At 31.3% G+C, this 57,671-nt stretch carries 46 protein-coding genes (2 of these 46 cut by a window edge); 1 reads left to right on the top strand and 45 read right to left on the bottom strand.

Going from position 1 to position 57,671, the window contains the following annotated elements:
* From EK368_RS10315 to EK368_RS10140, 36 genes are all read right to left on the bottom strand, one after another.
* Positions 1-1,219 carry part of the coding region annotated (locus tag EK368_RS10315; protein ID WP_165000417.1) for an S-layer homology domain-containing protein on the bottom strand (this coding region is incomplete at its 3' end). 130 nt of the annotated region lie to the left of the window's left edge, so 1,219 of the 1,349 annotated nt are shown.
* Positions 1,220-1,485: 266 nt separating this feature from the next.
* On the bottom strand, positions 1,486-4,044 hold the full coding sequence (locus EK368_RS10310) for an S-layer homology domain-containing protein (protein ID WP_129599362.1): 2,559 nt from the start codon (positions 4,042-4,044) through the stop codon (positions 1,486-1,488).
* Between the two features lie 272 nt (positions 4,045-4,316).
* A complete protein-coding gene (gene atpC / locus EK368_RS10305) occupies positions 4,317-4,721 on the bottom strand; it encodes an ATP synthase F1 subunit epsilon (RefSeq protein ID WP_129599359.1) in 405 nt (134 codons plus the stop codon).
* A gap of 14 nt (positions 4,722-4,735) precedes the next feature.
* Positions 4,736-6,130 (bottom strand): F0F1 ATP synthase subunit beta, encoded by a 1,395-nt coding sequence (gene atpD, locus EK368_RS10300; RefSeq protein WP_129599356.1) that lies wholly within the window; start codon positions 6,128-6,130, stop codon positions 4,736-4,738.
* Positions 6,131-6,159: 29 nt separating this feature from the next.
* Entirely contained in the window at positions 6,160-7,020 is an 861-nt protein-coding gene (gene atpG, locus EK368_RS10295) for an ATP synthase F1 subunit gamma (protein ID WP_129599353.1), read from the bottom strand.
* 51 nt (positions 7,021-7,071) lie between these two features.
* Positions 7,072-8,586 (bottom strand): F0F1 ATP synthase subunit alpha, encoded by a 1,515-nt coding sequence (gene atpA, locus EK368_RS10290; RefSeq protein ID WP_129599350.1) that lies wholly within the window; start codon positions 8,584-8,586, stop codon positions 7,072-7,074.
* A gap of 13 nt (positions 8,587-8,599) precedes the next feature.
* Positions 8,600-9,142: a F0F1 ATP synthase subunit delta gene (locus EK368_RS10285; protein ID WP_129599347.1), complete on the bottom strand. Its 543-nt coding sequence runs from the start codon at positions 9,140-9,142 to the stop codon at positions 8,600-8,602.
* On the bottom strand, positions 9,130-9,636 hold the full coding sequence (atpF, locus tag EK368_RS10280) for a F0F1 ATP synthase subunit B (RefSeq protein ID WP_129599344.1): 507 nt from the start codon (positions 9,634-9,636) through the stop codon (positions 9,130-9,132). The genes EK368_RS10285 and atpF overlap by 13 nt, the downstream gene beginning before the upstream one ends.
* Before the next feature lie 56 nt (positions 9,637-9,692).
* Positions 9,693-9,950 carry an ATP synthase F0 subunit C gene (atpE, locus tag EK368_RS10275; protein ID WP_129599341.1) on the bottom strand — a complete coding sequence of 86 codons (258 nt, stop codon included), beginning with the start codon at positions 9,948-9,950 and terminating at the stop codon, positions 9,693-9,695.
* 42 nt (positions 9,951-9,992) lie between these two features.
* Positions 9,993-10,691, bottom strand: a complete 699-nt coding sequence (gene atpB, locus EK368_RS10270) for a F0F1 ATP synthase subunit A (RefSeq protein WP_129599340.1) — start codon at positions 10,689-10,691, stop codon at positions 9,993-9,995.
* Entirely contained in the window at positions 10,691-11,098 is a 408-nt protein-coding gene (locus tag EK368_RS10265) for an ATP synthase subunit I (RefSeq protein WP_165000416.1), read from the bottom strand. Before EK368_RS10265 ends, atpB begins: the two co-directional genes overlap by 1 nt.
* Before the next feature lie 122 nt (positions 11,099-11,220).
* Positions 11,221-11,442 carry an AtpZ/AtpI family protein gene (locus EK368_RS10260; protein WP_129599334.1) on the bottom strand — a complete coding sequence of 74 codons (222 nt, stop codon included), beginning with the start codon at positions 11,440-11,442 and terminating at the stop codon, positions 11,221-11,223.
* A 241-nt stretch (positions 11,443-11,683) separates the two neighbouring features.
* Positions 11,684-12,334 carry a 3-oxoacid CoA-transferase subunit B gene (locus tag EK368_RS10255; RefSeq protein WP_129599331.1) on the bottom strand — a complete coding sequence of 217 codons (651 nt, stop codon included), beginning with the start codon at positions 12,332-12,334 and terminating at the stop codon, positions 11,684-11,686.
* A 3-nt stretch (positions 12,335-12,337) separates the two neighbouring features.
* Positions 12,338-12,985 carry a CoA transferase subunit A gene (locus EK368_RS10250; protein ID WP_129599328.1) on the bottom strand — a complete coding sequence of 216 codons (648 nt, stop codon included), beginning with the start codon at positions 12,983-12,985 and terminating at the stop codon, positions 12,338-12,340.
* A 114-nt stretch (positions 12,986-13,099) separates the two neighbouring features.
* The gene (wecB, locus tag EK368_RS10245; RefSeq protein WP_129599325.1) at positions 13,100-14,221 is read right to left on the bottom strand and encodes a non-hydrolyzing UDP-N-acetylglucosamine 2-epimerase; all 1,122 of its coding nucleotides are present in this window, start codon (positions 14,219-14,221) and stop codon (positions 13,100-13,102) included.
* A gap of 49 nt (positions 14,222-14,270) precedes the next feature.
* Positions 14,271-15,311 (bottom strand): glycosyltransferase family 4 protein, encoded by a 1,041-nt coding sequence (locus tag EK368_RS10240; protein ID WP_129599322.1) that lies wholly within the window; start codon positions 15,309-15,311, stop codon positions 14,271-14,273.
* Between the two features lie 75 nt (positions 15,312-15,386).
* The gene (locus EK368_RS10235) at positions 15,387-15,833 is read right to left on the bottom strand and encodes a deoxycytidylate deaminase (protein ID WP_129599320.1); all 447 of its coding nucleotides are present in this window, start codon (positions 15,831-15,833) and stop codon (positions 15,387-15,389) included.
* Between the two features lie 228 nt (positions 15,834-16,061).
* Positions 16,062-16,691, bottom strand: coding sequence for a uracil phosphoribosyltransferase (gene upp / locus EK368_RS10230; protein WP_129599317.1), 630 nt, complete (start codon positions 16,689-16,691; stop codon positions 16,062-16,064).
* Positions 16,692-16,711: 20 nt separating this feature from the next.
* Positions 16,712-17,158 carry a ribose 5-phosphate isomerase B gene (rpiB, locus tag EK368_RS10225; protein ID WP_129599314.1) on the bottom strand — a complete coding sequence of 149 codons (447 nt, stop codon included), beginning with the start codon at positions 17,156-17,158 and terminating at the stop codon, positions 16,712-16,714.
* Positions 17,159-17,231: 73 nt separating this feature from the next.
* Complete coding sequence (locus tag EK368_RS10220) at positions 17,232-17,699, bottom strand: low molecular weight protein arginine phosphatase (RefSeq protein WP_129599311.1); 468 nt, start codon at positions 17,697-17,699, stop codon at positions 17,232-17,234.
* Between the two features lie 3 nt (positions 17,700-17,702).
* On the bottom strand, positions 17,703-18,752 hold the full coding sequence (locus tag EK368_RS10215; RefSeq protein WP_202976464.1) for an L-threonylcarbamoyladenylate synthase: 1,050 nt from the start codon (positions 18,750-18,752) through the stop codon (positions 17,703-17,705).
* 66 nt (positions 18,753-18,818) lie between these two features.
* Positions 18,819-19,535, bottom strand: coding sequence for a ZIP family metal transporter (locus EK368_RS10210; protein WP_129599308.1), 717 nt, complete (start codon positions 19,533-19,535; stop codon positions 18,819-18,821).
* A 561-nt stretch (positions 19,536-20,096) separates the two neighbouring features.
* Positions 20,097-21,164, bottom strand: coding sequence for a peptide chain release factor 1 (gene prfA / locus EK368_RS10205; protein ID WP_129599305.1), 1,068 nt, complete (start codon positions 21,162-21,164; stop codon positions 20,097-20,099).
* 24 nt (positions 21,165-21,188) lie between these two features.
* Entirely contained in the window at positions 21,189-22,079 is an 891-nt protein-coding gene (gene prmC, locus EK368_RS10200; RefSeq protein WP_243109399.1) for a peptide chain release factor N(5)-glutamine methyltransferase, read from the bottom strand.
* Entirely contained in the window at positions 22,070-22,951 is an 882-nt protein-coding gene (locus tag EK368_RS10195; protein WP_243109401.1) for a DUF1385 domain-containing protein, read from the bottom strand. Before EK368_RS10195 ends, prmC begins: the two co-directional genes overlap by 10 nt.
* A 163-nt stretch (positions 22,952-23,114) precedes the next feature.
* A complete protein-coding gene (gene rpmE, locus EK368_RS10190) occupies positions 23,115-23,315 on the bottom strand; it encodes a 50S ribosomal protein L31 (RefSeq protein ID WP_129599302.1) in 201 nt (66 codons plus the stop codon).
* Positions 23,316-23,422: 107 nt separating this feature from the next.
* Entirely contained in the window at positions 23,423-24,760 is a 1,338-nt protein-coding gene (rho, locus tag EK368_RS10185; protein WP_129599298.1) for a transcription termination factor Rho, read from the bottom strand.
* A 242-nt stretch (positions 24,761-25,002) separates the two neighbouring features.
* Complete coding sequence (gene glpX / locus EK368_RS10180; RefSeq protein WP_129599295.1) at positions 25,003-25,971, bottom strand: class II fructose-bisphosphatase; 969 nt, start codon at positions 25,969-25,971, stop codon at positions 25,003-25,005.
* On the bottom strand, positions 25,964-26,980 hold the full coding sequence (glpX, locus tag EK368_RS10175; protein WP_129599292.1) for a class II fructose-bisphosphatase: 1,017 nt from the start codon (positions 26,978-26,980) through the stop codon (positions 25,964-25,966). Before glpX (EK368_RS10175) ends, glpX (EK368_RS10180) begins: the two co-directional genes overlap by 8 nt.
* 10 nt (positions 26,981-26,990) lie before the next feature.
* Complete coding sequence (gene fsa, locus EK368_RS10170) at positions 26,991-27,629, bottom strand: fructose-6-phosphate aldolase (RefSeq protein WP_129599289.1); 639 nt, start codon at positions 27,627-27,629, stop codon at positions 26,991-26,993.
* A gap of 305 nt (positions 27,630-27,934) precedes the next feature.
* Entirely contained in the window at positions 27,935-28,783 is an 849-nt protein-coding gene (gene kce / locus EK368_RS10165) for a 3-keto-5-aminohexanoate cleavage enzyme (RefSeq protein WP_129599285.1), read from the bottom strand.
* Positions 28,784-28,807: 24 nt separating this feature from the next.
* Positions 28,808-29,197, bottom strand: coding sequence for a 3-aminobutyryl-CoA ammonia lyase (gene kal, locus EK368_RS10160; protein ID WP_129599282.1), 390 nt, complete (start codon positions 29,195-29,197; stop codon positions 28,808-28,810).
* Positions 29,198-29,315: 118 nt separating this feature from the next.
* Positions 29,316-31,409: an S-layer homology domain-containing protein gene (locus EK368_RS10155; RefSeq protein WP_129599278.1), complete on the bottom strand. Its 2,094-nt coding sequence runs from the start codon at positions 31,407-31,409 to the stop codon at positions 29,316-29,318.
* Positions 31,410-31,567: 158 nt separating this feature from the next.
* Complete coding sequence (locus tag EK368_RS10150; protein ID WP_129599275.1) at positions 31,568-33,100, bottom strand: stalk domain-containing protein; 1,533 nt, start codon at positions 33,098-33,100, stop codon at positions 31,568-31,570.
* A 122-nt stretch (positions 33,101-33,222) separates the two neighbouring features.
* Positions 33,223-35,550, bottom strand: coding sequence for a copper amine oxidase N-terminal domain-containing protein (locus EK368_RS10145; protein ID WP_129599272.1), 2,328 nt, complete (start codon positions 35,548-35,550; stop codon positions 33,223-33,225).
* A gap of 518 nt (positions 35,551-36,068) precedes the next feature.
* The gene (locus tag EK368_RS10140) at positions 36,069-38,393 is read right to left on the bottom strand and encodes a copper amine oxidase N-terminal domain-containing protein (protein WP_129599269.1); all 2,325 of its coding nucleotides are present in this window, start codon (positions 38,391-38,393) and stop codon (positions 36,069-36,071) included.
* 249 nt (positions 38,394-38,642) lie between these two features.
* Between EK368_RS10140 and EK368_RS10135 the strand changes: the two genes are divergently transcribed.
* Positions 38,643-39,503, top strand: coding sequence for a decaprenyl-phosphate phosphoribosyltransferase (locus tag EK368_RS10135; protein ID WP_129599266.1), 861 nt, complete (start codon positions 38,643-38,645; stop codon positions 39,501-39,503).
* Positions 39,504-39,533: 30 nt separating this feature from the next.
* On the opposite strand, the gene EK368_RS10130 is transcribed toward EK368_RS10135, so the two are convergent.
* The 9 genes from EK368_RS10130 to EK368_RS10090 all read right to left on the bottom strand — a co-directional run.
* The gene (locus EK368_RS10130) at positions 39,534-39,809 is read right to left on the bottom strand and encodes a hypothetical protein (protein WP_129599263.1); all 276 of its coding nucleotides are present in this window, start codon (positions 39,807-39,809) and stop codon (positions 39,534-39,536) included.
* A 90-nt stretch (positions 39,810-39,899) separates the two neighbouring features.
* Positions 39,900-41,246, bottom strand: a complete 1,347-nt coding sequence (locus EK368_RS10125; RefSeq protein WP_165000414.1) for a glycosyltransferase family 39 protein — start codon at positions 41,244-41,246, stop codon at positions 39,900-39,902.
* Between the two features lie 61 nt (positions 41,247-41,307).
* Positions 41,308-42,906: a CTP synthase gene (locus tag EK368_RS10120; RefSeq protein WP_129599257.1), complete on the bottom strand. Its 1,599-nt coding sequence runs from the start codon at positions 42,904-42,906 to the stop codon at positions 41,308-41,310.
* Between the two features lie 244 nt (positions 42,907-43,150).
* Positions 43,151-44,533: a S41 family peptidase gene (locus tag EK368_RS10115; protein ID WP_129599254.1), complete on the bottom strand. Its 1,383-nt coding sequence runs from the start codon at positions 44,531-44,533 to the stop codon at positions 43,151-43,153.
* A gap of 13 nt (positions 44,534-44,546) precedes the next feature.
* Positions 44,547-44,954 carry a hypothetical protein gene (locus tag EK368_RS10110; RefSeq protein ID WP_129599250.1) on the bottom strand — a complete coding sequence of 136 codons (408 nt, stop codon included), beginning with the start codon at positions 44,952-44,954 and terminating at the stop codon, positions 44,547-44,549.
* 198 nt (positions 44,955-45,152) lie between these two features.
* Positions 45,153-46,643, bottom strand: a complete 1,491-nt coding sequence (locus EK368_RS10105) for an S-layer homology domain-containing protein (RefSeq protein WP_129599247.1) — start codon at positions 46,641-46,643, stop codon at positions 45,153-45,155.
* Positions 46,644-46,655: 12 nt separating this feature from the next.
* On the bottom strand, positions 46,656-48,317 hold the full coding sequence (locus EK368_RS10100; protein WP_129599243.1) for a hypothetical protein: 1,662 nt from the start codon (positions 48,315-48,317) through the stop codon (positions 46,656-46,658).
* 2 nt (positions 48,318-48,319) lie between these two features.
* Positions 48,320-54,571, bottom strand: a complete 6,252-nt coding sequence (locus tag EK368_RS10095) for an IPT/TIG domain-containing protein (protein WP_129599241.1) — start codon at positions 54,569-54,571, stop codon at positions 48,320-48,322.
* Between the two features lie 46 nt (positions 54,572-54,617).
* On the bottom strand, positions 54,618-57,671 hold the 3' portion of the coding sequence (locus EK368_RS10090) for a hypothetical protein (RefSeq protein ID WP_129599238.1). Its footprint extends 759 nt past the window's final position; 3,054 of the gene's 3,813 nt are visible here — the last part of the coding sequence; the start codon falls outside the window, past its right edge; its stop codon occupies positions 54,618-54,620.

The raw sequence follows: 57,671 nt of genomic DNA, 5'->3' as shown, positions 1-57,671 counted from the left end.
CTCCTTCTTTTGTTGATACTGCATCTTTTAATGGATCTGGTTTTTCTGGATCTGTTGGTTTTTCTAATCCAACTCTTGCATCATTTAAAGCTTTTGTCACTTCATCTACTCTTGATTGAGTTGTTCTTGGAATATCATTGATTGCTCTTGCATCAGTTAATGCAGCTTCAAATTTTGTCCAAGTTTCTACTGTATATTCAGCTTTGTGTGGTACTAATACTTCTGCAGCATTGATAGCTTTTACTAATTCTGTTTTATCAGCTGGTCTATTACTACTGCTGCTGCTTCCACCGCCACCACCTGATGATGATGATGTACTTGCTTTTTCTACTTCTACTTTGAAAGTTACTTCTGCATCTTTTAAACCATCTTTAGTAGCTGTTACAGTGATCTTTGCAGATCCTTCTTTTAAACCTTTTAATTCGATTTTGTCATCTTTTAATGTTGCTTTTACAACTTTATCATCACTGTTTTTGATCTCAATTTTTGCATCTTTTGGATCTACTTTTACAGTAACGTCTTCAGTTTTATCTACTTTTACTTTTTGATCGTCAATATCTTTGATTGTTACTTTTTCTTCTTTTGGCTCTTCTTTCTTACCTTCTGCTACACTGTTTAATACTACAACTGCTTCTGCTCTTGTAATATTTTTTGTAGGCATAAATGATCCATCTTCGTAGCCTCTCATGAATTTAGCTTCTACTACAGCTCCGATGAATCCTTTACTCCAGTCTGGAATCATAGCTGCATCTGTAAATTTGTTTGCAGCAGCTGTGTTAGCTTCTAGTGCTCTTAATTTTGCAACAACTGTAGCTGCTTCTTGTCTAGTAATAGGAGCATTTGGTCTTATAGTACCATCTTCATATCCTCCCATATATCCTGCAGCTTTTGCTTTTGCCATTTCTCCATAGAACCAATCATTTGCTGATACGTCTTTGAAAGAAATTGTAGTTGTTTCGTTAAAGTTAAATGATTTGTTTACTAAAACAGAAAACTCTGCTCTTGTAATAGGATTGTTTGGTTTAAATGAACCATCCTCATATCCTTTTACATAACCTTTGTCTATCCACTTATTAATTTGCTCACTCGCCCAATGTCCTGAAATATCAGATGCACTTTGTGCTTGAGCTACTTGAGCTGGCATTCCTAAAGCAAAAATCATTACTGATAAAACTAGCCATGCTACAAGTTTCTTTGATGTTTGTGTCTTGCTTATCATTTTTTTATGTACCCCCTTCTTTTTTATAAAATCCTTGCCACTATGTGAAGAATTTAGGATTTTTTCTATTCTTCACCAGAAAAACATTTAAATTATGGCATCATTAGAAATACATATATATGTTACCATAATTTACTCGGTTTTGAAATAGTTTTTTCATTTTGTCTTTATTTTGTAATATTTGAAATATAAAATTATAAAATTAAAGAATCAAAGAAGAATCACGGTACCTGTCTCTTTGATTCTCTCTGATTCTCCTTTGATTCCTAATTAAAGCTGTCAATAGATTGTAATAGTTCATGTATAGTTGCTGCGGCTTGGCTTCTTGTGGCACTTTGTTTATATTTTAATTTTTGTGGCATTTTATCTGATATGCCTATTTTTTTTGCTTTTCCTATTGCAACTTTTGCCCACGAACTAGCTTCTTGTATATTGTTCATCTCTTCACTTGTTATTTGAATTGTTCCTTTATTTGATTCATAAGCATTCATGACTAATTGAATCAATTGCTCTCCTGTTATTTCACCGTTTGGATTAAATTGCTTATGACCTATTCCACTGATGAGATTGTTTTTATGGGCTAAGTATATATATTTTCCATTCCAACTATTTGGATCTACATCTTCAAAGACTTTAGTATTTTCATTATCAAATGTATCTAGTCCTAATGCTTTTACCAATATCGTTGCCATTTGAGCTCGAGTTAAAGGCTCTTCTGGTCTAAATGTCTGATCTTCAAATCCTGATAGAACTCCTTTTGATGATAAATTTTGTACTTGGAATTTTGACCAATGTTGATTTAGATCAACAAAATTTAGATTCTTTTGTAATACGACATAATTTTGTTGAGGAGTTAATTCAAAATGAATTTTATTATTTACTATTTTAGATGGGACAAAATGTAGTTGATGATCTGATCCTTTCACAAATACATTGATATTATTTTTATCATCTACATTTAGAGGATATCCTATCTCTATATGATCTATTTTATCCATACTGTCTTTATTAAATATCGTAATTCCCGTAGATAAAGGATTTGACAAAGATTGATCTTTAACATCTTTGATCAATAACAAAGGATCATATTTGTATAAAACAAAATCTAAATCTTTTTTTGTATTTTTAAATTGATTCATAACATCCTTTGGCAGATTGATTTCCATATTATCTACTTCCATAGAAATATGGTTTTGTTCTCCCTTAAGTTGTTTGTTTGTGATCCAAAATGGAATCCAATGATTAGAATAAACTTTTTTTGTTGCATCTAATTCAAATTTTTTTATTTTACTTTCATCAATATTTTTTTTAGCATCTGTAGAAATATCATCCTTCGTATCTCTGTCTTCTATAGGCTGATATTGCTTCTTTTTATTTGATGGTACTTCTTTGGCTAGTAAAATATATTCTTTGTTAGGCATTGCTTCGAAGCATACCTTTTTATTTCTCATTTTTGAAGGCACATAATAAAGACTATCATCAGATCCTTTGACAAATACATTTGTAATATTGTCAAGGTCTTGATTTAAAATAGGATGGGTTATTTGTATATTATCTATTTTTTCACTACTTTTTATTTTTATAGCTCTTGATTGAAGAGAAGGAAAAGAGCTATCTTTTATGCCTTTTAATAAAGGCATAGGATCATATTGATATAATTTGAAATTTAAATCTTCTTTCATATTTTTAAATGAATGTAGGGTATCTTTTGATAGTGTGATTATAATACCATCTTCCTTAGATTGTATATATTTTTTTGTATGGTCTACATCTTTATTTTTGATTTTAAAAACTATCACTTTGTCTTTAAACATATTTTTATCCAAAATAACAGGTTTTTCAATTTTACTATTATTTTTATCCTTGTCTTTTTGGGAAGTATTTGAATTGTTGTTTGATGTATTATTGTTTTTATTGGATGTGTTTGTATTATTAGATGTGTTTGTATTGTCTGATGTATTGGTACTAGAAGGATCGTTTGTATATTTACCTACTAAAAAATCTTTATTTTGTATGAAATCTCCTCTTACATGTATATGGATCTCTTGGCTAGGTGTTTTAGGTAATGCCTTGATTTTAAAATTACTCCAACTTATAGCCACCTTATTTTTATTATAACGAGATTTTGAAAAATCAATATCTAAGTCCAACCCTTCATTTGTTTTTGTAATTTTATAATGAGTATCTTCTAATCCATGTATTTTTACATCTCCATTATAGATCCACTCAAAACCATGATCTAGCTTTAATTGAATCTTTCCTTTGTTTTGAGGAAAGCCCCCATATATACAAGATATAAAATATAAAGAAGGAATATGGCTAATTTCATCATTTTTAAAATTTGCTTTTCCACTACATTCTATATCTATCCAAGGATCTTGTGCATAAGCATAAACAACTAAATTATGACCTAATTCTTTTATAGATAGTGTAAGATCGCCTTTTGATATAGGTTGTGAAAAACAAGGGATTTTTATTTCTCCCCCTTGTTCCATTCCATATACCGAACAAGAAACTGTAGTGTCATTGATTTTTTTTATAGTTAATCCTTTTGTTAACCTACTCATTTCTTTTTCAAAAGTACTATTTTTAAAATCTTTATCTTTAAGCCATTTTGAATTATTTAATTTTAAAGTAAAATCTTTTTTATCTCCACTAAATTCATCATAAATAGTAACTATAGGTGTAATCTCTCCTTGTAAAACACTATCCGTTGATATGTATGGTACTTTATTCACACTTATACTATATGAAGCATATGATGATGTACTATGAAAGATGAACAATACACAAACAAAAAGTGTAAAACTTAAAAACTTTTTCATATCTATCCCCCCAATACCAACTTATTATAAAATCATCCATCTCTTATAAATACGATAGATGTTTTATACTTTCATATTATTCGCCTCCTTAACTCTAAAATATTGTATATATGGTTATTAATTCCATTAAGTATATCTTAACATTCATTCATACATTTAAGTTATTACATTTGAATTACATTTAGAAGAACCAAGAGGAAGAATCAGGGGGACAGGTACCGTGATTCTTTTGATTCTTGATTCTTCTAAAAAAAATCCTAAACCGTATTGGTTTAGGATTTTTGTAGTAATCTTAGTCTTATTTCTGCTCTTTTAAGTGATTTTTCTGCTCTTTTTTTGTCTATTTCTTCACTACTATTTTCAAGTCTTTCTTTTGCTTTTTTAAAAGACTCTTGTGCTCTTTTTTCATCTATTTCCTCTGGCCACTCAGCAGCATCTGTAAGGATTATAGTTTTGTCTTTTTTGACTTGAATAAGTCCTCCTGCACAAGTAGCTTCTTTGTATTGACCATTTTGTTTGATTCTTAAAACTCCAATTTGTAGAGGACTTACTGTAGGTATATGGTTTTTTAAAACTCCCATATCTCCTTGTGTAGTTCTGACTACAATTTGCTCTACAAGACCCTTAAAAAATTGTTTATCAGGTGTAACAATTTCTAGTTCAAAAGTTGAAGCCATTTGTATTCACCTGCCTAACTTTCTTTCTTTGCTTTTTCTACTGCTTCTTCTATTGTTCCTACATATAAAAATGCAGATTCTGGAACATCATCATGTTTTCCTTCCAAAATCTCTCTAAATCCTCTTATTGTTTCTTTTAAAGGTACATATTTACCTTCCATTCCTGTAAATTGCTCTGCCACACTAAATGGTTGAGATAAAAATCTTTGCATTTTTCTTGCACGAGACACCACTAGCTTATCCTCATCAGACAATTCATCCATTCCAAGGATTGCAATAATATCTTGAAGCTCTTTGTATCTTTGTAGTACTTCTTGAACTTGACGAGATATATCATAATGTTCTTGTCCTACAATAGCAGGATCCATAATTCTTGATGTAGAATCTAGTGGATCTACTGCTGGATAAATTCCAAGCTCTGATATAGAACGAGAAAGTACTGTAGTTGCGTCTAAGTGAGCAAATGTAGTTGCAGGAGCAGGGTCAGTTAAGTCATCTGCTGGTACATATACAGCTTGTACAGATGTAATAGAACCCTTCTTTGTAGATGTGATTCTCTCTTGTAGAGCACCCATCTCAGTTGCTAGTGTTGGTTGGTATCCAACAGCACTTGGCATACGTCCAAGAAGGGCTGATACTTCTGATCCTGCTTGAGTGAATCTAAATATATTGTCAATAAATAAAAGTACGTCTTGCCCTGCACGGTCCCTAAAATATTCAGCCATTGTAAGACCAGTTAGAGCTACTCTCATTCTCGCTCCAGGTGGCTCATTCATTTGTCCAAATACCATAGCAGTTTTGTCTATTACTCCTGAGTCTATCATTTCATGATAAAGGTCATTTCCTTCTCTAGTTCTTTCTCCTACTCCTGCAAATACAGAAAGTCCTCCATGTTCTTTCGCAATATTGTTGATAAGCTCCATAATAAGTACAGTTTTTCCAACTCCTGCACCTCCAAACAATCCTACTTTACCACCCTTTGCATAAGGTGCTATTAAGTCTATTACTTTGATTCCCGTTTCAAATATTTCAGAAGAAGTTTCTTGCTCTTCAAATTTTGGTGCTGCTCTATGAATAGGAAGCTTCTCTTTAGATTGTGATGGCCCTTTTAGGTCAATCGTCTCTCCTAGTACATTAAATAGTCTTCCTAATGTTTCTTTTCCTACTGGAACAGAAATAGGGGCCCCTGTATCTATAGCCTCCGTTCCACGAATGAGTCCATCAGTAGATGACATGGCTATACATCTTACTGTATCATCTCCTACATGTTGTGCAACTTCTGCTACTATTTTTTTACCTTCCACATGAATTTCAATAGCATTGAGTAGATTTGGAAGGTTTCCTGGCTCAAATTTTATATCTAAAACAGGACCGATGATTTGAACAATCTTTCCCACATGACTTGCCATGTTCGCTCACATCCTTTCTTTTGGTAGAGTTATTTAAGTGCTTCTGCTCCACCTACAATTTCTGCAATTTCTTGAGTAATTGCCGCCTGACGTGCTCTATTATAATGTAGTGTCAGTTTTTCTATCATTTCCTCTGCATTATCTGTAGCACTTTCCATAGCTACTCTTCTTGCAGCTTGTTCACTTGCTGCAGCTTCTACTAATGCACCATAGAGAGTACTTTGTATGTACTGAGGCACTAAATACTCTAAAAATCCTTCAAGAGATGGCTCATACTCTATATGTTGTGATTTTTTATTTATAGATTCTTCTTTGGATACACTCAAAGGAAGTAGTTTTACCTTTTGTGGTATCTGAGATACAGTGCTTACAAATTTTGTATACACCAAGTACACTTCATCTACCATTTCTTTGTCATATAATTTTGTTGCCAACGCTCCAATTTTTTGTGCATCTGCATAAGTTGGGCTCTCAGAGATATGTACAAACTCTCCATCTATACTATATTGTCTATTTCTAAAATAGTCCCTTGCCTTTTGACCTATGGCAATAATAGATGTCGCCTCTTGATCTTTCACATTTTCTAGTGTTTTTTTGATTGCATTTACATTGTATCCTCCACAAAGCCCTCGATCTGAAGTAATAACAATGTAACAGCTTTTTTTTATCTCTCTTTGATTGACATAAGGATGATTTACCTTGTTGCCACTTGAGAATATATCTTGTACAGTTTTTTGTATCGTTTCAAAGTAGGGTCTTGAAGTATCGGCTTTTTCTCTGGCACGTCTTAGTTTTGCAGACGATACTAGCTCCATGGCTTTTGTGATTTGTTTTGTGTTGTTGACGCTTTTGATTCTTCTTTTGATATCTCGCATACCCATTCCTGCCATGTGTTCACCTCCATACAATGGGGTCTATCAATTACAAAAGGAGTACAAAGATTATGATTCAATCTTAAATATTCCTTTAAATTCTTCTATAGAAGCTTTTAGCTTTTCTTCTAATTGATCTTCTAGCTTTCCAGTAGTTTTTATTTCTTTTCCGATTTGTGGATGATTTTGATTCATAAAAGCAATAAATTCAGATTCAAATCTTTTGACTTCTTTTACTGGAATATCTCTTAAGTATTTGTTGATAGCTGCATAAATAATCATTATTTGATGCTCTACCTTAATAGGTTCATATTGAGGTTGTTTTAAAACTTCCATCAGTCTCTCACCTTGCTCAAGTCTTTCTCTTGTATCTTTATCCAGCTCTGAACCAAATTGAGCAAAGGCTGCAAGCTCTCTATATTGAGCCAATTCTAATCTTATTTTGGATGAAACTTTTTTCATAGCCTTAAGCTGTGCATCTCCTCCAACTCTGGATACAGAGATCCCTGAGTTTACAGCTGGTCTTTGTCCTGCAAAGAAAAGCTCTGATTCTAGGAATATCTGACCATCTGTTATAGAGATTACATTTGTAGGAATATATGCAGATACATCTCCTGCTTGGGTTTCAATGATAGGTAGTGCTGTTAGTGATCCTCCTCCCAAATCATCATTTAATTTGGCCGCACGTTCGAGTAATCTACTATGAAGATAAAATACATCTCCAGGATATGCTTCTCTTCCTGGTGGACGTTTTAGTAATAAAGACATCGCACGATATGCAACTGCATGCTTTGAAAGATCATCATAGATAATGAGTACATCTTTTTTATTATGCATAAACTCCTCACCCATAGCACACCCTGCATAAGGTGCTATGTATTGAAGTGGAGCTAGTTCACTAGCAGTAGCAGATACGATAATCGTATAATCCATTGCCCCATGATTTTCTAAAGTCTTTACAATTTGAGCTACAGTTGATCTTTTTTGACCGATAGCTACATAAATACATATTACATTTTCTTCTTTTTGATTCAGTATAGTATCAATTACAATAGCAGTTTTTCCTGTTTGTCTATCTCCAATGATTAACTCTCTTTGCCCACGTCCAATAGGAATCATAGCATCTATTGCCTTGATTCCTGTTTGAAGTGGCTGATGTACAGATTTTCTCTCTATTACACCTGGTGCATTTGTCTCTATAGGTCTAAATTTTTGAGTCTTTATAGGGCCTTTTCCATCAATTGGTTGACCTAGAGAGTTTAGCACTCTTCCGATCAATTCATCTCCAACAGGTACTTCTACAATTCTTCCTGTTTGTTTTACGGTATCCCCTTCTTTTATACCTTCATCTGATCCCAAAAGTACACATCCTATATTGTCTTCTTCTAGATTTAGAGCCATTCCATAAACTCCATCAGAAAACTCCAAAAGCTCACCCGCCATACATTTTTGTAGGCCATGAATTCTTGCGATTCCATCTCCTACCTGAATAACTGTTCCTGCATCTGTTACCTCTAATTTATTTTCATATCTTTTAATCTGCTCTTTAATGACTGAGCTGATCTCTTCAGGTCTTAGATTCATTTTTTATCACCGCCTAAACGATTATTTGTGCAAGTTCTTGCTTAAGTAGATCTAGACGGTTCTTTAATGTACCATCTATGATTTGATCTCCTATTTTTACAAATACACCACCTATAATAGATGGATCTATTTTATTTGTAAGTTTCACTTCTTTATCTTGCATTTTAGAAAGCTTTTGCTCTAGCATTAATTTTTCATCTTCTTTTAGTAAAATAGATGTCCATACGATTCCCTCTACTCTACCATAATGATGATTTACAATATTTGTATATTCTTTTTCAATTCCTTCTAAAGCCATGTATCTATTTTTATCTATAAGAATCTTTAAAAAGTTTATGACTTCTTTGCTGATTTGAGTTTTAAATACTTCATCTAGCATTTTCTTTTTTTCTTCTTTGCTCATTTGATATGCTTTGTACAATTTGTAAAAATCTTTGTATTCTTTAAAGGTTTTCACAACAAAAGATAACTCTTCCCTATATAAGTCCAATGTATCTTTCTCAACTGCTAGCTCAAACAATGCTTGTGCATATGTTTTTTCAATTAATTTTGCCATTTGGCATCTCCTACCTCATGGATAAATTCTTGGATCAACTTTTGATGATCTTCTTCCTTTAATTCTTTGTCTATGATTTTGCTTGCAGCCATCATGATTAGGGAAGTCATTTCATCTTTTAATGTATGAGTTGCTTTTTCATTTTCCTTCTTTATTTCCTCTTGTGCTCTTTTGATCATTCTTTGAGCTTCTTCCTTTGCCTCATCTACAATATGATTGGCTCTATCTTCAGCTTTTTTAGAAGCATCTTTTATGATTTCTCTTCCTTCTTGCTCCAAAGCTAAAAGTCTTTGTTCGTATTCTAATTTAATTGCATCTGCTTGTTTATTCTTTCGTTGTGCTTCTTCAATAGACTGAGTAATATTATTTTGTCTATTGTCCATAAATTCTTTTACTGGTTTAAAAAGTATTTTCTTAAGTACTATGTACAAAATAAATACATTGACCAAATTCATTACCAAAGTCCATCCTTGTACTGACACTAATCCCATCATGTTTTTAAGCCCTCCTCTCTAGTAGGTCTTTTGTGTTAGGATCTCACAAAAGACTCCTATACAAATGGATTTGCAAACAATAGAATTAGTGCAATAATCAATCCATAAATACCTGTTGTCTCTGCAACTGCAGCACCTAATAGCATTGTTTTGATGATTTCTCCTTGTGCCTCTGGTTGTTTTCCTACAGCTTCTGCACCTTTACCTGCTGCATATCCTTGTCCAATACCTGCTCCAATACCTGCGATCATTGCAAGTCCTGCTCCAATTGCTGAACACGCTAAAATTAATTCTTTTCCTGTAATAGCATCCATTTTTATATTCCTCCTTGTATTTTTTTATGTTTTTTAAAATCATCAATCCATAGCCATAGATACAGATACCATGGTCAAGATTGTAAATATAAAGGATTGTAACAATCCTGCAAAAACATCAAAATAAAGATGTAGTGGTACGGGAATAGCAGCTTGAAGTATTGGAATTGTTATTCCAAGCTTTGTACTAAAAGCAGCTAATGCTCCATACAAAAGTCCCATAATAATAGTTCCACCTACGATATTTCCAAATAGACGAAATGCCAAAGATATAGGTGTTGCCAATTCTCCTATAACATTTAAAGGAGTCATGATCCAAAATGGTTCTGTAAATCCTTTTAAATAAGTCCCTACACCTTTTTTCTTCATTCCAAATCCATGGATCATAAAAAAAGTAATCATAGATAATCCTAGTGTAGTATTTACATCTGCTGTGGGGGGTCTAAATCCAAACAAACCTGACAAATTGGAAAATCCTATATAGATAATAATGGTTCCTATGTAAGGAGCAAAACCAATTTTATCTTGCCCCATGGTCTGTTCTGTAAAATTATAAATCCCATTTACCAAAACCTCTATAAAGTTTTGCATTCCTTTTGGAATTTTTTTAAAGTTCCTTGTAAATACATAAGAACAGCCAATCAGCACAGCCATAATAATCCAAGTCGTTGTAACAGTTTCTGTTACGGGTATTCCTCCAGGTAATGTAAATACAATCCTTGCTCCAAATCCTCCTTCCATTATCTCTCCTCCTTTCTTATAAATCTATTTTTAGAAAATAATAAATGATTAAGTATGCTTGATCCTACTATAACAAATTTTACAAGAACTAGTCCTATTATTACCCCTATGATATTTAAATAATCAGCTCGAATTCCTACAAAAATAACTATTCCATTGATGATATATCGAACTAAGTATTGGCTTGTAGCATACACTTGCATACGCCTTTGACCCATTGAAGCTGTTTTTTCTAAAGTAATAGATAATAGGCGAAAATTTAAAACACCAATAGCCGTTCCAAATATAAGCCCCAAAATCATATCCTTTGGAGTTTTAAGAAAAATGATAGATACTAAAATAAATGTTATCAATATGTAGAATGTATATTTGAATATTCTCTTTTGCAATGTCCATGTATGTCCCAAGGAATTCACTTCCTTTCTAGATATACCTTTACTTTTATTTTTGTATAGTTTTGAAATATATCTAGTTTTTTTTGTCTGATTTCTAATGAATTGAAATATTGTGAAACTTTTAACTAAATTTTTTATTTGTTTTTAAAGTCCTTCATAACCATTTTATATACATTTAAAAAAGATGCTCCCACTCCTAAAATAATAAATATCAATAAAAATATAAAATTTGTTCCTAATTTTTTATCTAGCCAATTGCCTATGTATATACATATAAAAATTGGAACGATCATGCTAATCCCTATTTGTGTGATCAATGTTATATTTTTCATAATATCATAATTTGATTTTCTCATTTTTCAAAAAACCTTCCCTTTATATCATTATATCATCTAGAGGGAAATATACAAGCATATGTATTTATTACCCATTACTCAATTTTTTACAATCTCATGATACTATTTTCCTCCTTTTTTTATGATATGTCAAATATAAAATCTACTGCACAAAAACTTTTCTCCTATACAGTGTTTCATCAAGTTGTCAATTTTTATGGTATTATAAAATCCCAATTGCCTATAGGCAATTGGGATTTTGTTAGATTTCCATATTTTTTAAATCATCAGCAATGATTAATTTTGCTTCTGTAGCTTCTTGTACTTGTTCTACTGAATATTGTGGGTTGATTTCAGTTAAAACAAGTCCTTCTTTTGTTACTTGCATAACTCCCATTTCTGTGACAATCATATCTACTTGTCCTGCTGCTGTAAGAGGAAGATTACATTCTTTTAATATTTTTGGCTTTCCTTTTGCAGTATGTGTCATAGAAATAATTACTTTTTTAGCTCCTACTACAAGGTCCATAGCACCACCCATACCTGGAACCATTTTTCCTGGAACCATCCAGTTGGCCAAGTTTCCTTTTTCGTCTACTTGTAATGCTCCAAGTACTGTAGCGTCTACATGTCCTCCTCTGATGATTGAAAAAGATGTAGCACTATCAAAGAAAGCTCCACCTGGTACTATTGTTACTGGTTGTCCACCTGCATTTACTAAATCCAAATCTTCTTTTCCTTCTTCTGGTGCTGCTCCTAGTCCTATAAATCCATTTTCAGATTGAAACATTACATCCATATCTTTTGGAATAAAGTTTGCTACCATAGTAGGAAGACCTATCCCTAGGTTTACTACATCACCATCTTTTAATTCTTTTGCAACTCTTCTAGCAATAATTTCTTTTACGTTCATTTTCTACACCTCCACCATATAATCTACAAATAGTCCTGGAGTCATAACATCGTTTGGATCGATTTCTCCAACTTCAACGATTTTTTCTACTCCTACAATTACTACTTCTGCTGCTGTAGCCATAAGTGGATTAAAGTTTTTTGTTGCTTTATTAAAATATAAATTTCCTTTTTTATCTGCAATAGAAGCACTAATTAAAGCAATATCTGCTTTTAATGGTTTTTCTAGTAAATACTCTACTCCATCTACTTCTATCTTTTGTTTTCCTTCTTCAACAATTGTACCTACCCCTGTTGGAGTTAATACTCCACCTAAACCATTTCCACCCGCTCTAATTCTTTCTGCTAGTGTTCCTTGAGGAACTAATTCCATTTCAAGAGCTCCTGCATTCATTTGATTTCCTGCTTCTGGATTTAATCCAATATGAGATGCAATCATTTTTTTTGCTTGCTTGTTGATTAATAGTTTTCCAATTCCTCTATCAGGCCACCCTGCATCATTTCCAATAATTGTTAAATCTTTTACTCCCTTTTCTACTAAAGCATCCATGAACTTTTCTGGTGTTCCTGCTGCCATAAATCCACCTATCATAATTGTCATTCCATCTTTGATATGACACATAGCTTCTTCTAATGTTACTATTTTATTCACAAAATACACCTCCATAAATTACTCATGCCCAGCCCCTACCATTTTATCATAACCAAATTAAATTTGGACATTTTTTTAAAATCTTTTCATTATAATGTCCAAATTTGTAGATTTTTATATTTTATAATAATTTTTAATATTTTCAACAATCCTATAAGATGCTTGTCCATCTCCATAAGGATTGATTGCATTTGCCATTTTATCATAACATTTTTTATCATGAATTAATGTAGAGGCAACAGAATAAATTGCTTCTTTTTCAACCCCTACCATTTTTACTGTTCCTGCTTTTACTGCCTCTGGTCTTTCTGTTTCTGTTCTTAAAACCAGTACTGGCTTTCCTAACGATGGTGCCTCTTCTTGAATTCCTCCTGAATCTGTCAAAATCAAATAAGATTTTCCTATCAAATTGGCAAAAGGTTCATATTCTAGTGGTTCAATTAAATGAACTCTCTCTACATTCCCTAAAATCCCATAAGCTAAATCTCTTACCTTCGGATTTAAGTGAACTGGAAATACTACTTCTACATCTTCATTTTCAAGAACAATTTCTTTTACAGCTGTAAAAATATTTTCCATAGGCTTTCCTAAATTTTCTCTTCTATGACTTGTCAGTAATATGACTTTTTTATTTTCATAATCAATTTGATTAAGTCTTTCATCTTCAAATTTATAATCTTTGCGAACTACTTGAAGAAGTGCATCAATAACAGTATTTCCCGTAATGACAATCTTTTCTTTTTCTATTCCTTCTTTTAATAGGTTTTCTTCATTTCCCTTTGTAGGAGAAAAATGTATATTACTTAGTCTTGCTGTCAAACTTCTATTCATTTCTTCTGGATATGGAGAATACATATTATGACTTCTTAGACCTGCTTCTACGTGTCCTACATTTACCTGTTGATAAAAAGCAGCTAATGCTCCTGCAAAGGTAGTAGATGTATCTCCATGTACTAAAATCATGTGAGGCTTTACTTTTTTTATTACTTCTTCAAGTCCTATGAGTGCTCTCGTAGTAATTTCTCCTAAGCTTTGTCCTGCTTTCATAATATTTAAATCATAATCTGGTGTAATCTCAAACAACGAAAGAACTTGATCTAGCATTTCTCTATGCTGTGCTGTTACACAAACGATGGATTGTATTTTTTCGTCTTCTTCTAACGCTTTTATCACAGGAGCCATTTTAATAGCTTCTGGTCTCGTCCCAAAAACAGACATTATTTTTAATTTATTCATTCTAATCTTCCTTTCTCTCTCTATATAAAAGACCAGGAATTATCCTGGCCTATTCTTTATGAGTACTTTTTTGTTTTTGTACTTCTTTTTGCATACCTACACTAATATACATCAATGCACTCGTTGCAATCACAATAAGTAAAATATCCCATGATGTACTATCACTTATGAGTGCCGCACTAGCACCAAATATAGCACTAATACCATAAAGAACTAAAACCGTTCTTTTTTGTCCCATTCCAGTTGCCAAAAGCTTATGATGCAAATGTCCTTTATCTGGCTCCATAATAGGTCTTCCATTGATCATCCTTCTTAAGATAGCAAAAGTTGTATCAAATATAGGAAGCCCTAAAGCTAAAACTGGAATAATCGTTGCAATAGCTGTTGCTCCTTTTATTGCTCCATGAATGGAAATAGCTGCTAGCATATATCCTAAAAAAAGTGATCCTGTATCTCCCATAAATATTTTAGCTGGATTAAAATTATAAGGTAAAAATCCAATACAAGCTCCTACAATAGCTAGAGTCATCAGCGGGGTAATATCTCTACCATTGACTAAAGCTATATAAAAAAGTGAAGCTCCTGCAATACTTGCTACTCCTGCTGCCAATCCATCTAATCCATCTATTAAATTTAATGTATTTGTAATTCCTACAACCCAAAAGATTGTGATCATAACACTTGCCCAAGTAGGAAATACAATCGGTTCCTTTATAAAAGGAATATTCAGCATCCCTATTCTAAGACCACAATATACTAAAATCAAAGCACTTATAATTTGTCCTGCTAATTTGGTTTTAGCAGATAGTGGATTTAAATCATCTACAATCCCCATTAAAACAATAAAGGTTCCTCCAATAAACATTCCCATCATAGGCTTGTCAATGACTGGCAAAGTCATCAAAACACTAATCATAAATCCTAGATAAATAGCCAAACCTCCCATTCTAGGAATAGGTTGTTTATGTACTCGTCTATCATCTTTTGGAATATCTATAGCTCCAATTTTACAGGCCAGTTTTTTTGCCAAGGGTGTCATTAAAAAAGACACAAAAGCAGCTATGAAAAATACTATCAGGTATTGTTTCACACAAAACACTCCTTATTTATATAAGTATCCAATGTCATTTTACAGCAAAATTCAAAATAACTCAATGATTTTTGTCTACTTGTCATCAAATTGTATCAATTTTATTCCTGCTTCTTCTAAAATCCCTATAGATAATTCATCTGGATAATTTCCTTTAAAAACAATTTTTTTGATTCCTGCATTAATAGCCATCTTTGCACATAATACACAAGGTTGCAAGGTAGAATATAATGTAGCTCCTTGTATGCTTACTCCATGATAAGCGGCTTGAATCATAGCATTTTGTTCTGCATGCAAAGCTCTACAAAGCTCATGTCTTTGTCCTGATGGAATATTCCTCTTTTCTCTTAAGCACCCTATATCTAAACAATGAGCAGTATTAGACGGGGCTCCATTGTATCCTGTAGATAAAATTCTTTTGTCTTTTACAATCACAGCACCTATTTGTCTTCTCAAACAAGTAGATCTAGTTTTTGCAATTTCTGCTATATTCATAAAATATTCATCCCAGCTTGGGCGCATTTCTTTCTCCTCCTTAGTATGATGAGAGTTTCATTTATATATTCGTCATATGTATTATTTATCCTTTTATTTTGTCGTAAAAAATCTCATCACATTATTATATGCTTTTTCATACTTTTTGTGCTTTAATACTTAATGTTATTAAAATTTAAAGTTGAAGCAACGTTCTTTTTCTAAATAGTATAAAAAAAATCCTAAGCCTCTATAAAAAGGTTTAGGATTTTCAACTTATTTTGTTCCGAACAGACGATCTCCTGCATCTCCAAGTCCTGGAATAATATATGCATGATCATTTAACTTTTCATCTACAGATGCCACATAAATATCTACATCTGGATGTGCATCACAAACAGCTTTTACTCCTTCTGGCGCTGCAATTAAACATACAAATTTAATATTCGTAGCACCTTTATCTTTAATAAATTGAATAGCTGCATTGGCAGATCCACCAGTAGCAAGCATAGGATCTACTACTATTAATTCTCTTTCATGAACATCTGCTGGGAGCTTACAATAATATTCTACAGGCTCTAGTGTTTCTGGATCTCTATAAAGTCCTACATGTCCTACCTTAGCTGCTGGAATTAAACTTAACATTCCCTCTACCATTCCAAGCCCTGCTCTTAAAATAGGAACTACTCCTAATTTTCTTCCTGCTAATACTTTTGATTTTGTTGTACATACAGGCGTTTGTATTTCTACTTCTTGTAAAGGAAGTTCTCGTGTCACTTCATAAGCCATTAATATAGAAATTTCTTTTACCACTTCTCTAAATTCCTTTGATCCTGTATTTTTATCTCTTAATAAAGTTAATTTGTGTTGAATCAAAGGATGATCCATTACGAAAACATTACTCATCCAACGTAGCTCCTCTCTTATTATCTATTATATTTTTTCTCAATATCTGTAATTTTATCTATTCTTCTTTGATGTCTATCTCCTGCAAACTGTGTATTTAACCATATTTTAACAATTTCTAACGCAAGACCTTGTCCAATTACTCTCTCCCCTAATGCAAGGATATTTGCATTATTATGCTCCCTTGACATTTGTGCAGAAAAAGTATCAGATACTACCGCACATCTGATTCCTGGTACTTTATTTGCAGATATAGAAATCCCGATTCCTGTTCCGCAGCAGATAATCCCTTTTTCACATTCTTTAGATCTTATAGCCTCTGCTACCTTTTGTCCAAATTCTGGGTAATCTACAGATTCTGTAGAATTTGTTCCAAAATCTTTGTAAGGAATATTGTTTTCCTCTAAGTATGCTTTAATGGTTTCTTTTAGATTATATCCTCCATGGTCACTTCCTAAAGCAATCATAAACACCCTCCATTCCTTATTAGCCGTTCTGATTTTATTCTACAATTTCTAGATTGTCAAGTCTTTTCCTGATTTAATTTCTTTTTGCTTTCATTTTTTTTACAAGTTTTTTTAATGATTTTTCTATTTCTTCTCCACATGCTTTGTATACATCTATGCTTTGTCCAAAAGGATCAGATATGTCTATTGTATATTTATCATCTTCTACATATTCTTTTAGAGTATAAGTTTTTTCACAAGCTTTTGGCATGATAGAAAGAACTTGCATCTTATGATTTTGTGTCATAGTAAGAATCAAATCGGAATCCTCTATAAGCTCTTTTGAAAGATGTGTTGCCCTATGATTTTGTAGACAAATCCCCTTATCCTTCATAGACTCAATTGCTCCAAGGGACGCCCCTTGCCCTGAATATGCTAGCGTACCAGCTGATATAACCTTTATATCATTTATATCCTCTTGTTTTAGAATCTTTTCAAACAAAGCTTGTGCCATACTACTTCTGCAAGTATTTCCTGTGCATACAAATAGGATTTTTTTCATTTTTCACCCTCCAATCTGAATCACATGATATCCTGCTGCTTTGATCATTCTATTCATTACTGCATGTCCCAAAAATTTCTTTTCTACACTTTCTGCAAAAATAATATCTATATCCTTTTCATCAAATTTACGCAAAATATCAAATAAATGATTAGCAATAGTAGACAAATCTTTTCTGCTTCCCATAGACAAGCAAACCCCTTCATAAAAATCCTTTGTTTCATCTGTACACATAATTCCTACAGAAAGTCCTTCTTTTTCTTTTTGTAGCTTTAATTTTTTTATATAATCCACCATATCATCTAAAGCACCTTCTATAATAACTACATCAGCCTTTGGTGAATAATGGGTATATTTCATTCCAGGAGCTTTAGGAACCATATTTGTATCTCCTGTTTCAATAGCTTTATCTACTTTTATAACACCTAGAACTTTTTCTAATTGCTCCTTTGTAATTCCACCAGGTCTTAAGATCATAGGTTCCTCTGTAACATCTACCACTGTAGATTCAAGTCCTACATCACAGCTCCCTCCACTAATAATTACATCTACCTTTCCATTTAGATCATAAATCACATGCTCTCCCTTTGTAGGACTTGGTTTTCCAGAAATATTTGCACTAGGAGCAGCTACTGGAACCTGAGCCATATGAATAAGTTCATTAGCAATAGGATGAGAAGGCATTCTAATAGCTACAGTTTCTAATCCTCCTGTAATAGCATAAGGGATTTTATCTGTTTTTTCAAAAATAATCGTAAGAGGACCTGGCCAAAATTTTTCCATCAATATTTTTGCCTTTGATGGAATTTTTTTTACTAATCCATTTAATTCTTCTACTCTAGAAATATGTACAATAAGTGGATTATCAGAGGGTCTTCCCTTTGCTTTAAATATTTTTTTAATAGCTTCTTCATCTAGTGCATTTGCTCCTAAACCATAAACTGTTTCTGTTGGAAAAGCTACTGTTCCACCATCTCTTAAAACTTGTGCAGCTTCATTTAATTTTTCTTTTTCTATATTTTCTAGATCCATATTAATAATTTTTGTTTCTATCATTTTGTTCACCTTTTCTTCATGAATTTCTTTCATTATTATACACCAAATTAAGTTTTTGTAACACTACAGCTTTTTTGTAAGTACAACTCCCAATATAAAACCCAATACCAATCCCATACTTGATTTATTTTTCCCTTGAAAACTTTTAGACTTAGGAATTAATTCATCACAAGTAATATAGAGCATAGTTCCTCCTGCAAAAGAAAGACAAAATCCAATAAAGCTTTGAGATATCTCTCCAAAATAAGCTCCTACAAAAGCTCCTATTCCCATAGGTATTCCTACAAACAAAGTATACAAAAATGCCTTTAATCTATGTATTCCTCCTATACGCATAGGTGTAGACATGGAGATCCCTTCTGGCATATTATGAATGGCAATAACTATAGCCAGTCCTATACCAAGCTTTTGAGTCGCCATAAATGCCGAACCTATAGCTAATCCTTCTGGAAAATTGTGAATTGCAACTCCAATCCCTACTAATATTCCTGTTTTAATAATATTTTCTTTTTCTTCTTTTATAAATCCTTTTAAAAAAATAATCATTCCTACTCCTATAAGAATTCCTATTATACTCATCCATATATTCCCTAATTCTATAGATTCAGGAATCATATCAAAACATACGATAGAAAGCATCAAACCACTAGATAAACCTAATATAAAGCTCAAAAAAGCATATGTAGGTTTTTTTATAAAAAAAGCAAAAATTCCACCAAGACCTGTTCCTACCACACCTACGAATGTACCTATTAAAGTAATCGTCCATATTTTATCCATAATCCCCCTCCTATCCTCATCATTATACCTATTCATTTCTTTGTAAAATCATTCTAAACTAAACTTTTTTTATTAAAAATTTATAACCGTCCCTTAGTTTTTACTTACTTATTACTTATGATTCTCCTCCCTTATGATTCTCTTTTTATGATTCTCTTTTTATGATTCTTCTTGTCCTGATCTTTTGAGGTTTTGAGTTTTGAGTTTTGAGGGACAGTTAACAAATTTTAGTCATAAAAAAATCTACATAAAATCCATTAGGTCTTATTTAGTGAATTTTGTAAGATTTCTAATCATAATGAATGATAAAATCGTAAGAATTTTGAACTGTTTGAGCATAGCGAGTTTTCAAAATTCTAGATTTTAGAAATTCATGAGATTATAGAAATCTCAAAATGAAACTTAAAGACCGTGGAATTTATTAGATTTTTATACACACCCCTAATTAAAAATATATAAACAATGAAAACTGCTTAACCGTCCCTTTGATTCTTGATTCTTTGATTCTTTATATAAAGATATAAAAAAGCCGAGAATCTTAAGATTCTCAGCTTTCTTATATTATACTACTTTCTTTAATTTTTCTGCTTGGTCTGTTGTAATGAGTGCATCTAATATTTCATCAATATCTCCATCTAAAAATTGATCTAACTTGTATAAAGTTAAAGTAATTCTATGATCTGTCACCCTTCCTTGTGGGAAGTTGTAGGTTCTGATTCTTTCACTTCTGTCTCCTGTACCTACTTGGCTTTTTCTTTCTTCTGCAATTTCTGCATTTTGCTCTGCAAGCATTTTATCATATAATCTAGCCTTTAAAACTTTAAATGCTTTTTCTTTATTTTTAAGCTGTGATTTTTCATCTTGACATGAAATTACGATTCCTGTAGGCATGTGGGTAAGTCTTACTGCAGAGTCTGTAGTATTAACACTTTGTCCCCCATTTCCAGAAGAACGGAATACATCTACACGTACATCATTTGGATTTACATCAATCTCTACATCATCTACTTCTGGAAGTACTGCTACTGTAGCTGTTGATGTATGAATTCTTCCTCCTGATTCTGTAGATGGTATTCTTTGTACTCTGTGTACTCCACTTTCATATTTAAGTCTTGAGTAAACACCTTTTCCTTTGATCATAAATATAACTTCTTTGACTCCACCTACTCCTGTTTCACTTAAGCTCATCATTTCTACTTTCCATCTATTTCTTTCTGCATATCTTGTATACATTCTAAATAGATCTCCTGCAAAAAGTCCTGCTTCGTCTCCTCCAGCTCCTCCACGAATCTCTACTATAACGTTCTTTTCATCGTTAGGGTCCTTTGGAATGAGTAAAATCTTTAATTCTTCTTGAATGACTTCTATGTTATCCCCAAGTTCATGAAGCTCCATCTTTGCCATTTCTCTAAATTCTTCATCATTGCTTTCTTCTAAAATAGATTTTGCTTCTTCAATTCCCTCTTTTGCTTCTTTGTATTCTTTATACTTATTTACAATAGGCTCTATTTCTGAAAGCTCTTTGATGTATTTTTGCCACTGAGTTTGATCATTGATAATTTCAGGGTCCGCTACCTTTTGGCTTAAATCATCATATTTATCTTGTAAAAAATCTAATTTATCAAACATGAATTTCACCTCGCACATTTTCTATTAACAATCTATTATATCATTTTTAGCACTTTCACACAACGTAGCTATGACTACTCTCTCTATTCCTGCCAAATCCTTAATTTTTTTTATGTTTTCATAACATCCCTTTATTTTCATTAGAGAAACAACTTCATCTGCTTGATTATGTCCTACTTCAAGTGCTAAAAGTCCCTCATTCTTTAAAAAATTTGAAGCTTGATCTACAATTTTTCTATAATAATCAAGACCATCCTCTCCTCCATCTAAGGCAAGTATGGGTTCATACTTTTGCACTTCTATTTGTAGAGTTTTAATATCCTCTTTAGGAATATAAGGGGGATTAGAAACTACTATATCTAATTTTTCTTGTAGGTCTTTTAGTGGATAAAATAAATCTCCTTGTAAAAATGTAATATCTGCTTTATTCTCTACTGCATTTTTCTTTGCAATAGAAAGGGCTTTATGTGATAGATCTAGTGCATATACAAAAGAATTTTTTATATATTTGCAAAGACTTATACTGATAGCTCCACTTCCAGTTCCTAAATCTAGTATCCTTATAGTTTCAGTATTTCTATTTTTTGCCCACTCTATTACTGTTTCTACTAAGATCTCTGTATCTGGCCTTGGAATCAAAACCCCTTCCTCTACATAAAAATCGAGTCCCATAAACTCTTGTCTTTTGATGATGTATTGAACAGGTACTCCTTCTATTCTTTTATGAATACATTTCCAAAACATTTTTTCTTCTTCATCTGTCAAAACATAATCTCTATGAGTAAAAATAAAAACCTTATCTTTTTTTAATAGATGACACAAAATCACCTCTGCATCTAACAGAGGTGTTTGTATATTATTTTTCTCCAATTTATCTACTGAAGCTTTTAATATATCTATAATATTTACTGCCACAAATCTACCTCACTTTCATCTTTTAAAACATGCTTCATCGCAGCAATAGCCACTTCTAGCTGACTATTATCTGGTTCTTTTGTTGTAAGCTCTTGTAAAAGAAGTCCTGGATAGCTGATGATTTTTACAATCCTTGATTGACTTTTTCCTGCAAATCTAATAACTTCATATGAAATTCCTGCTACTACTGGCATTAAAATCAACCTAAATACTATCCTCATCCAAGGATTTGGCCATCCAATTAAAGAAAATAAAAGTAAGCTTACAATCATTACGATTACTAAAAAGCTTGTTCCACATCTAGGATGAAGTCTTGGAAATTTTTTTGCATTTTCTACTGTTAACTCTAGTCCGTTCTCATAACAATGTATAGTTTTATGCTCTGCTCCATGATACTGAAATACTCTTTTAATATCTTTCATCTGAGAAATCAGTGTAATATATCCTACAAAAAGAAATATTCTGAAAAATCCTTCTACTACATTTAAAATCCAAGGCTCATGGATTTTTGTTTTTAAGAAGTTCGTAGCCAAAGTAGGAGAAATTATAAAAATACCTATTCCTACTAACAAAGCCATAAATACAGAAAAATAAATCAAAATATCATTTGCATTATCTCCACATTTATTCTCAATCCACGTTTCAATTTTTCCTTTTTCTTGATCTTTTTCTTCTTCTTCAAAAAACTCAGCAGAATAAGTTAAAGATTTTACACCTAAAATCATAGAATCAATGAGCGCAAAGCCTCCTCTTAAAATAGGAAGTTTGGTCCATTTACACTTTGTTATTCCCTGTACTTTCTCTGTTTTTATTACAATTTCTTGATCTGGTTTTCTTACGGCAATGGCAACATCATCTTTTCCTCTCATCATAACTCCTTCGATGACAGCCTGCCCACCTATATTTGTAGGCTTTATATGTTTTGCAAAAATCTTTTCAAATTCCAAAGCCATCTTCCTTTCACACTCTACTTTGAGTATATACAACAAAGGTTAGGAACATACATCCCTAACCTTAAATTATTACAACACTATCTTATTTCATTCCATATTTTTGTTTGAACTTATCAACACGACCACCTTGGCTCACAAATTTTTGTTTGCCAGTGTAGAATGGATGACATTGTGAACAAACTTCAACTTTGATTTCGTCTTTTACTGAACCTGTTTCAAATGTATGTCCACAAGCACATTTTACTACTGCTGTTTTATAATCTGGGTGGATTCCTGATTTCATACTATTCACCTCTTTCTCTCACGTTACTCTATATCAATATTATGATAATCTAAATTTCAACTATTACATTATAGCATAATCATTTATATACTTCAAGAAATTTTTACTTATATTTGGTTTCTCATTTTTTCGACAAATTCTACATTATCTTTTGTCTTTGTAAGCTTTGAAATAATAGCTTCTGTCACTTCCTGTGTAGGATTGTTAGCCATAGCTCGTCTAATATTCCAAATCGTTTCGATCTCTTGTTGAGTCAGAAGTAGCTCTTCTTTTCTTGTTCCCGATTTATTTAAATTAATAGCTGGGAAAATTCGTTTTTCTGAAAGTTTGCGATCTAGATGGAGCTCCATATTTCCAGTACCTTTGAATTCTTCAAAAATAACATCATCCATCCTACTTCCCGTATCTACTAAAGCAGTTGCCAAGATTGTTAAACTGCCACCTTCTTCTATATTTCTAGCAGCTCCAAAGAATCGTTTTGGCTTATGAAGTGCTCCTGGATCTAATCCTCCTGATAGTGTTCTTCCTGTAGATGGAATAGTAAGATTGTAAGCTCTTGCTAGCCTTGTAATACTATCTAATAATATCACCACATCTTTTCCCTGCTCTACAAGTCTTTGTGCTCGATTTAAAACCATCTCTGCCACTTTGATATGATGGCTTGGAAGTTCATCAAAAGTAGAGTAAATTACCTCTCCCTCAATAGATCTTTGCATATCTGTTACTTCTTCTGGTCTTTCATCAATTAAAAGTACAATAATTTCCATATCTTTATGCTTTTTTGCAATACTATTTGCAATTTTTTTAAGAAGTATAGTCTTCCCTGCTTTTGGAGGAGCTACAATTAATCCTCTTTGTCCTTTTCCAATAGGAGCTATCAAATCAATAATTCTTGTAGAAAGATCTGTAGGATCATATTCAAGGGTAATTCTTTGGTTGGGATAAATAGGGGTAAGATTATCAAAGTTTGGTCTTTTCGCAGCAACTTCAGGATTGTCATTGTTTACCTTTTGAACATAAAGAAGGGCTCGAAACTTTTCTCCACTTTTTGGAGGTCTAGTAATTCCTGATATTTTGTCTCCTGTCTTTAAATTAAATCTTCTGATTTGAGATGGAGATACATATACATCTTCCTCACTAGTTAAAAAATTATAAAATCTTAAAAATCCAAATCCACCTTCTGTAATCTCAAGTACTCCCTCAACTGTATCTACTGCAGCACTATTGTTAATTTCATTGTTAATTTTTTGTGGAAAGCTTTCTCTTTTCATGGGCACTATTTTTTCTTCTAAAGGTTGTGCCTCAGTTTTTTGATCATTATTATTCTGTAGGATTTGTTCTATTAATTCATTTTTTTTGTACTTATTTATATTCTTAAGACCTAGATTTTTTGCAACACTTCGCAATTCATCTAGCTTCTTTTTATCTAGATCTACAAAGTCCAATACCACACCTCCATCATATACAACATATACAGTTTTATATATTTTAATTTAATATAATTTATAGTGCTAGTTACAACTAGCACTATAAATTATATTATGAACAAAGCAAGTATTAACAAAATCATAAAAATAAGAAACAATTATTGAAAGCTTAGTGATGTTTTTTATGATTTTATCTATAAATTATTTTCATTATCACATCGTATCAATTGTATACGGTGCAATTTTCATTGTCAAGGCTTTTATTTTGCATATTCAGGTTTTTTATCTAATTTATGAATCGCTTCTATAAATCTAATCGTACCTGTTTCAGCTCTCATAACAACTGAATGAGTTTTCGCCATGTTGTTTCCATAATAAGTAACACCATTTAATAAATCTCCCTCAGATATTCCTGTAGCTGCAAAAAATACTTCGTCTCCTTTTACCAAATCATCTAAAAGAAGAACCTTATTACAATCAACTCCCATTTTTTCACATCTTTGTCTTTCTTCTTCTTCATAAGGAACAAGTCTTCCTTGGAATTCTCCTCCCATACATTTAAGAGCTGCTGCTGCAATAACTCCCTCTGGTGCTCCACCAATTCCTAGCATAATATCTATACCTCTATCTTCAAAACAAGTAGCCAGTGCTGCTGCTACGTCTCCTTCTTGGAATAATTTGATTCTTACTCCTAATTCTCTACATTCTTTTATAATGCCTTCATGTCTTTCACGATCTAGCATAGTTACAGTTAAATCTGTAATATTTTTATTTAAAGCCTTAGCTACATTGTAAAGATTTTCTTTTACAGGAGCATCTAGACGAATCACTCCTTTTGCTTTTGGTCCTACTGCAATTTTATCCATATACATATCTGGAGCGTTAAGTAAATGTCCTCTTGGTGCAATAGCTACTACTGCTACTGCATTTGGAAGTCCTTTTGCAACACAATTTGTGCCATCTACTGGATCTACTGCAATATCTACTTTGATAGCTCCACTTGTAGCTTTTCCTATTTGCTCTCCAATATAAAGCATTGGAGCTTCATCCATTTCTCCTTCTCCTATCACTACTACTCCATCAATATTTAAAGTATCTATCATACTTCTCATGCCATCTACTGCAGCTTGGTCTGCAATATTTTTATCTCCTCTTCCCATATATTTGGCTGCTCCTAAAGCTGCTGCCTCTGTGACTCTTGCTAAGTTTAGTGCCAAATTTCTATCCATTAATAATTCCCCCTTGGTTATGTTTTTCCATAGTCTCTTTTAATATTTCATTTTTATTAAGTCTATGGATAGCATCTACAAAACGAATTGTTCCAGTTTTAGAACGCATAACTACAGACTGAGTTTTTGCCTTGTTTCCTTCAAGATATGTAACTCCTTTTAAAAGATCTCCATCAGATACTCCTGTTGCTACAAAAAATACATCATCTGATTTGATTAAATCATCTAAAGTAAGTACTTTATAAACACTTTCTTGATCTAGCCCTAATTTTATACATCTTTCCATTTCTTCATCTGACATGGGATTTAATTTTCCTTGCATTTCTCCTCCCATAGATTTAATGGCAGCAGCTGCAATGACTCCCTCTGGTGCTCCACCAATTCCCATGAATACATCAATTCCTGTATTTTCAAAGCAAGTAGCAATAGCTGTAGCCACATCTCCATCACTAAATAATTTAATACGACAACCTACTCTTCTCACTTCTCGGATCAAATCATAATGTCTTGGTCGATCTTGAATGATAACTGTCATATCTTCAAGATCTTTGTTGATTGCACGAGACACTGCTTTTAGATTTTTCTCTACTGGATCATCAATATGAATCACACCCTTGGCTTTGGGACCTACTGCAATTTTTTTCATATAAGTATCTGGAGCATGAAGTAACCCTCCCTTAGGAGCCATAGCAATTACTGCAATAGCATTGGGAAGTCCTTTGGCAATAAGACTCGTACCTTCTAAGGGATCTACTGCAATATCTACTTCTCGATCATCTTCTTTACACATCCCTACTTCTTCTCCTATATAAAGCATAGGAGCTTCATCTAATTCTCCTTCTCCAATGACTACAGTACCTTTTATAGATACAGAAGAAAAAGCCTTTCTCATACCATCTACAGCAGCTTGATCTGCTGCATTTTTGTCTCCTCTTCCCATATATCTCCCACAAGCTAATGCTGCAGTTTCAGTTACTCTTACTAATTCTAAAGCTAGATTTCTATCCATTATTTACCTCCTATTTATTATTCCAATCTTTTTTAAACTTTTCAATTCCTTGATCTGTCATAGGATGCTTTAACATACTCATAAATACATTATAAGGTATGGTTGCAATATCTGATCCTGCTAATGCTGCGTCCATTACATGTTGAGGATGTCTTATACTTGCTGCAATAATCTCTGTATCTATTCCATGAATATTAAATATACTAGCTATATCACTTACCAAATCTACCCCAGGGTTTCCGATATCATCCATTCTTCCTACAAATGGGCTTACAAAGCTTGCTCCAGCTTTTGCAGCTAACAATGCTTGATTTGCAGAAAATACTAAAGTTACATTTGTTTTAATGTTTTTGTTAGATAAAATTTTTACAGCTTTTAAGCCTTCCGCTGTCATTGGAATTTTTATTACTATATTTTTATTTATTTTAGATAATTGTTCTCCTTCTTGTACCATTTCTTCATAAGTATCTCCCATTACCTCTGCGCTAATAGGTCCATCTACTAAAGTTACTATTTCTTTGATGACTGTTTCAAAGTCTCTTCCCTCTTTGGCAATTAAACTTGGATTTGTAGTGACTCCTGATAGTATTCCCCACGTACTTATTTCTTTTATTTCTTCTATGTTTGCTGTGTCAATAAATAATTTCAATGTAAATCCTCCTTTTTTGATTTTTCTATATCTATTATATACAAAAGTGTGCCCACTTAAAAGGTTTGCAAGGTTTATATTTATAAAAAGAACGTTCATTTCTTTAAGTATTTAGGGAAAATCTAGTATACAGCCTCTTAAAAAGCCTAACGCCACTCTTTAAAATGATTCACTAACCTTTTTATAAATATTAAGTATACTTTAAATAAAAAATACATAAAAACAAGGAACAATTATTAAGAAAGTGACGTTTTTTATGATTTTTTATGTATACAAAAAACCCCTATATAGGGGTTTTTTATGTATTATTTATTAAGTGGTTTTAATCCTAAGATTTCTCTTGCTTCTGAAGGTGTTGCAATTTCTCTTCCTAATTCCTTAGCAAGACGAACAACTTTTTCTACCATTTGTCCGTTACTTTCTGCCATAACACCTTTTTCAATGTATACATTGTCTTCAAATCCTACTCTTACGTGTCCACCCATAACAATAGCTAATGCTGCCATTGGGTATTGATTTTTACCAACACCTGCTACTGTCCATGTAGATCCTGCTGGAATACTATCTACGATGAATGCTAAATCTCTAGCTGTAGCTGTCATTTGTACTCCTAGTACAAAATCAAAGTGCATTGGTGCTTGAATATATCCTTTTTTATGCATTCTTATCGCAATATCTACCATCCCTTTGTCAAACACTTCGATTTCAGGTTTTACTCCTCTTTCGATCATTGTTTTACCAAAGTTTTTGATAGTATTATCAGTATTTATGAATACTTCATCTCCACCAAAGTTGCAAGTTCCACAGTCAAGTGTTGCCATTTCAGGGTGTTTAAGTCCTAATTGTGGCTCTTCAACTTCTGTAGATTGAAGTCTTTCCATATCTGTCATTCCTACTGCTCCACCTGTAGATGGTTGAATGATTGCATCTGGACAAAGCTTTCTGATTGCATCAATACAAGCTTTGAATCTAGCTTTATCTTGTGTAGGAGTTCCATCATCATTACGTACGTGTAAGTGAATGATACTTGCTCCTGCTTTGTAAGCTGATTCTGCTTCTCTTGCAATTTCTTCTACTGTATATGGAACGTTTGGGTTATGTTCTTTTGTTACTTCTGCACCACATATTGCAGCGGTAATAATTAATTTTTCCATTCTTGTGATCCTCCTTGGTATTTATTATTTTCTTTGACAAGCTTTTGGTGTCACACAAGTACCGATAGCTGTAGCAACAATAATTGGTTCTTCTAATACATCAGCTGCTGAAGCACTGATATCTTTTCTTGAAATTACTACTTTTCTTGCTTCGAATTTCATTTTTCTTGAAGAATTTCCTTCTTCAATGATTTCTCCAACTACTTCAATATAATCTCCTGCATAAACTGGAGCTAAGAATTTGATTTCTTCGTATCCAGCAAAAAGTCCTTCATCTCCATCACGGATAATTAATAATTCTGTAGCAAGATCTCCAAATAGATGTACCATATGTGCTCCATCTACTAATTCTCCACCATAATGTGCATCCTTTGCACTCATTCTTAGTCTTAACATTGATTTTACATTTGCCATTTTAAATTCCTCCAATTTCTTTAGTAATAAAGATATGGAAAGCCACTATTTATTTTTACCTATGCCTATATCATTATATCCCAAAAGCAAAATATTTACAATGGCAGAATCATTTTTATTAGTCCCATTGAACAATTCTGTTAGCTATGAATATATCTCCATCATATCGACCATCCATCACTACAGTATCATCCTCACGTAAACGTTTGAAGTTCATATCTTTTCCATCTGTTCCTATAATTTTTGTATCATCTGTAATTAATACTGATATTTTAACGTAATCACTTTTATTTTTATCAAAATATCTTACAGCAACATACCTAGAACCGTCATATACTCTTATAACTTCTCCTGTAATAGTATCTTTGCTTGCCTTTTTATCAGCATCAATTCTATATACTTTATTATTTTCTATTCTAAACTTAACTTTATAATGTACATTTAAATCTTTTAAGTCTGCACTTTTTCCATCTATGTCTACTCTCACTGAATCAGATACTTCATAAGTATATGTTGCTTTATCATCTGTTTCAATAGTAATTTTAGATGGATCTCCTATGATAATTTGTTTAATTGTTCCTTCGTCTTTGCTTCTTTCATCTATACCTGCTGCTAAAATTTCAACGATCCTATTGTACTTAACTGTTACAGTTGCCAAGTCACCCTTTTGCAACTCATCCAACTCTGATCTATGTCTGTCTCTTCTGATGGTAGCTTTATCTGCAATTTCAAAATCCATTACCTTACCATCATTAAGCCTTAATTTGATCATTGGCTCTCCTCTAAACAATACTTTTGATTCTAATATTCCATCATATATTACTTCTTTAGAATCAATTTCTATTTTCATTGCTCTATCTGCTGAATATTTAACCCAAATATGTTCTCCTTCAACCAATTTTTTAATAGATATTTTTTCTTTGTCTTGCTTAATCTCTACCGTGTCATAAACTTTTAAATCTTTTTTCACAGCAAAATTCTTTTTATCTCTTACTGTAAGTAAATAATATGCTCCTTTATCTACTAAACTAATCACTTGTCCTTCCATTTCTGTTGCTTCTTTATCCATTTTTATTTCTTCTAAATCGCCTGCTCTATCAAAATATAATTTTACAATGTCTCCTTTACTCAAATCATCAATTCTTTTTGCTTTTCCATTAATAGTAATCTTTACCCCTTTTACATTATAGACTTGAGTATTTCCTTTTTCATCTTTAAGCATAATCATATTTGTATCTTCTGATACATAATCTATTGTTCTTACATTATTTTCATCCATACTAATTTGATTTTTCATTACTTCTATATTGTCTATCTCTGAATTTTTATTAATAGCAACTTTTACAGAATCTCCTACCTTTAGTGATGATACTAAAACAGATGTATCATCTTTCTTTGCATATATAGTTTTTACATTATATGATTTTTTCTCTCCTAATTTATTTTTAAGAATCATAATAGATCCATTAGGTGCTAAATACTCTATCATTCCTTCTTTATATTCCATTACACTTTGATTACTATTTGTATTATTGATATTATTATTTGTTGATAATAAATCATAAGTCTTAGAACACATAGTAGCCATAACTGCTCTATTTACAATACTATTTGGATTGAATTTTTTCTGATCATCTCCACTAACAATATTTTTCTTTGCTAATAAATCTACATAAGGCTTAGCTACTGTAGAAATACTGTCTGCATCTTTAAAATTAAGCACTGGCAGTGGATCTATCTGATCCTTCATATCTACCGCTTTTCCAATAAATACTGCAACGTCTACTTTTTTTGCAGAAACTTGTTTTTCATTTTTGATAATTAATTTTAAATCATCTGGTCTAAAAATTCCATACTCAAGTCCATAAGCCATAGCTTCTTGTGCCCACTGTGGAATTTTATTTTCCTTCATGACCGCACTATGTTTTGCTACTAAACCATTAGTACTTTTTAATTGATTTGAAATTTTTAATGTATTATAAATCATTTGCATAGCTTCTATGTATGTAACAGATTGATCTGGCTTAAAAGTAGTTTTTAAGCTATAATCATCAAAATATCCACTAATAATTTTTTTATCTGCCATTTTGTTTATATATTCTTTTGCCCAATGATTATTTGGCACATCTGAAAAATTGACTGCTGCAAAGCTTCCTACAGTACTTCCTGCTATCATAAGAGTAACAAGCGTACCACTTACTATCTTTTTCATTGTTTTTCCTCCTTTATATAAGTAAAAAGTTTAATTTATCATAATAATAACTATCTATTAGAAACTATATTCTATGTTTTTCTTTTAAATCCTTTTGTAACCTTGTCTTGTCATCAAATAGTAATACAACAAATGCCTCATAAGAGGCATTTATTCTATTACATTACTTCTGAAAATAACCAAGGTTTTTCATATAATATAGCCTTTTGATTGTATTCCATAACAATCTCATCTAGCTTATTTTTCAACTCTTCTACCTTTAATTGAGCTCCTTGTCTTTGAATCTCAATACCTGTCCCTACTTCCACATTTACTCTTGCAAGTTTTAAATCATCCTGTGCTTTTTCATAAGCAATAAGTGTAGTATCATGTTGTTTTTTTAATACCTCAAGACCTGTATGAAGCTTTCTTAAATTTTCTTCATAAGCTTGCTTTAAATTTTTCAAATCTACTCTTAATGTTTCTACATCAATCTTTTGAGATTCATAATGTCCATCATAATTAAATACAAACAAATCCATTCCCAATTGAGCTAAATCTATATGTTGCTCTAATGCCCATATTTGCGGACTTGTACTGATTTTATAAGGAATATGTGTGTTTAAATTTAGATCTACCTCAGGAATTTGAGTAAATTCTATTTTATCCTTTAGGGTATATCTTTCATTAGGATCTAATCCTGCTAAATAATTCATTTTTTCATAAGAAAGGTCTAATGCTTTCTCGCTCATATCATAAGTTTTCTTTGATTCTTCGTAATCTCTCTTTGCCATATTGTTTTCTATTTCACTAACCATGTGTTGATTATATCTTGCATTTGTATTATTCATCATCTGTCTTTTAAAATCCATAGCACTCTTTGCTAATTGATGATTCTTTTGAGATTTTAATATTTCATAATAAGCATTTTGTACATCATATGCAATTTTTTCTTTTTGAACTTCCAGATCCTTTTCTGCCTTTTGAACTCCTACTTGTTGCCCTCTAAAATTTCTATACGTTAAATTCTTTTTTCCATTTATATCTGGATTATTCGCCATTTGAGAAGGAATCGTATTGGTAGCCTTAAATTGATCTGTAGCATCGTCTTTTAATTCCTCTGCTTTATCTACTAACATTTCTTTTTTTCTTAAATCTTTACTAGCTTTAAGTGCTTTTGCTAGTAATTTGTCATAATCATATTCAAAAGCTTCCTCTTCTTTTATAAACTCCTTTTCATTTTTGTCTATTGTAAATGTAATCGTCTGCTTCTCTTCATTCCATTTCATATCTATATCTAATGCTTTTGCTATGTAACTTACTGGAAGAAAAGTCCTTCCCCTTCTCATCTCTGGAGCTGTATTCATCATAACTTTTTCTCTTCCTACCATCAAATCATTTTTCCCTAGAGTCATTTGAATAATATCATTTCCTTTAAATATTGTAATTGTTTGATCCATCTCATTCCATTTAATATTTTTAGACTCTATCCCTATGACTTGTGCCACATATTTTATGGGTAACATAGTTCTTCCATCCTTAATAAAAGGCGCTGATTCTAATTCTATCATATTCTCGCCCACTTGATATTGTAGCTTTCCTACTGTAAAATTTACTTCTTGACCTTTCTTTTCCTGTGCAAAGCCTACACTGCTCATAAGCAATGTACAAATAGATATACCTATTCCTATTTTTTTTATACTTTGTTTCATTGATTCCACTCCCTTCTACTTCCTTTTATTATATCATACTTTATATTACACAAATTTTACATTTTGGTAACGAGAAAAAAAGGACTCTCTTTATGAGAATCCTTTTTTGTATTTACATATTACTATTTAATAATAACTGTTTGAGTTGCTGCATCCCACTCAGTAGTTGCTCCTAAAGCAGTAGCAATGTAGCTAATTGGAAGCATTGTTCTTCCATCTTTGATTTCAGCAACAGTATCCATAGGAATGTTCATTCCATTTACAGTTAACATATTGCTTCCAATAGTCATTTGAGCCATTTGGCTACCTTTCATAACAGTTACAGTTCTAGTAGCATCGTTCCAAAGAACATTGTCAGCTCCCATAGCTTCTGCAACAAATGATACTGGTAACATAGTTCTTCCATCTTTGATGTATGGAGCTACGTCAGCTTGTTTTACTTCTTCTCCAATTTTGTATTCAGTACTTCCAATTACAAATTTTACTTCAGCAGCATTTTTTACATTTGAATCAGCTGGAGTAATTACATTTGCAACTTCTACTTTTGCAAAATAGTCATTATTGAAGAATCCATAATCATCTAATAAATCTTTTTTCTTCACATCAGCTGATTCATGAATATCTTTGTCATATCCATTTCCCATGATTGCTGATCCTTTAACTTCTACCTCAATTTTTCCTTGTGCAACTGATCTATCTACTCTTACTCTTGAATTAGTAATTTCAATTGTAGATGCTTCTGTACTTTCATCATCTACTGGAATTGTTAAGATATTATCTTTTACTTTTATATCGTCTTCTTCAATTTCCAAATTACCTTTTACTACTTTTACAGTTGGTTCATCATCCCAATCCATATCTTTATCTAATTCTATTACAATATCTTTGTCTTCTTCAATAGCTCCAGCTTTTATTTCTGTAATAGTGATCTTTCCAATTTCTTGATCTCTAATACCAGTTCTGATTTTAGAAACTTCAGCTTCAACTTTAATTGGATTAATAGCTTTTCCTAAAACTACTTTTTGTGTTCCTTCTAATCCTCTTCCTGTAACTTCAGCTTCGATATCTCCTTCTTTACCACCTTCTACAGATACATAGAAAGTTAATTCTACTTTTTTCTTTCCTTCAACAGACTTATCAATTTCAAACTCATATTCATTTTGGTCTACACTCATATTTATCATTTTTGAATGAGTTTTTCCTGCTCTATCTACTCCCATAATTTTTACCCATGATGGGAATTTAACAAGTACACTTTTATTATTTGTCCAAGAATCTTCTGCTTTTTCATCAATGATTAACTTTTGAAGTTCATGAGCTTCATCAGAAGTTATATCAAGTCCTGTATTATCTAATTCTTTAAATTTAAGATCTTTTGCATTTGATTCGTATCTTCCAGAGAAAATTTCTTTTGCATCTCCATCAGCTTCAACTTTTACTTTATAATTAGCATATTCACCGATTTCAAGGTTACTTGATTCGATTTCAGAAATATCAGAACTAACATTAAGGTTTACTTTTCCTTCTTTTGCATTGTTAGCAGGTTTAACTTTTAAACCAATTAATTGAATTTTTTCTATTTCTGTTCTATTAGGGTTTAATGCAAAACCTTTAGTATCTTTACCACTTCTACCCCCATGAACATAGATTTTTAATTCTTCATCTTTTAATTCAACACCAGCATCTATTGCTTCTTGAGATAATTTACCATTTTTATCCCCTAATACAATAGTTTTTTTGAATAAATCTCCAGTTAATTTTGTGTTTTCATCTACTATTACATTAAAGTTTTTATCAAATTTATATTTGATATATCTATTTCCCATTTTATCTACATCAATAGAATTAACTACACTTTCTTCAATTGTAACAGTTTCAATTTTCTTTGTTGTTGAGAATGTTACAGTATCATCAATAAATACTCTTGTATCTCCAGAATTTCCTCGAGCAAATATATAAGTTCCTTCTGTCAATCTTCCTGAATTAGATTCTAATTTTACTTTACCAACTTCTCCATCCATATCTGCCCACATAGGAATTTTAACAACAGTATCTTTTGATATTTTTTTACCATCTTTAGTTTTAACTGTAACTTCAATTCTTTTATCAGAATTTTTACTAACACTTGCATAAACTTTTCCTGCTACAGTCTCATAATCATTTGTAATCTCAATTGCATCTTCTAATTTTTGATTGAATTCTGAGTTTCCACCATCTGGATCTGACCAATCTGCATTTTCTAATACTAATGTAATTCTTTCTGAATCTGACCAATGGCCTTTATCATTTTCAACGTTTAGTACCGGTGCATCTTTTAAAGTAAACTCATAATCATCTTTTACTTTTGCTTCTTTATCAACACTGTTTACAGATGCAGCGAATGCACTCATTGGCACTAATGATACCATTAATGATAAAGCCAATGCTAAAGAAAGTTTTTTCTTCATCATCTTAATAAATCCTCCCTTAAATTTTTATTTTTTGTCTTTTGAGGTTGCCCCCTAAAATTGTAGGATAATGATCATTATCCTTTGAAAGTACACTCCTTTTGAATATACTTTCAAAGAACAACATCTCTAATGTACATGATAGATTATACCAAGTATTTCTTATGTAGTCAACATTTTCTAGTGTATGTAATATAAGTGTAATATAAGTTGTTTTTTTCTTATATAGGAATATATTTCTAAATCCCTTGTTCTTATTATATAAAAAATTAGTTAAAAATACCATTACAATCATGTTACAAATCATTACGTATATTTTACAAAAAACAAAAATTCGCATTATACTATCGCATATGCTCATGTCGCCAACGAAATTTCTTCATTACATTTGAAATTTCCGTTGCTTAAAATTACTAGAATATTTAAACTCCTAAAATTATTCCCTACTTTATAATAATCAATATCTTTCTAAGTAAACACAAAAAGAGTCCTTTCGGACTCTTTTTATGTTTTTACTATTACTATTTAATTGTTACTGTTCTTGAATCTCCATCCCACTCAGCATTTAATCCTAATGCTCTTGCAATGAAGCTTATTGGTAACATTGTTCTTCCATCTTTGATAGTTGTTACAGTATCCATATGGATTGCTGTACCATTTACCATTAATCTGTTGCTTCCGATTTCTACTTGAGCAATTCTATCTCCTTTGAAGATTGTTACTGTTCTTGCTTGTTCGTTCCAGATGATGTTTGCATCTGCTACTCCAACAGCTTCTGCAACATATCTTAGAGATAACATTGTTCTTCCATCTTGGATATATGGTGCTACATCAACAGTTTTTGTTTCTTCTCCAACTTGGTATTCAGATTGACCGATTACGAATTTTACTTCTCCACCTGGTCTTGTGTTTGGATCTGCTGGAGTGATTACATTTGCTACTTCTACTTTTGCATAGTAGTCATCATTAAATACTCCATAGTTATCTACTAATTTAGATTTAGAAATTTTATTTCCATCTTTATCTTCTCTTGTTTCATTATCATATCCATTTTGAATTAATGCTTTACCTTGTACTTCTACTTCTATTCTTCCTTCAGCAATAGATCTATCTACTTTTACTTTTCCGTTAGTAATTTCGATTGTAGATGCTTCAGTACTTTCATCTTCAACACGGATTGTTAATACATTGTCTTTTACTTTGATATCATCTTCATCAATTTCTAAGTCACCTTTTGTTACTTTTACTGTAGGTTCTCCATCCCAATCCATATCTTTGTCTAATTCTAATACAATATCATTTCCTTCTAATATTGCTCCTGCTTTGTTTTCAGTAATTGTGATTTTTCCTATTTCTTGGTTTCTTACTCCTGCTTTAATAGGGGCAACTTCTGCTTCTACTTTTACTGGAGCAACAGCTTTTCCAAGTAATACTGTGTATTCTTCATCAATTCCTCTTCCACCAATAACAGCTTCAATATCTCCTGATTTACCTGCTTGTGCAGATACATAGAAAGTTAATTTTACTTCTTTTTTACCACTTACTTTGTCAGCATCCATCTCAAATTCATATTCATTTTTATCTACTACATCTCTGATAATAGCTCCTTTGTCGCTACCATCTTTATCTACTCCAACAATTTTTACCCATGATGGGAATTTAACTACTATACTTCTATTGTTTACCCAAGAACCTTCTACTTTTTCTTTGATAATCAATGTTTGTAACTCATGATCTTCATCCATAGTTAATGATCCAGCAGCTTCACTGTATTTACCATCATTTATACTTACTTCATATCTTCCTGAGTAAATTTCTTTTGCATCTCCATCAGCTTTTACTTCCATTTTGTAATCAGCAAATTCACCGATTTCTAATTTTGTAGTTTTGATTTCACTTAAGTTTGAAGAAATTGTTACATTTACTTTTCCTTCTTTTGCATTTCTTGATGGTCTTACATATAAGTCACTAAGTTCAATTTCTCCGATTACTCCATTTCCTTTTTTAAGAGCAAAACCAGTTGTTCCGTTTGTTCCTTTTACATAAATTCTTAATTCATTTTTATCTACTTTGTAGTTTCCATCTGTTTTAATATTTGCTTGATCTATTAAATCTCCACCTATTTTTGCGTCATCGATTAACCATTCGAAATCTTTATCTAGGTTTAATTTAATATATCCTTCTTTGATGTCATCTGGATTAAATGTTCCTACTGCATTTTCTTCGATAATAATATTCTCTATTTTTTTAGTAGTAGAGAAAGTAACTGTATCTTCTACATAAATAGTTGTTTCTCCAGTTCTTCCTTGAGCAAATGCATAAGTACCTTCTGTCAATGCTCCACTTTTTGATTCAATATTTACTTTCGCATTTTCTCCATCCATTTCTACCCACATTGGAACTTTTACTACTAAATCTTTTGCAATTTTATTTGAAGTTACTGTTCCATCTTCTGTGTTTTCAACAGTAATTTCTAATCTTGAATCAGATCTTCTTGCTACAGTTGCTTTTACTCCATATACTGTACCAGCTACTGTTAATTTACTTGCATTTTCAATTTCTGTTGCTAATTCAGCATTGAAGTCTGCAATTTTTCCTGATTCTTTATTGTCTCCATTTTCTAACCAGTTTGAATCTTCTAATCTAAGTGTAAAAGTTTCCTTACTTGACCAGTGCGCCTTATCATTTTCAATATTTAATACTGGTGCACCAAGTTCTGCTAAATTAGCATCATTTTTTACTCTTGCTACTTTGTCAACATTGTTGTCTGAAGCAGCAAATGCACTCATTGGTACTAATGATACCATCAGTGATAGTACCAATAATAGAGAAAGTTTTCTCTTCATGTAAAATACCTCCTTAAATTTTTGTTGTAATTTGTCGAAATTTGTAACCTCTTGGCTACATGAAGATTATATAAATTCATCAATAATAAATCAATGGATTTAACCATTCTGTAATATTGGTAAATGTTTCATGTAAGTATTTTCAATAGATGTATAGGTTTTAGGTAGGGGGTGTTACAGATAGATTACATACTTTTTTGATAAGATTTGTGCTAAAATGGAAATATTAGATGAGAGAGGAGTTTATATATGAATATAGTAGGACTTATTAAAACAATGCGACCAAAACAGTGGACAAAGAATTTAATATTGTTTGCAGCTGTGCTTTTTTCAAATCATCTTTTTGATTTTCGTTTTTTAAAGTTAAGTATTGTAGGTTTTTTTCTTTTTTGTATTTTTTCTGGAAGTGTTTATATTGTCAATGACTTGGTAGATCGTGAAAAGGATAAGATACATCCTAAAAAGTGTATGCGTCCTATAGCTTCTGGCAAAGTCAGTACTAAAGAAGCTATTGCTTTTTTAATAGTTACTTTGCTTGGAGCCTTTTATATTGCTTATAAAATAAATTTTGTGTTTTTTATCATTGGACTTTTCTATTTCTCATGGGTTACCTTTTATTCCTTTGTTTTAAAGCATATTGTTATATTAGATGTGATGAGTATCTCCTTAGGATTTGTTCTTAGAGCTTTAGCAGGAGTAGTCCTTATAGATGTAAGAATTTCTCCTTGGCTTTTACTTTGTACTTTTTTATTATCATTATTTTTAGCACTACATAAAAGAAAAAGTGAAATGGATTTGATAGGCAGGGGGCATAAAACTTCTCGCAAGATTCTTCTTGAGTATACTCCTGAGCTTTTGAGTGATATGCTTAATATTGTTACTTCCTCTACTGTAATGGCATATTCTTTATATACCTTTAGTGCAAGTGGCTCTATGTATATGATGGGGACTATTCCTTTTGTCATTTATGGAATTTTTAGATATCAATATATTGTTCACAAAAAGGGCATGGGTGAAAATCCCGAGCTTGTTTTATTAAGTGATCTTCCTCTTATTATCAATATCATTTTGTGGGCCATAAGCTGTATTTTTATTTTGTATTTTATATAAATAATACCTGCTGATTTCTATCAGCAGGTATTATTTTGCAGCTTTTAATACTCTTATATCTACTTCTTGTTTTTCAAGTTTATTAGATAAATCATCTAGCTTCATTTCAAGTCTATGTAAAATTTCTGTATTATTTTTATATCCATCAAACAAAGCTTCTATTTTATTATTTATTTCACCGTCCATTTTAGTTTCTAATTTTGTAATAGTATTTTCAATATTATCTAATCTTTTATTGGTTTGAGAAAATCCTTCTTGCATTTCTCCATATATTTTAGATAACATTTCAAACATCTTCTCTTCCATATTACTCACTCCTCTCCTGTATTATATCATGGAAAGCTTTCTATTTTCATCCACTATTTTCTTGTAATATATTCCAAAATACGAATCTTTTTATTCTAATGACTTCATCATTTTATCCATCATAGTAGCCATAGCTATGGCAAATAAAAATAGGAGTGGAAAATTATACCTTGATTGTCCTTCATAGACAAAATATACTGCTGTTAAAAAAACTGTATTAAAAAAAGGAATAAGTAAATCATATGGAAGTTTATATTCTTTTTTAAATAATGATAAAATAATAGGCTTAATTCCTGTAATCATATAGATGATTCCAAAACTTGTTAAAATATAGACGATTATATTTTGATAAGCCATCTTAAAATTCATATCTCTTGTATAATTTACTTGTCTTTGTTTTTTCCATGTTTCATATTCTTTTTTAACTTCTTCATTATCATTAGCAGTCCATGCTTCTATATCCCAAGTCCCTCCAAAGAATGTTTCTTCTAATCTTAATGTTCCTAGTTTTAAAAAAGTAATAGGATTTGATAATATCCAATTTTTACCTTGCCCTTTAATAATAGGTTCTATTTCATGTGCTACTTTAACATCTTTTGTTTTTAATATACTCCTTACTTGTTCTTTTACTTCCTTTGGAGCTTTTACATCCTCTAAATCCATCCATGCTCCTGTAGTATTGTAGTCATTGTTGTTGATATATAATACATATCCAGAATTATAAGAAATAGGAATCCATCTTCCAAATTTTTTATAATTTCTATAAGTCCACGGAGCAATAATAAGTGTCATAATCATAAATGTTGATCCAAATAAAATAACTGTTTGCTTTATGTTTTTGTTTTTAAAGTATTCTATACAAGCTACAATCACAGGATATGCCATAAAAAAAGGCTTGGTAAGAGCTGTAAATCCTATAAGAACTCCTAAAATAGGATATCTTATATACGCATTAAATTCATATACTTGAAAAAATATAACGATAGTAAGTAAAAATGTAAAAAATACTTCTGTTCCTACTACATTAGTATAAGCTATATAATTAGGAAGAATAGCAGTAATTGTATAAGCTGTATAAATTACAAACTTTCTCTTTGTCATTTTAATTAAAATCAAGTATACCAAAATAATAGTCATGCTTGATAAAAACACATTAAACTTTTTAGCAATCATAATATCTGCACTTCCAAATATTCTATAGACATAACCTAAAACCATAGGATAACCCATTCCTTGAAAAGCTACTGGAATACGATCCATAGTGTGTCCTAGATGCATAAAGATATTCGTTGCAATAGTTTGATAAGCATGAAAATCAAATACAGGCTTACTAGGAACATTGTTTATATACCATATCCTAGCATATACCCCTAGTATAAAAATCATCATCACATATATAAAACCTATAATATTTTTCCAATTGTTATTTTTTTTCATAGTAACCTCCATTTTAAAAAATGCCAAGGGTTTCCTTGGCATTTTTAGTATATCTTTATTTTTATTTATTTTCAAGAGAAGCCTTTATAAAATCTCTAAATAATGGATGGGGACGAGTTGGTCTTGACTTAAACTCTGGATGAAATTGTCCTGCTACGAACCATGGATGATCCTTAATCTCTACAATCTCTACTAATCTTTCATCTGGAGAGATTCCACTAATCACAAGGCCTGCTTTCATAAGCTGTTCTTTATATTGATTGTTAAATTCATATCTATGTCTATGTCTTTCATAGATCAAATCTTCTTTATAAGCCGTCTCAGCTTTTGTATCATCATATACTTTACATGGATAAATTCCAAGTCTCATAGTTCCTCCCATATCTTCTATATCCTTTTGATCAGGCATTAAATCAATTACTGGATATAGAGTATCTGGATTTAACTCTGAGCTGTGAGCTCCTTCTAATCCTGCTACATTTCTAGCAAATTCTACTACTGCAAGCTGCATTCCTAAGCATATTCCAAAGAAAGGAATTTTATTTTCTCTTGCATATCGAGTAGCTTCTATTTTTCCTTCTACTCCTCGATCTCCAAATCCTCCTGGAACTAAAATCCCATCTACATCTTTTAAGTATTCTTTAGCATTTTCTTTTGTCAATTCTTCAGAATGAACCCAATGAATTTCAACTTTTGTATCATTAGCAATTCCTGCATGTTTTAAAGCTTCTGCTACGGAAAGATATGCATCATGAAGCTCTACATATTTTCCAACTAATGCAATTTTTACTTGTTCTTTAAGATTTTTCTCTTTATTGACCATTGCTTTCCACTCTGTTAAATCTGGAGTTTGACAATTTAGATTTAATCTCTTACAAGCAATCTCTGCAAGTCCTTCTTTTTCTAACATTAAAGGTACTTCATAAATAGAATCTGCATCCATATTTTGAATAACAGTTCCTGGGTCTACATTACAGAAAAGACTAATTTTTTCTTTCACATCTTCTGTTACAGGTTTTTCTGCTCTACATACAATAGCATCTGGTTGAATTCCTATTTCTCTTAGCTCTCTTACACTATGTTGTGTAGGCTTTGTTTTTACTTCTCCAGCTTTTCCTAAGAAAGGAAGTAATGTTAAATGAATATACATGACATTTTCTTTTCCTGCATCATATTTAATTTGTCTGATGGCTTCTAAGAAAGGTTGACTTTCTATATCTCCTACGGTTCCTCCAATTTCTGTTATAACTACATCAGCACCTGTTTGCTTTCCAGCTCTTAATACTCTTTCTTTAATTTCATTTGTAATATGAGGAATCACTTGAACTGTTCCTCCTAAGTACTCCCCTTTTCTTTCTTTTGTAATTACTGACCAATAAATTTTTCCAGTCGTTACATTACTATATTTTCCAAGGTTAATATCTATAAATCTTTCATAATGTCCTAAATCGAGGTCTGTTTCTGCTCCATCATCTGTTACAAATACTTCCCCATGTTGGTAAGGGCTCATAGTACCTGGATCAATATTGATATATGGATCAAATTTTTGAATCGTTACCTTTAATCCTCTTGCTTTTAAAAGTTGTCCTAAAGATGCAGCAGTAATTCCTTTTCCTAAAGATGAAACTACTCCACCAGTGACGAAGATATACTTTGTCATGTGTAAATACTCCTTTCACCATTTCTTAATTATAGTTTTACTGACTTCTTTGTTTTTCATTCTATATAATTTAAATTCGTTTTTTTCAAAAAAAGAGTGAGGTCACCCCTACGGGTGACCTACCTGTGTCCGTTTCATCTATATGGCAGGGCACCCATGGTAGGGTGCTCGTTTCTTTATCTTCTTATTACAACTTGATTATTATATCTTATTCCATTATTTGAGTCAATAAGCTTTTTTACTTTTATTTTAATATTTCCATAGCTTTTTCTAGTTGTAAATCTTTTCGCCACATTTCTTCTGTTTTTTGCTGAATTTTATCTCTTGTTTCTAAAGTTAATGCTCCATTTTCTAAGAGTCCATTTTCTATTTGAAATTTTTTGATAGCTTGTTGAGTATATGTATCTAATATAGCAGTCAGTTTTATTTCTTCTTTTCCTAAGAAGTTTAATCTTTGTTGTGCACCATATATATTTAAACCTTTTTCATTTAAAGTATATACTTTATCTTCAATCATAGGCACAAGATAAAGGAGTAGATCTGGATCTAATCTCATATCTTCTACTAGAATATCAGGCTTTATCCCTATTTTATCAATAGATCTTTTATGAGCCGTTAAATATTGTGCTATTGTAAGTTTGATAGCTCCTCCATTATTAAGTGGAAGAGTTTGTTGTACTGTTCCTTTTCCGTAAGTAGTATTTCCTACAATCGTTCCTATCTTGTAGTCTTGTATAGCTCCTGTAACAATCTCTGCTGCACTTGCTGTATTTTCATTTACCAATACAACTAATGACATATTTTGTGAATCTTTTTCTCCATATATTGCTTCCTCTTCATCTTTGCATTTGATATATACAATTGGTTGATCCTTTAAAGTAAAAAAGTCCGCTACAGCTACCCCTTCTTGAAGTAAGCCTCCTGGGTTGTCTCTTAAATCTAATATTAGTTTTTTTATGTTTTTTTCTTTAAATTCTTTTAAAGCCTTTTCTACATTTTTGCTTGTATTTTGATTAAACTCATTTATTTTTACATACCCTATTTGATGATCTAATATTTTGCTTGTTGTAGGATTTACTTGAACCACTTCTCTATTTAAAGTAATATCTCGTTTTTTTCCTTCTCTTTCAATGGTTAGATTTACTTTTGTATTTGGTTCTCCTAATAAATTATTTACTGCTTCTTTTAATGTAGCTCCTTCTATATTTTTTCCATTAATAGCTAAAATAATATCTCCAAATTGTAATCCTGCCCTTTGAGCTGGAGAATTTTCCATAGGCTCCATAATAATCAATTGTCCATTTTTTACAGAAACAACTGCACCAATACCTGCATAAACTCCTAAGCTTTCTCTATCAAACTCTTTATATTCTTTTGGATTCATATATTTACTATGATCATCTAAATGTAGAAAAAGCCCCTTATATGCTCCATCCATGAGTTGTTCTTCAGTTACTTTACCATGGTAAAATTCTTCTATATATGAAACCATAGCCTTTAGATAATCTACTCTTTCATCTAAATTGTGAAACTTTTTAGATGTTTCTTGGGCATAGGTCATACTTGTACATACTAAAGAAAAAATTAACGTAAAGACCAATAAAGCTCTTTTTCTTTGTTGTAACATTTTGACACCTTCTTTATTTTACTTTTTTTAAACGCTTACTCATCTCAATAATTCTAGTGTTGCTATTAATAGCTTTTAAAGAAAGAGTATTTACATCTAATTGAAGATTGTCTATTTTTTCTTCCATATTTTCTATATTATCATTCGTTTGTTTTTGAGCATCAAATAAAATACCTACTTTATCATGTATAGTATTTTCTATATTGGTAATTGCTTTTCTATTTTCTATTACCTCTTTTTCAAGATTATCAAATCTTTTATCTATAGATTCAAATCTTTTATCTATAGATTCAAATCTTTTATCTATAGATTCAAATCTTTTATCTATTGACTCAAATTTTTGATCTACAGATTCAAATCTTTGGCTAAACTCTACATACATTTTTTCTATTAAACTTAAAATTTTATCTTCTTTATTCATAAAAATCTTCCTTTCTATTTTATATGTATATATTATATCACGAATCAAATAAACAAAGCAGAATTTCTTCCGCTGTTCGACTGTTAATAAATAAAGTTTTTAGAGAAAGTATAAAATGCGGAACAATTGCTGAGAATTTGTGAAAATATAGAAACAGAGAGAAAATAGATTAAAGAGCAGAATTTCTTCTGCTCTTTATTAATGGAAGTTTATTATATCTTCTCTATAATCCTTTTGTAAATCTCTTTGTAAAAACTCTAAAAATCTAACAAGCATCACAGATGCTTCACCTCTTGTAATAGGTTTGTTTGGATTAATTCTATTAAAACTATCTCCACTGACTAGATTGATTTCTCTTGCCATATAGATACTATCCTTTGCCCATATAGGAATTTCTCGATCATCTGTAAAGGATGTATAAAATCCTGGTGCAGGAGCTTTGGAATCAAAGCCTAATGCTTTTATTAACACAGTAATAGCCTCAGCTTTTGTTAAAGGATCTTTTGCTCTAAATAAGTCCTTTGATATTCCTTGAATCAAGCCTTTGTCTACTGCATCTTTTATATAAGGATAAATTTCATCTTTTGTGCTAATATCTTGGAATGGAGATATTTCTTTAGGAGCATTTCTTCTTCTACTTTTTTTCTCATCTTGTATAGAAGGTCTGATATTACAAGCTTTCATAACTGCTTTTACAAATTCTCCCCTTGTAAAAGCTACATCAGGTTTGAAAAATGAAGAATTTTCATCAAATACATCTAGTGAATATAATTTTTTAATAGAAGATTCTGCCCAATGTCCCCCAATATCTCTAAACTTTGGAATTACTAATCTTTCAACCTTTGGAAGCATTTCTTTTTTTATATCTATAGAACCTATATTTCTTCTTCTATTATCTATTTTATCATCTCTAACTCTTGGAAGGTCATATTCATATCTTGTAACCATTTCTTCATTCGTTACTCTTATATGCCCTCCATAAAAGCTTGAAAAATTTGCTTCATTAGCTGAATATCTTAAATTTTTTGTTAAGCTATCTGAAACTTGAGCTTGGACTGTAGCTGACCATGTACTGTCTTCTTCTTTATCGTTATCTTTTACTTTTTTTGTACTTGTAATTGTATAATCTAATATTTGCGTTTCTGTACCTCCCCAGAAATTTTTATAGCCTACATTTCCTCCAGTCATTTCTACAATGACTTCTCCTTCATTCTTATTAATTGTATAATATTTTCTTGCTTTTAAATTCCCAGAATAAAAATCTGATGCAGGACGATTGTCTATGATATCTGATTTGGATAGTTCATACCCTCCATCCTTTAAAAGCTCATATTTATTTTTTCCTATTTGAATAGATTCTTTGAATGATTTTAAAGTAGTTTGTCCTATTGTTTGTCCTTTATCATTTCTTTTGTCATAAATGGTTTCTAAATTTATTTTTCGATCTAGCTTATCTCCATTTGATGTTTTTAACTTAAAAGTATAGGTAATAGTCTTTTGCGTATCCTTTTCGTTTCCTTTTATATCAATAGTTCCTATAAATCGTATCGGCTCTCCTGTAATAAATACTACTTCTTCATACTCATATTCATTATTCACTCCTCCAGAAAAACCAGGGGGCTGTGCCCATACACTCATAGGAGCAATTATCATACAAATAAGTATAAAACTTACTATGAATTTTTTCATCTTTTCTCCCCCTTATTTTACAATCACTACTTTTGCAGTAAAATCATCTCTGACTACATATAATCTATCACTTGTTTTTAACATTTCAGGCTCAATAATTTTTCCATCTTTTATGATCATAGCTTTTCTTAAATTTACTCTAATAGTAGAATTTTTTATCATCCATTTATCATGACGATGACTGTAGTCTTTGCTATCTCTTAAAGAAACAGTCCAACCTACTTGTGGATCATCTTCAATTTTTTCTATACTTCCAGTAGTCATTCTATGTCTGTTTAAAGAGTCTAAATGTTTTTGTACCATAATTCCTGCTATACGATCTCCATCTGTATAAGCATAAGCATACCAATCTCTTAAGTTTTTATCTTCTGCAGAATCTGTATCTTCATCTACTGCATAATCTTTGGCAAAAAATTCTTTTGCAGAAACATAATTTTGATTTTCTAAATCATAAATCATCGTATCTTGATCATAATATAATTCTTTTTCATCACTTTCTCTTCTTGTTCTATAAGATTCCCATTCATGATTATTTAAAAGATAAAAATCTTTTAGATAAACTGCATCTTCAAATATTCTGTTCATTCTACCTACATAAAGATAATTCTGCCCTATATTTGAGTTATTTAAGTCTTCATTATAGATACTAATCACTCCTGCAATTTGATTCGTTCCTCTTCCATCGGCTACAACAAACGCATCTGCATTTGGAGTAATAGCATCTTTGTCTACTAATCTTCCATTTTTAATAATCATAGTACCTTCTGTAAAGCTAATATTTTTTTTATTTTTAAGTTCAAATTGATCTGCGTACCAATTAATTTTTTCAATTTTATCTGAATAACTTCTTTCATATTGATTTTTAAGTACCATCTTTTCAATTTTTTCTGTTCCAAAAAAATCCTTCATAGCTAAATAAGCAGTTTTACCTCTATAGTATTTTAAATTTTCATAAGGAACCTTTTGTCCTCCTATATAAAGTGGAAGCTCTGAACTATAAGGAAGAGTTATACTTCTATTGATTTCATCCCATTTTCCATTTTTAAATACTTCTACTTTATCAAATACAATCTTATCTTCTAAATTATCTGCTTTTTTTACTACTGCTCTATAAAGGTCTTTGATTAAAATACTATTTCCTTCTATGTTTAATCGACTAATGACATCAGAGTTGATTTCATCAAAATATAATTTTACTCGATCTCCTTCATACAAGGAAGATAGTTGTGTATCCGTAGCTTTTTTGAGGGTAATAGTAGCAGGAGAAGTAAAATAAGTTTCATCTCCCATCAATGTTTTAATAATGAGTTGATCCCTATCTATTTTTTTTACAATTCCAGATCTAACTTTTCCCCCTGGAGGAATATATCCTGGATTTTGTGTGGAATAACTTTCAAGAAGCGTCACGCTTCTTCCTTTTATTTCTCCAAAAACTTCCATTCCTGCTTTAAAATCCTTTAAAGTAACAGGGATTTGATCTATTGTACACACTGCTTTGTTTGAAAGAGGAAGAAGATGGACTGATCCATCATATTCCTCTATTTTGATTTGATTATCTGCTACATCTTTTACATATCCTTCTATGATCCCTGTTCTATAAGGAGTTGTGTAATCTGCAAAGCTCATCATTGAAGTGAGTATGACCAATATTATACTAATACAAATTTTCTTCATGATTACCTCCTACTTCCTATTACGGAAAATCTTCCTAAATTTTGACTAAGTCCTGTAATGGCATAGCTTCCTGTATTTCCATTTGCAATCGGTAACCATTGCCTAGTTTCTTCATCGAAACGTGCTAAATATATATTTTTTACTCTTCTTAAGTCTGCTTTTGTTCCATCTACATCTAATGTAATTTGTATATAAGAAGGAAGATAATTCATTGGGCTATTTTCTTTTCCTACATATACAAATGCCTTTAGTTCATATTCTTTAGATAATGAAGTGTTGCCGCTTATGATTGATGAGTTTTGAACTTGAGAAATCATAAATTTTACCCCTGAATCTTTTTTATTTTTATTCTCTCTTACTTTTTCTGAATAAAAAGATTTTGGATTCATTTTAATATTAAAATCTTGACCTATGATATTGATATCTTTTACATCAGCTCTTGCAACTACATAAGATGGGATAGCAATCACTACATCTTTTGCTCCTGCTAGGTTTCCTCTGGTTAAATCAATATCTGTATGATCATTGTAATCATCTTCTCCAATGATTACGTTTATAATATTTCCTTGTCTTTCTATCTTAGTTTTTTGTCCTAGTTCTCCATCGCGGTCTTTAGGTCCTACACTAGATCCAGTTTTTACTTGATTACTTTCCATAGAATATTTAGATCCTCCAAATTTTCCAATGGCTGTAACTACAAATTTGTATCTAGTTTTTGGCTCCAAATCTTCATAAACAAAGGATGTCAGCTCTGTACTTCCTACAAATTGTCTTTTTTTACCATCTACAACTACATATATTTCATATTCCCTAGCATCTTTTACTTCTTTCCAATTAACTTTTATATACTGATCATATACAATATCTGCTCTTACTTCTTGAGGAATTTCCATTTCTGGAAGACCATATTTGATATTTTCATAAATATTACTAGCTCCCTTATCTGGATTTATGACGATTATTCCTAATGTATCAAGTTTTCCAGCAGGAGTTTTAACAAGAAGTGTTCCTCCGTCTATAAATTTCACTTCAACTGCATCTGTTCCTGTTACTATTTTTTTATCCTTTGGATCTCCTTTAAGATATACAAAATCTCCTGTTTCATCTTTTGGTGCATTTTTTAAAGTTGGTACAAATACAACTCTTGCTCCTTCCATAAAACCTGAACCCTTGATTTTTAAATATTGTCCTCCTTCTACAGAAATAATATTTGTAGATATCTCTTGACTTAAATTGTCTGGATCTGTTAAAACCACATCATTAATGTTTGGAGCACTTAAATAAGTAAATGCATTTGATAGCTGTGCCATCGTTCCATCTGGATTTTCTACTTTAATAGAAACGGTCCCTGGAATATGAGCTGGTGTTCTAAGCTGAATCTTATCTATTGAAATATAGATAATGTCTTCATCTTTTACTCTCACTTGATCTTTTCCATCTCCAAAATATACTTTTAATGTTTCATTTGGATAACCATCTATCTTTGATCTAAAATCTTTACCTTCTATAGTTACTACAGTTCCTCCTAAAGTAGGTCCAATTTTCGGAGTCACATTTGTAATAGCTAAACCATCTGTCTCTCCTGCTATAATATGAATATAAATTGGATTGGGTTTTGTTTCATCTGAACCTGCAACTCCGCCATCCTCATTTTGAATAACAACTCTATGATAGGTATCTATATATTTTGCATCTACTGCAGGCATTGTAAATGTCATTTTCTGTGAAATTGCATTATCTGGAACATATTCTATCCCTTGTATGATTTCTGCTGCTTCTCCAATTGAAATTTTGACTGGTTTTCTAAAATCTGATCCTATCACATCTATAACATTTCCACCTTTGTAATTGACACGAATGATTTTTCTCCCATCTTCTTCTATATATCCTTCTTGTCCATCTCTTAAAATATTTTTAATAACTGGTTTGCTATCAGGATTTTTATAAGTATAGTTTCCAGTAGCTACTCCTCCATCTGGATTGTAGAGTGTAACTACTACGTTTCCTACTGTATAGTAAGATGGAGTAAGTAAACTTATTTGACCTATTTTTAATAATTTTGAATCTGGTGAAAATCCTCTATCTACACGAAGTCTATAAGTGGACGTAGCTCCTGTTACTCTCTCTAGGCTTACTTTAATATATTCATATCCACTATATTCTTCTCCTTGATCATTTTTAAATAAATATGTAGGCACAAATATTTCCTTATCATCATATTTATCATAATGAAGTTGGTAGATCTGTTTATCTTTTCCTATGCCTTCTTCTATAGTAAAGTTTAACTTTCGATCATCTTCATGAGCATTATACTTTACAGTTAAGTTATCAATTTTTACTGTACTTTCTTTATCTCTAATTCTTCCTGAATTCTCTAGAGCATCTATAGGTATAGTTCCATTTGAAATCTTAGTATCTGTAGGATTTCCAAATTGTACAAGAGGCATTTTTTCTATTTTAGTCGTAGTAGGCGATGTTACTACTTTAATTTCAGACTCGTAAAAATTTTCCCCTAGTATCTCCACTTTATCTTTTCCTTGTTTTCTCCCTCCATTTGGTAATATTTTATTAATTTTAGGATTAGAAGACTCATAAGTAAATGAAAGTTTGTTAGAAACTCCATAGTCATTGTTGACCACATATACTTCTATAACTCCTCCTGCACCTTTTGGTGTCTCTATCTCTAGTGTAGATGCAGTAAATCTAAGAACTGGTACTTCTTTACCTCCAAAATATACCTTTGGAAGAATGGGAACTATATTTTTTTGATAATCCTTTGCTAATTCATCATATGCTTGTTTTATTTCTGGGCTTAACCACCATCTTATATCATCCCACTGTCCATTTTTATTTAGATCTCGATATGGATCTGGTGTAGGTTCTTTATTCCATTGTCCAGTATTATTTAAATCTTTGTAGGGTTCAAAAAAACGAAATCCCGATCCTTCTATGGTAACTGTATCTCCTCCTGCTGCTGAACCTTTATTTAATATAAGTCCTGTAATTTTAGGATCAGAAATTGGAATAATATAAGTAAATCCATTGATTCTACTTGCAGTTCCTCCATCTGGATTGACAATAGATACAACTACAGATTTTCTATCCATATCTGTTTCTTTTGATAGATCTCCTGGATATTTTGGAACCTTTATTCTTAAATTGTTTCCATCTGGGGATACTTCTACATCTTTAGAGTCTACTTCTACAGACCCTATACTTACAGATGTTTTTTGATCTATTCCATTATCTTTAAAGCCTTTTCCAGATATATTAATATAATATCCTCCATCTACAGAACCTTCTTTAGGATCAATTTCATAAATTTCTGGATTGTATTCTGGTTGAAAAGAATAATAAAATCCATTATTTCCTATTTTTGAATCTCTATTTGTATCTGGATTGACTACAGTAACATCGTAATAACCTTCTCTTGGCATAGGCGGTACTTCAAATATAATCTCTTTATGATTGATTACCTTTACTTTATTTCCTACTATTTTTCCATCCTTGATAGCATAAGGAGTTTTAAATATTAATTCTTTGCTATCTATATTTATTTTATTATTCTCTACAATTAAGTCATATTCTTGTCCATCTTTTTTCCCTACTAATTGATTTTGACTATTTATATCAATAACATATACTTGTTTGTCTCCATCTGTTAGTTTATATTCTCCTGTTTTTGGATCAAAAAATATAATATAGTATTTTGGATTTGTCGTTCCTTCTTGTAAAATAATACTATGATAATTTTCTGAAATCATTAATCTTTCTTGATTATTTAACTCTTCTTTATGAATTTGAATAATAGGTTCATTAGATGTATAAGCTTGAAGACCTGGTGATTTCCCTTCCATATAATATTCATTTACATCTTGTCCCCCTAAAAGTACTCTAGTTCCTATGACTTTCCAAATTCCTATACCTGCAAGATCTGTTACTAATGGATTAGGATATACAAAATTGTCCCCTGTAATAGTCACGATTGTTTTTGCAGTACCTTTTTTGGGAGTAAAATTTGTAATTTTAGGATTTGTATAAGTTTTTACATAGGTAAAAGGATAATATACATCAGCTCCTCCTTCTTCATTTTGTACAATAATTTGAGCAAAACCTTCTTTTGAAGGAGGCGCATCAAATGTTATTTCTGTCCCTATTTCATTTCTCTTTGCTCCTTTGATTTCTACTCCATCCATATACACTTTTACATTTTTTCCAAAATCTTGCCCAGTAATCACAACTCCCTTTTGTCCATCTGTAGTTACTGTATTTGGATTAATACTAGTGATTTTTGGTATTTTCCCATCATCTACAGATACAAATTGTATAGCTCCTGGATTACTAGTAGTACCTAGCTCAGTAGGATTTTCATTTCTCAAAGGATTTCTAACCCAAACCTCTGTATTAGATCCTATATGTCCTTGATTCAATCCTTTTGAAGGTAACCCTTTTGGAATAGTAACTAATATTCTAACTCCCAACTCATTTCCTTCAGATCCATCTATTTCATTATTATTTTTATCCAATACCTTAATCTCTACATTTGGATCTTCATTTTTATTTAATATAATTTGATTTCCTATATTCACTACTGGATATTTATATTTTACTATGTCATTCCCTTCGGCATCTTTTTGTATATATCTATAGACAGAAAAATTTTGCCCTGATATAGATATTTTCATATCTTCTAAAGAAGTTTTGTATACTACTCCTGTTTTATCTACAGGTATCTTGCCTGGAAGTATACTATCGATCTTTGGATCATATCCTAATTGTTCAAATGTAAAGCCCTTCGACTTTGTTACTCTTTCTGTTAATTTTATTGTCTTTGGTACTCCATCTTTATCCTTATAAGTTATAGTGGTCTCAATTTCTATTGTTACATCTTTTATAGGATCTATTTTTTCATCTGCAACCTGTGGAACAGTGACCTCTATACGATCATACCCTTCTATACTTAATATAGAACCGTCTCTAAATCCCAATTGATTTCCTACATATCCTGTTAGCTTCCTTTTTAATTCTAATACCTCTACGCCTCCATTATCTGTATGTACCCCTAAGTACTTACCAACCACCTCTGTTCCATTCTTATAAGTTACTTCTAATGAATTGCCATTTGGCTGTACAGTTGGATCTACTGTTGGCTTAAAAATATTCGGACTCATGCTTCCTAGATATCTTCCTCGAATAGTAGCATCTATTCCTGTAGCAGGTCCTTTGTTCGGATCTATTTCTTCTATCGTTGGTTTATTTACATCTGATATAATGATAAATATATTATTATCAAAAGCCTTTGTGCTATGAATAACTTGGTTTGGGTCTTGTCCTGGATTTACCTTATTGGTCAAAATTACATGATAAGTTCCCTGTTCTAAATTTGGAACTTTTACAACAAAATAGTCTTTCTTTCCATCAGCATCTTTCCTATATTGTACAAACTGTCCCATACTTTTAATATCAAATAAATCATTTTCATTTCTTAAGAAAAAAACACTCATATCTTCAATCAAATCATCTCCACTAACCGTCACTTCTGTTCCTGGTGCCCCTTGATTTGGAAACATTTCTATATCATCAGAAATATTTAAATCTCCTAATAATGTAAATAGATTTACATAGTTATCTTCTATTGTAAGAGGTGCTTTTTCTCCATCTTTAGGTTCAGTATACTTCAGTTCTAATCTATAAGGACCTCCCTTGCTATTTTGCAAAAATTCTTTAGTTATTTCAGTTTCTTTTATATTTTCTGGTTTTATATTATCTATAGCTCCAGTGCTATTATAAAAGATTATTTTACCATTTGTATTATCTACAAAAGTTTTAAATCCATTTCCATGAACAGTTAACGTCTCTGTACTCCTCACTAATCCATTAGAAGGAGTCAGACTTGTCACTTGTGGCATCTTTTCTGCACCTATAAAATAATCTTCTCCATGAATTATCATTCTTGCAATTCCTTTAGGCTTCTCTATTTTATAATAAAGTCTTTTTTCACTCACTACAATTGTAGTAAGTGGTATAGGTTCTCCCATTTGATCTCTAACAATTACTGGATTTGCTCCTAACTTCTCTAAATTATTACCTTTTACTTCAATATACATCACATCTAGTTGTAATGGCTTTGAATATGTTTTTGTTACAAGTACACCTGTAACTGTAGCTTCATCTGCCCAAGCTACCAATTCATATGTAGGTATAATTCCTACAACCATGAGCATAATCAATAAAAAACTTATGATCCTTTTCAATGCTTTACCCCCTATTCTGAGACTGTAAAATTTACTTGATCTTTTTCTAATTTGTTACTACTACAAATATTCCAACTCTAGGACACATCAATTCTACTTTTCCATCTACTAAATTGATGGTTGCATATTCTTCATAAAAATTTCTTGTTAATTCATCATATCTTAACACTTTAATATTTTTAGCTGTAGTATGTTTAAACGGAATAGATAATTTTATATTATCTAACTTAAAGTTTTTACCTGAAACTTGTATAAAATCTGATAATACTCCTTTTCCTCTTAGCTTTTGATTTAAAGTTTTTGCAACAATTGGCTCTACTCTGCCCAAAGACATTTCAATTTTGTCATCATTTATATACGGCTGTAATGTAAGTCCATAAAGAGTGACATCTGCCCATTTTGACTTTGTTTTAAGCATGCCTATTTTGTATCTTGTCTCTCCCTCATACCAAATTTTTCTAATATATGTATCTATACCCATGGCTTCATCTAAATTTACATTAACCTCTCTTGCATTAATGTCACTTGGAGAAAGTAATAAAGTATCTTTACTTATTTTCAAATCACCCCTTACTTCTCCATACTTTCCATTGTCTTTCAATTTATATTCTTCATTAGGAATCTTCCTATGATCTCCAGCCCGGACAACACTCAACACATCATATACAAATTCATTTTTATGATTTGAATCATTTTTCACTACAATGTCATACATACCAACTTCAAGCTTATTTCTACCCTGTGGTAATTCTACATAAGCAATCACCTCTTTTTTTCCTGTCTTTGGATCTGTAACTTCTCTAATCCTTACATATTCCGCTTCAATCTCCTCACCAGCTACATTCCTAAAATATACTTTTATTCCATGCTCATAAAATAAATCTCCTTTTATAAGGATTTCTTCATTTTTACTATAATCTTCTACTACACTTCCTATTATCACATCTTTTGCTATAGGAATAAAATTTGTATAAAAAATCCAACTATAGGCTTCATTACCTAATTGATCTTTTGTATTATTTTTTACTATATTCTCCGCAATAAATGCTGTATATTTTTCTCCAGAATTCACTTTATCCTTAAGAGGTATATATACATAAAATTCATTTCCTTTTCTCTCTCCTAATATCACTCCTTCTTCATCTACAAAATTTTTATCTGTTCCTGGTATAGATAGCCTACATACAGATGGATCTGTGTTTGCTAGATAAACTTTGTGATCTATGTCTTCAAACACTATAATCATGTGATAAACTGTTTTTTCTCCGATCTTTTTTGTATAGAATGTAAACTCATCATAACGAATGGGGTTTTCTGCAGCCTCTACTCCCTCAGGAGATACTCTTATCCTTTTGGGTCTTCCTTTTGATTGAACTTCAAAGGTTCCTCCTTTGCAAATCAAGTCATCACTCTCATTTTTAATCCAAATTTCATAAATCCCTACATTCTCTTCTTTTGCTAATTCTTGCGCTAACATTCCATTGATCTTAATGAGTATTTTCGTTACATCTTGAAAAAATATATGTTCTTTAGGTATTTTTATTTCTTTTCCATCTTTTTCTCTAATCAAGCTTATATTTTTCATCTCTTCATTAAAGTTGTATCCTAAAATTGTTACATCTACTTCTTTATAAACAAAATCTAGCACTGTAATCTCTTTTTTTGGAGAAATTAAAAGATTATAGATTCCTGTTTCTAATGTTTGATTTCCTTCTATGACAAAATTTAATTGCAGTTTTTCTGTAGGAACATTTCCTCTTGTGACAAAAGTATTATTAGGTATATCTAGCTGATAATAGCTTCCTGATCTCAAAGTCTTATCTGGATACAAATAAAATTTAGTCTTTTTTGCATTTCCTTCAAAGTAATATTCAAGATGATACTGATCAATATTTAATTTTATTGTAGATACCATTTTATCTGTATCTCCTTCATAAAGTGTAATCTCTGATAAAGGATCTTTCAGATGAGGATTTACAATAATTTCTCTATCTAGATGAATAATAATAGGTGTAGCTTTACTATATTGTGGCACTCCAAATAATGTATATTTTTTATAAGGAGCATCTTTATCTTCCTTGATTGATTCTGCTTTGATAAAATCCACAAGCCATTTTGGATGATTCTTATCATTTGTTGGACAAGTCCATATTTTCTGATTGATATTTTCTCTTAACTTTTTTTGATAATCATCAATGATAATATCTGTATTATCTAGCTTTATATAATATCCATTTAAATGAACTAGCTCATGTCTTGGAGTAATTTTAATAATATTTAGATTTTTTCCATTCGCATCTTTAAGTATTTCTACTTTATCAACTGGAACTTCTTCTTCCTCTGTATTTGGATATATAACCTTTTTATCATAAATCTTACCTGCTGGATCATATTCATTTGAATCAGCTTTTGGTATTTTTAAAAGCCTAAAATAAGCTTTTGCCTCTGTATCTAATATACCGTTCCACTGTATACTTCTATTAAAATGAATATAAATATTTCCATCTTTATTCAGCCTTGTAGATCCTATAGATGTAATATCATCATTTTGCATATCTGAAGTATATTTTATAATATCTAATCCTGGATCTTTGGGAACCTCTCTTTGTCCTGTAATAAAGTATAAATAAATCTGTTCTTTATATTTATCACTATCATCTATACTATACTTATGATCTGTGAATGTAAGAGCTTCTTTATCGATTGTAATCTTATATACTGTATTTTTTCTTAGTGGATGCTTACCATCTCTATAAAGACTATTGATATCAATTTTCAATGTTCTTTGATCAGGTGTAATCCATATATGTTTGTCCATATCAATAGCAAAAATATTTCCATCAGAGCTTAATGTGATTTTTGTCTTATCAATATCTTTTATAGAATATTTAAAAGGTATTTGAATCAATGGATTGATTTCTACATCTTCTTGATTATTTTGTGGATATATACTACTCCAATTCACTAAATCATCTGTATTAAATTTAAGTGTTTGCTCATCATTATATATTTCTTTTCCATTTTCGAGTTCCTTTGTATTCTTTAAAAGAACTGTATTCGTTTTAATAGTCACTTCGTATTCTGCAAAATCTTTTAATTT

Source organism: Anaerophilus nitritigenes (assembly GCF_004138215.1).
GTDB classification, from domain to species: domain Bacteria; phylum Bacillota; class Clostridia; order Peptostreptococcales; family Thermotaleaceae; genus Anaerophilus; species Anaerophilus nitritogenes.
This window is presented reverse-complemented; position numbering and strand designations above follow the sequence as displayed.

What these genes read in the sequence shown, in the direction of transcription:
- EK368_RS10310 (WP_129599362.1), bottom strand. Translation starts at nt 4,044, where the DNA reads ATGAAAAAGTTTTTAAGTTTTACACTTTTTGTTTGTGTATTGTTCATC.
- atpC (WP_129599359.1), bottom strand. Translation starts at nt 4,721, where the DNA reads ATGGCTTCAACTTTTGAACTAGAAATTGTTACACCTGATAAACAATTT.
- atpD (WP_129599356.1), bottom strand. Translation starts at nt 6,130, where the DNA reads ATGGCAAGTCATGTGGGAAAGATTGTTCAAATCATCGGTCCTGTTTTA.
- atpG (WP_129599353.1), bottom strand. Translation starts at nt 7,020, where the DNA reads ATGGCAGGAATGGGTATGCGAGATATCAAAAGAAGAATCAAAAGCGTC.
- atpA (WP_129599350.1), bottom strand. Translation starts at nt 8,586, where the DNA reads ATGAATCTAAGACCTGAAGAGATCAGCTCAGTCATTAAAGAGCAGATT.
- EK368_RS10285 (WP_129599347.1), bottom strand. Translation starts at nt 9,142, where the DNA reads ATGGCAAAATTAATTGAAAAAACATATGCACAAGCATTGTTTGAGCTA.
- atpF (WP_129599344.1), bottom strand. Translation starts at nt 9,636, where the DNA reads ATGATGGGATTAGTGTCAGTACAAGGATGGACTTTGGTAATGAATTTG.
- atpE (WP_129599341.1), bottom strand. Translation starts at nt 9,950, where the DNA reads ATGGATGCTATTACAGGAAAAGAATTAATTTTAGCGTGTTCAGCAATT.
- atpB (WP_129599340.1), bottom strand. Translation starts at nt 10,691, where the DNA reads ATGGAAGGAGGATTTGGAGCAAGGATTGTATTTACATTACCTGGAGGA.
- EK368_RS10260 (WP_129599334.1), bottom strand. Translation starts at nt 11,442, where the DNA reads ATGAGAAAATCAAATTATGATATTATGAAAAATATAACATTGATCACA.
- EK368_RS10255 (WP_129599331.1), bottom strand. Translation starts at nt 12,334, where the DNA reads ATGAACGTAAAAGAAATTATTGCTAGAAGAGTTGCAAAAGAATTAAAA.
- wecB (WP_129599325.1), bottom strand. Translation starts at nt 14,221, where the DNA reads ATGAATAAATTAAAAATAATGTCTGTTTTTGGGACGAGACCAGAAGCT.
- EK368_RS10235 (WP_129599320.1), bottom strand. Translation starts at nt 15,833, where the DNA reads ATGCGCCCAAGCTGGGATGAATATTTTATGAATATAGCAGAAATTGCA.
- upp (WP_129599317.1), bottom strand. Translation starts at nt 16,691, where the DNA reads ATGAGTAATGTTTTCGTAATGGATCATCCTTTGATTCAACACAAATTA.
- rpiB (WP_129599314.1), bottom strand. Translation starts at nt 17,158, where the DNA reads ATGATTGCTTTAGGAAGTGACCATGGAGGATATAATCTAAAAGAAACC.
- EK368_RS10220 (WP_129599311.1), bottom strand. Translation starts at nt 17,699, where the DNA reads ATGAAAAAAATCCTATTTGTATGCACAGGAAATACTTGCAGAAGTAGT.
- EK368_RS10210 (WP_129599308.1), bottom strand. Translation starts at nt 19,535, where the DNA reads ATGGATAAAATATGGACGATTACTTTAATAGGTACATTCGTAGGTGTG.
- prfA (WP_129599305.1), bottom strand. Translation starts at nt 21,164, where the DNA reads ATGTTTGATAAATTAGATTTTTTACAAGATAAATATGATGATTTAAGC.
- EK368_RS10195 (WP_243109401.1), bottom strand. Translation starts at nt 22,951, where the DNA reads ATGATGAGAGGAAAAGATGATGTTGCCATTGCCGTAAGAAAACCAGAT.
- rpmE (WP_129599302.1), bottom strand. Translation starts at nt 23,315, where the DNA reads ATGAAATCAGGAATCCACCCAGATTATAAAACAGCAGTAGTAAAATGT.
- glpX (WP_129599295.1), bottom strand. Translation starts at nt 25,971, where the DNA reads ATGGATAGAAATTTGGCACTAAACTTAGCAAGAGTCACAGAGGCAGCA.
- glpX (WP_129599292.1), bottom strand. Translation starts at nt 26,980, where the DNA reads ATGGATAGAAATCTAGCTTTAGAATTAGTAAGAGTAACTGAAACTGCA.
- kce (WP_129599285.1), bottom strand. Translation starts at nt 28,783, where the DNA reads ATGGAAAAATTAATTATTACCGCTGCAATATGTGGTGCAGAAGTAACA.
- kal (WP_129599282.1), bottom strand. Translation starts at nt 29,197, where the DNA reads ATGGCAAATGTAAAATCAATGTTAAGACTAAGAATGAGTGCAAAGGAT.
- EK368_RS10155 (WP_129599278.1), bottom strand. Translation starts at nt 31,409, where the DNA reads ATGAAAAAGATAGTAAGTGGTACGCTTGTTACTCTTATGATAGCAGGA.
- EK368_RS10150 (WP_129599275.1), bottom strand. Translation starts at nt 33,100, where the DNA reads ATGAAACAAAGTATAAAAAAAATAGGAATAGGTATATCTATTTGTACA.
- EK368_RS10145 (WP_129599272.1), bottom strand. Translation starts at nt 35,550, where the DNA reads ATGATGAAGAAAAAACTTTCTTTAGCATTGGCTTTATCATTAATGGTA.
- EK368_RS10140 (WP_129599269.1), bottom strand. Translation starts at nt 38,393, where the DNA reads ATGAAGAGAAAACTTTCTCTATTATTGGTACTATCACTGATGGTATCA.
- EK368_RS10135 (WP_129599266.1), top strand. Translation starts at nt 38,643, where the DNA reads ATGAATATAGTAGGACTTATTAAAACAATGCGACCAAAACAGTGGACA.
- EK368_RS10130 (WP_129599263.1), bottom strand. Translation starts at nt 39,809, where the DNA reads ATGGAAGAGAAGATGTTTGAAATGTTATCTAAAATATATGGAGAAATG.
- EK368_RS10125 (WP_165000414.1), bottom strand. Translation starts at nt 41,246, where the DNA reads ATGAAAAAAAATAACAATTGGAAAAATATTATAGGTTTTATATATGTG.
- EK368_RS10120 (WP_129599257.1), bottom strand. Translation starts at nt 42,906, where the DNA reads ATGACAAAGTATATCTTCGTCACTGGTGGAGTAGTTTCATCTTTAGGA.
- EK368_RS10115 (WP_129599254.1), bottom strand. Translation starts at nt 44,533, where the DNA reads ATGTTACAACAAAGAAAAAGAGCTTTATTGGTCTTTACGTTAATTTTT.
- EK368_RS10110 (WP_129599250.1), bottom strand. Translation starts at nt 44,954, where the DNA reads ATGAATAAAGAAGATAAAATTTTAAGTTTAATAGAAAAAATGTATGTA.
- EK368_RS10105 (WP_129599247.1), bottom strand. Translation starts at nt 46,643, where the DNA reads ATGAAAAAATTCATAGTAAGTTTTATACTTATTTGTATGATAATTGCT.
- EK368_RS10100 (WP_129599243.1), bottom strand. Translation starts at nt 48,317, where the DNA reads ATGAAGAAAATTTGTATTAGTATAATATTGGTCATACTCACTTCAATG.